The organism is Micromonospora aridisoli (genome assembly GCF_056150025.1).
Genome location: NZ_JAXCFK010000003.1, coordinates 173827 through 228623 on the forward strand (window position 1 = coordinate 173827; position 54797 = coordinate 228623).

The 54797-nt window shown below is 73.2% G+C and carries 59 protein-coding genes; 23 read left to right on the forward strand and 36 right to left on the reverse strand.

Annotated elements, in window-relative coordinates; translation table 11 throughout:
* Positions 1-125: 125 nt before the first annotated feature.
* Complete coding sequence (locus SM447_RS07755) at positions 126-422, reverse strand: hypothetical protein (protein WP_474572053.1); 297 nt, start codon at positions 420-422, stop codon at positions 126-128.
* Positions 423-424: 2 nt separating this feature from the next.
* On the reverse strand, positions 425-1054 hold the full coding sequence (locus SM447_RS07760) for an NADPH-dependent FMN reductase (protein ID WP_474572054.1): 630 nt from the start codon (positions 1052-1054) through the stop codon (positions 425-427).
* Between the two features lie 103 nt (positions 1055-1157).
* On the opposite strand from SM447_RS07760, the gene SM447_RS07765 reads away from it, so the two are divergent.
* Positions 1158-2006: a helix-turn-helix transcriptional regulator gene (locus SM447_RS07765; RefSeq protein ID WP_474572363.1), complete on the forward strand. Its 849-nt coding sequence runs from the start codon at positions 1158-1160 to the stop codon at positions 2004-2006.
* A 169-nt stretch (positions 2007-2175) separates the two neighbouring features.
* On the opposite strand, the gene pdxT is transcribed toward SM447_RS07765, so the two are convergent.
* The 6 genes from pdxT to pgsA form a co-directional block, all read right to left on the reverse strand.
* Positions 2176-2781 (reverse strand): pyridoxal 5'-phosphate synthase glutaminase subunit PdxT, encoded by a 606-nt coding sequence (pdxT, locus tag SM447_RS07770; protein ID WP_474572055.1) that lies wholly within the window; start codon positions 2779-2781, stop codon positions 2176-2178.
* 74 nt (positions 2782-2855) lie between these two features.
* Positions 2856-3770, reverse strand: a complete 915-nt coding sequence (pdxS, locus tag SM447_RS07775) for a pyridoxal 5'-phosphate synthase lyase subunit PdxS (RefSeq protein WP_474572056.1) — start codon at positions 3768-3770, stop codon at positions 2856-2858.
* A 134-nt stretch (positions 3771-3904) separates the two neighbouring features.
* Entirely contained in the window at positions 3905-4402 is a 498-nt protein-coding gene (locus SM447_RS07780; protein ID WP_474572057.1) for a hypothetical protein, read from the reverse strand.
* A gap of 40 nt (positions 4403-4442) precedes the next feature.
* On the reverse strand, positions 4443-5597 hold the full coding sequence (locus SM447_RS07785) for a glycosyltransferase family 4 protein (protein ID WP_474572058.1): 1155 nt from the start codon (positions 5595-5597) through the stop codon (positions 4443-4445).
* 13 nt (positions 5598-5610) lie between these two features.
* Positions 5611-6489: a phosphatidylinositol mannoside acyltransferase gene (locus SM447_RS07790; protein ID WP_474572059.1), complete on the reverse strand. Its 879-nt coding sequence runs from the start codon at positions 6487-6489 to the stop codon at positions 5611-5613.
* Positions 6490-6514: 25 nt separating this feature from the next.
* Complete coding sequence (pgsA, locus tag SM447_RS07795; RefSeq protein ID WP_474572060.1) at positions 6515-7147, reverse strand: phosphatidylinositol phosphate synthase; 633 nt, start codon at positions 7145-7147, stop codon at positions 6515-6517.
* A gap of 335 nt (positions 7148-7482) precedes the next feature.
* On the opposite strand from pgsA, the gene SM447_RS07800 reads away from it, so the two are divergent.
* Entirely contained in the window at positions 7483-9636 is a 2154-nt protein-coding gene (locus SM447_RS07800; protein ID WP_474572061.1) for an elongation factor G-like protein EF-G2, read from the forward strand.
* Positions 9637-9694: 58 nt separating this feature from the next.
* Here SM447_RS07800 and SM447_RS07805 read toward each other — a convergent pair whose 3' ends face one another.
* The 3 genes from SM447_RS07805 to thrS all read right to left on the reverse strand — a co-directional run bounded on the left by SM447_RS07805 (position 9695) and on the right by thrS (position 13655).
* The gene (locus SM447_RS07805) at positions 9695-10696 is read right to left on the reverse strand and encodes an aldo/keto reductase (protein ID WP_474572364.1); all 1002 of its coding nucleotides are present in this window, start codon (positions 10694-10696) and stop codon (positions 9695-9697) included.
* A gap of 377 nt (positions 10697-11073) precedes the next feature.
* A complete protein-coding gene (locus SM447_RS07810) occupies positions 11074-11586 on the reverse strand; it encodes an HIT family protein (RefSeq protein ID WP_474572365.1) in 513 nt (170 codons plus the stop codon).
* Between the two features lie 62 nt (positions 11587-11648).
* Positions 11649-13655, reverse strand: a complete 2007-nt coding sequence (gene thrS / locus SM447_RS07815; protein ID WP_474572062.1) for a threonine--tRNA ligase — start codon at positions 13653-13655, stop codon at positions 11649-11651.
* Between the two features lie 209 nt (positions 13656-13864).
* Between thrS and SM447_RS07820 the strand changes: the two genes are divergently transcribed.
* Positions 13865-14698 carry a DUF1775 domain-containing protein gene (locus tag SM447_RS07820; protein WP_474572063.1) on the forward strand — a complete coding sequence of 278 codons (834 nt, stop codon included), beginning with the start codon at positions 13865-13867 and terminating at the stop codon, positions 14696-14698.
* A 23-nt stretch (positions 14699-14721) separates the two neighbouring features.
* Here SM447_RS07820 and SM447_RS07825 read toward each other — a convergent pair whose 3' ends face one another.
* On the reverse strand, positions 14722-15639 hold the full coding sequence (locus tag SM447_RS07825; RefSeq protein ID WP_474572064.1) for an ADP-ribosylglycohydrolase family protein: 918 nt from the start codon (positions 15637-15639) through the stop codon (positions 14722-14724).
* Between the two features lie 74 nt (positions 15640-15713).
* On the opposite strand from SM447_RS07825, the gene SM447_RS07830 reads away from it, so the two are divergent.
* Positions 15714-16403: a response regulator transcription factor gene (locus SM447_RS07830; RefSeq protein ID WP_474572065.1), complete on the forward strand. Its 690-nt coding sequence runs from the start codon at positions 15714-15716 to the stop codon at positions 16401-16403.
* A 29-nt stretch (positions 16404-16432) separates the two neighbouring features.
* On the forward strand, positions 16433-17833 hold the full coding sequence (locus SM447_RS07835; RefSeq protein ID WP_474572066.1) for a HAMP domain-containing sensor histidine kinase: 1401 nt from the start codon (positions 16433-16435) through the stop codon (positions 17831-17833).
* 279 nt (positions 17834-18112) lie between these two features.
* Here the strand turns inward: SM447_RS07835 and SM447_RS07840 are convergent, their stop codons facing one another.
* Entirely contained in the window at positions 18113-19138 is a 1026-nt protein-coding gene (locus SM447_RS07840) for an adenosine deaminase (protein WP_474572067.1), read from the reverse strand.
* Positions 19135-19932: a trans-aconitate 2-methyltransferase gene (locus SM447_RS07845; protein ID WP_474572068.1), complete on the reverse strand. Its 798-nt coding sequence runs from the start codon at positions 19930-19932 to the stop codon at positions 19135-19137. Before SM447_RS07845 ends, SM447_RS07840 begins: the two co-directional genes overlap by 4 nt.
* Before the next feature lie 91 nt (positions 19933-20023).
* On the opposite strand from SM447_RS07845, the gene SM447_RS07850 reads away from it, so the two are divergent.
* Together SM447_RS07850 and SM447_RS07855 are read left to right on the forward strand one after the other, a co-directional pair.
* Positions 20024-21007: an aldo/keto reductase gene (locus tag SM447_RS07850; RefSeq protein WP_474572069.1), complete on the forward strand. Its 984-nt coding sequence runs from the start codon at positions 20024-20026 to the stop codon at positions 21005-21007.
* Between the two features lie 56 nt (positions 21008-21063).
* Positions 21064-21258 carry a hypothetical protein gene (locus SM447_RS07855; RefSeq protein WP_474572070.1) on the forward strand — a complete coding sequence of 65 codons (195 nt, stop codon included), beginning with the start codon at positions 21064-21066 and terminating at the stop codon, positions 21256-21258.
* Between the two features lie 104 nt (positions 21259-21362).
* On the opposite strand, the gene SM447_RS07860 is transcribed toward SM447_RS07855, so the two are convergent.
* The 7 genes from SM447_RS07860 to SM447_RS07890 form a co-directional block, all read right to left on the reverse strand.
* Positions 21363-21566, reverse strand: coding sequence for a cold-shock protein (locus SM447_RS07860; protein WP_011905669.1), 204 nt, complete (start codon positions 21564-21566; stop codon positions 21363-21365).
* 289 nt (positions 21567-21855) lie between these two features.
* Positions 21856-22128 carry a DUF4235 domain-containing protein gene (locus tag SM447_RS07865; protein ID WP_474572071.1) on the reverse strand — a complete coding sequence of 91 codons (273 nt, stop codon included), beginning with the start codon at positions 22126-22128 and terminating at the stop codon, positions 21856-21858.
* A complete protein-coding gene (locus SM447_RS07870; RefSeq protein ID WP_474572072.1) occupies positions 22125-22439 on the reverse strand; it encodes a DUF3618 domain-containing protein in 315 nt (104 codons plus the stop codon). Before SM447_RS07870 ends, SM447_RS07865 begins: the two co-directional genes overlap by 4 nt.
* Positions 22436-22870, reverse strand: a complete 435-nt coding sequence (locus SM447_RS07875; RefSeq protein ID WP_474572073.1) for a phage holin family protein — start codon at positions 22868-22870, stop codon at positions 22436-22438. Before SM447_RS07875 ends, SM447_RS07870 begins: the two co-directional genes overlap by 4 nt.
* A 214-nt stretch (positions 22871-23084) precedes the next feature.
* Positions 23085-24299 (reverse strand): mechanosensitive ion channel family protein, encoded by a 1215-nt coding sequence (locus SM447_RS07880; protein ID WP_474572074.1) that lies wholly within the window; start codon positions 24297-24299, stop codon positions 23085-23087.
* A gap of 139 nt (positions 24300-24438) precedes the next feature.
* Complete coding sequence (locus SM447_RS07885; protein ID WP_474572075.1) at positions 24439-25260, reverse strand: DUF1206 domain-containing protein; 822 nt, start codon at positions 25258-25260, stop codon at positions 24439-24441.
* A 59-nt stretch (positions 25261-25319) separates the two neighbouring features.
* Positions 25320-25703, reverse strand: coding sequence for a hypothetical protein (locus SM447_RS07890; RefSeq protein ID WP_474572076.1), 384 nt, complete (start codon positions 25701-25703; stop codon positions 25320-25322).
* Between the two features lie 72 nt (positions 25704-25775).
* Between SM447_RS07890 and SM447_RS07895 the strand changes: the two genes are divergently transcribed.
* Positions 25776-26057, forward strand: coding sequence for a GNAT family N-acetyltransferase (locus SM447_RS07895; RefSeq protein ID WP_474572366.1), 282 nt, complete (start codon positions 25776-25778; stop codon positions 26055-26057).
* On the opposite strand, the gene SM447_RS07900 is transcribed toward SM447_RS07895, so the two are convergent.
* Complete coding sequence (locus SM447_RS07900; RefSeq protein ID WP_474572077.1) at positions 26041-27573, reverse strand: glycoside hydrolase family 3 protein; 1533 nt, start codon at positions 27571-27573, stop codon at positions 26041-26043. The genes SM447_RS07895 and SM447_RS07900 overlap by 17 nt on opposite strands.
* A gap of 293 nt (positions 27574-27866) precedes the next feature.
* Between SM447_RS07900 and SM447_RS07905 the strand changes: the two genes are divergently transcribed.
* From SM447_RS07905 to SM447_RS07920, 4 genes are all read left to right on the forward strand, one after another.
* Complete coding sequence (locus SM447_RS07905; RefSeq protein WP_278181633.1) at positions 27867-27989, forward strand: hypothetical protein; 123 nt, start codon at positions 27867-27869, stop codon at positions 27987-27989.
* Between the two features lie 74 nt (positions 27990-28063).
* Entirely contained in the window at positions 28064-29014 is a 951-nt protein-coding gene (locus tag SM447_RS07910) for a TIGR03557 family F420-dependent LLM class oxidoreductase (protein ID WP_474572078.1), read from the forward strand.
* Positions 29015-29062: 48 nt separating this feature from the next.
* Positions 29063-30694, forward strand: coding sequence for a RecQ family ATP-dependent DNA helicase (locus tag SM447_RS07915; RefSeq protein WP_474572079.1), 1632 nt, complete (start codon positions 29063-29065; stop codon positions 30692-30694).
* A gap of 61 nt (positions 30695-30755) precedes the next feature.
* A complete protein-coding gene (locus SM447_RS07920) occupies positions 30756-31259 on the forward strand; it encodes a hypothetical protein (RefSeq protein WP_474572367.1) in 504 nt (167 codons plus the stop codon).
* 101 nt (positions 31260-31360) lie between these two features.
* Here SM447_RS07920 and SM447_RS07925 read toward each other — a convergent pair whose 3' ends face one another.
* A complete protein-coding gene (locus tag SM447_RS07925; RefSeq protein ID WP_474572080.1) occupies positions 31361-32125 on the reverse strand; it encodes an ABC transporter permease in 765 nt (254 codons plus the stop codon).
* Positions 32118-33083 carry an ATP-binding cassette domain-containing protein gene (locus SM447_RS07930; protein ID WP_474572081.1) on the reverse strand — a complete coding sequence of 322 codons (966 nt, stop codon included), beginning with the start codon at positions 33081-33083 and terminating at the stop codon, positions 32118-32120. Before SM447_RS07930 ends, SM447_RS07925 begins: the two co-directional genes overlap by 8 nt.
* A gap of 93 nt (positions 33084-33176) precedes the next feature.
* On the opposite strand from SM447_RS07930, the gene SM447_RS07935 reads away from it, so the two are divergent.
* The gene (locus SM447_RS07935) at positions 33177-33974 is read left to right on the forward strand and encodes a TetR/AcrR family transcriptional regulator (RefSeq protein WP_474572082.1); all 798 of its coding nucleotides are present in this window, start codon (positions 33177-33179) and stop codon (positions 33972-33974) included.
* A 9-nt stretch (positions 33975-33983) separates the two neighbouring features.
* Here SM447_RS07935 and SM447_RS07940 read toward each other — a convergent pair whose 3' ends face one another.
* The 8 genes from SM447_RS07940 to SM447_RS07975 are packed head-to-tail and all read right to left on the reverse strand — an operon-like array spanning position 33984 to position 42584.
* Complete coding sequence (locus tag SM447_RS07940) at positions 33984-34967, reverse strand: DNA topoisomerase IB (protein WP_474572083.1); 984 nt, start codon at positions 34965-34967, stop codon at positions 33984-33986.
* On the reverse strand, positions 34951-35910 hold the full coding sequence (locus SM447_RS07945) for a glycosyltransferase family 9 protein (RefSeq protein ID WP_474572084.1): 960 nt from the start codon (positions 35908-35910) through the stop codon (positions 34951-34953). The genes SM447_RS07940 and SM447_RS07945 overlap by 17 nt, the downstream gene beginning before the upstream one ends.
* The gene (locus SM447_RS07950; RefSeq protein ID WP_474572085.1) at positions 35907-36602 is read right to left on the reverse strand and encodes an SDR family oxidoreductase; all 696 of its coding nucleotides are present in this window, start codon (positions 36600-36602) and stop codon (positions 35907-35909) included. The genes SM447_RS07945 and SM447_RS07950 overlap by 4 nt, the downstream gene beginning before the upstream one ends.
* Entirely contained in the window at positions 36599-38029 is a 1431-nt protein-coding gene (locus tag SM447_RS07955) for a PfkB family carbohydrate kinase (RefSeq protein WP_474572086.1), read from the reverse strand. Before SM447_RS07955 ends, SM447_RS07950 begins: the two co-directional genes overlap by 4 nt.
* A 10-nt stretch (positions 38030-38039) precedes the next feature.
* Positions 38040-38693 (reverse strand): D-sedoheptulose-7-phosphate isomerase, encoded by a 654-nt coding sequence (locus SM447_RS07960; protein ID WP_474572087.1) that lies wholly within the window; start codon positions 38691-38693, stop codon positions 38040-38042.
* Positions 38693-39910: a glycosyltransferase gene (locus SM447_RS07965; protein ID WP_474572088.1), complete on the reverse strand. Its 1218-nt coding sequence runs from the start codon at positions 39908-39910 to the stop codon at positions 38693-38695. The genes SM447_RS07960 and SM447_RS07965 overlap by 1 nt, the downstream gene beginning before the upstream one ends.
* Complete coding sequence (locus SM447_RS07970; RefSeq protein WP_474572089.1) at positions 39901-40872, reverse strand: glycosyltransferase; 972 nt, start codon at positions 40870-40872, stop codon at positions 39901-39903. The genes SM447_RS07965 and SM447_RS07970 overlap by 10 nt, the downstream gene beginning before the upstream one ends.
* Positions 40869-42584 (reverse strand): HAD-IIIA family hydrolase, encoded by a 1716-nt coding sequence (locus SM447_RS07975; RefSeq protein ID WP_474572368.1) that lies wholly within the window; start codon positions 42582-42584, stop codon positions 40869-40871. The genes SM447_RS07970 and SM447_RS07975 overlap by 4 nt, the downstream gene beginning before the upstream one ends.
* A gap of 216 nt (positions 42585-42800) precedes the next feature.
* Between SM447_RS07975 and SM447_RS07980 the strand changes: the two genes are divergently transcribed.
* Both SM447_RS07980 and SM447_RS07985 read left to right on the forward strand, forming a co-directional pair.
* Positions 42801-43247: an SRPBCC family protein gene (locus SM447_RS07980; protein WP_474572090.1), complete on the forward strand. Its 447-nt coding sequence runs from the start codon at positions 42801-42803 to the stop codon at positions 43245-43247.
* A 91-nt stretch (positions 43248-43338) separates the two neighbouring features.
* A complete protein-coding gene (locus SM447_RS07985) occupies positions 43339-44106 on the forward strand; it encodes a polyprenol monophosphomannose synthase (protein WP_474572091.1) in 768 nt (255 codons plus the stop codon).
* 16 nt (positions 44107-44122) lie between these two features.
* On the opposite strand, the gene SM447_RS07990 is transcribed toward SM447_RS07985, so the two are convergent.
* Positions 44123-45736 carry a phytoene desaturase family protein gene (locus SM447_RS07990; protein WP_474572092.1) on the reverse strand — a complete coding sequence of 538 codons (1614 nt, stop codon included), beginning with the start codon at positions 45734-45736 and terminating at the stop codon, positions 44123-44125.
* A gap of 69 nt (positions 45737-45805) precedes the next feature.
* On the opposite strand from SM447_RS07990, the gene SM447_RS07995 reads away from it, so the two are divergent.
* Positions 45806-47239, forward strand: a complete 1434-nt coding sequence (locus SM447_RS07995) for an aldehyde dehydrogenase family protein (protein ID WP_474572093.1) — start codon at positions 45806-45808, stop codon at positions 47237-47239.
* 89 nt (positions 47240-47328) lie between these two features.
* Here SM447_RS07995 and SM447_RS08000 read toward each other — a convergent pair whose 3' ends face one another.
* A complete protein-coding gene (locus SM447_RS08000) occupies positions 47329-47730 on the reverse strand; it encodes a ChaB family protein (RefSeq protein ID WP_474572094.1) in 402 nt (133 codons plus the stop codon).
* Between the two features lie 146 nt (positions 47731-47876).
* On the opposite strand from SM447_RS08000, the gene SM447_RS08005 reads away from it, so the two are divergent.
* From SM447_RS08005 to SM447_RS08025, 5 genes are all read left to right on the forward strand, one after another.
* Entirely contained in the window at positions 47877-48854 is a 978-nt protein-coding gene (locus SM447_RS08005; protein ID WP_474572095.1) for a YihY/virulence factor BrkB family protein, read from the forward strand.
* A gap of 46 nt (positions 48855-48900) precedes the next feature.
* Complete coding sequence (locus SM447_RS08010) at positions 48901-49317, forward strand: DUF2795 domain-containing protein (RefSeq protein WP_474572096.1); 417 nt, start codon at positions 48901-48903, stop codon at positions 49315-49317.
* Positions 49318-49366: 49 nt separating this feature from the next.
* Positions 49367-49828, forward strand: coding sequence for an SRPBCC family protein (locus SM447_RS08015; RefSeq protein WP_474572097.1), 462 nt, complete (start codon positions 49367-49369; stop codon positions 49826-49828).
* A gap of 91 nt (positions 49829-49919) precedes the next feature.
* Positions 49920-50177 carry a hypothetical protein gene (locus tag SM447_RS08020; RefSeq protein WP_474572098.1) on the forward strand — a complete coding sequence of 86 codons (258 nt, stop codon included), beginning with the start codon at positions 49920-49922 and terminating at the stop codon, positions 50175-50177.
* Between the two features lie 171 nt (positions 50178-50348).
* Complete coding sequence (locus tag SM447_RS08025) at positions 50349-50561, forward strand: hypothetical protein (protein WP_474572099.1); 213 nt, start codon at positions 50349-50351, stop codon at positions 50559-50561.
* On the opposite strand, the gene SM447_RS08030 is transcribed toward SM447_RS08025, so the two are convergent.
* Positions 50558-51001: a hypothetical protein gene (locus tag SM447_RS08030; RefSeq protein ID WP_474572369.1), complete on the reverse strand. Its 444-nt coding sequence runs from the start codon at positions 50999-51001 to the stop codon at positions 50558-50560. The genes SM447_RS08025 and SM447_RS08030 overlap by 4 nt on opposite strands.
* Positions 51002-51153: 152 nt before the next feature.
* On the opposite strand from SM447_RS08030, the gene SM447_RS08035 reads away from it, so the two are divergent.
* Complete coding sequence (locus tag SM447_RS08035; RefSeq protein ID WP_474572100.1) at positions 51154-51525, forward strand: DUF6401 family natural product biosynthesis protein; 372 nt, start codon at positions 51154-51156, stop codon at positions 51523-51525.
* Positions 51526-51598: 73 nt separating this feature from the next.
* On the opposite strand, the gene SM447_RS08040 is transcribed toward SM447_RS08035, so the two are convergent.
* The gene (locus SM447_RS08040) at positions 51599-52459 is read right to left on the reverse strand and encodes a mechanosensitive ion channel family protein (protein WP_474572101.1); all 861 of its coding nucleotides are present in this window, start codon (positions 52457-52459) and stop codon (positions 51599-51601) included.
* A gap of 188 nt (positions 52460-52647) precedes the next feature.
* On the opposite strand from SM447_RS08040, the gene SM447_RS08045 reads away from it, so the two are divergent.
* The gene (locus tag SM447_RS08045) at positions 52648-54777 is read left to right on the forward strand and encodes an ATP-binding SpoIIE family protein phosphatase (RefSeq protein ID WP_474572102.1); all 2130 of its coding nucleotides are present in this window, start codon (positions 52648-52650) and stop codon (positions 54775-54777) included.
* Positions 54778-54797 lie beyond the last annotated feature (20 nt).

Genomic DNA, 54797 nt, shown 5'->3' on the forward strand with positions numbered 1-54797 from the left:
GACGATGTGGGGCCACGTTGCCCGTCCATACTCTCCAAAATCACCCCTCGGGGGGGGGGGTGGTCTTCCCCCGCCGCACGTCGGCCGCTGGCCGCACTCCCCCGATCCGAACAAAGCGGACGAAACTACTCCCCCATGCCGTACGACCCCAGCACGGTGAACTCGGCGGTGCTCCGCCGCTCGCACCGCTCCTCCAACCCGGCGCGGTAACGGCGGAACGACTCCAGCGACGGTAGCGGCCCGGGCAACTGCGGGCCCATGGCGATGTCGACGAAGTCGTACCCGTCGTCGAGCCGCAGGCTCAGGTAGCGGAACCCGGTGGGCCGGAGCTGAGCGAGTTCCCGGTGCACCGCGTCGAGCAGGTCACGATGCTCATCGAGGCGGTCGGCCCGGACCCGATAGCTGATCAGGATCGTCTCCATGCTCACCGTACCGCCGTCGCGACGGCACCGCGGCCGGCATCCAGCAGGGCGGTCACCATGAGCGTCAGCTCCGCCGCGCGTTCCGGCGATGGTGCGATCCGGGCGTTGGCGGTCGGGTCGGACGGGCTCTCGGCGGGCCACTCGAAGTCGGTGAAGAGCTGCAACTCGACGTGGCCCGGTACGACGGTCATGCCCACCTCGCCGAGAATCGCCCGCAGATGCTCGCCCGCCTGCCCGCCGCCGCGTACGCCGTAACTGAGCACCCCGGCCGGCTTGCCGCGCCACTCGGCGTCCAGGTAGTCGATGGCGTTCTTGAGCACCGCCGGCACCGAACTGTTGTACTCCGGAGCCACGAAGACGAAGGCGTCACACGCCGCCACCACCGCCGACCAGCGGCGGGTGTGCTCGTGGCGGTAGTCGCCGAACCTCGCCGGCACCGGTTCGTCCAACATCGGCAACCGCTGCTCGGCCAGATCGATCAGTTCGACGGTCAGCTCCCCCGCTCGGGCCGCTGGATGCCGGGCCGCCGTCTCGGCCGCCCATCGCGCCACCGCCGACCCGCGCCGCCCCGGACGGCTGCTGCCCACGACCAGGCCAACCATGACCGGTCCGTTCTGCTGCGTACTGTTCATGACCCGATCCCACCGCCGTCGGGGACCCGGCGGGAGGCCGGCGGGAGGGTGGCCCTGGCGGGGACATGCTCACCGGCGACGGCGGCGGCAGACTGGACGCGTGATGGACGGCGAGTTGGGCGCGTTCCTCCGCAGCCGACGGGAGGCGCTGCGCCCCGAGCAGGTGGGGTTTCCCGCCGGCGGTCGGCGCCGCACCCCGGGGCTGCGGCGTGCGGAGCTGGCCACGTTGGCCCAGGTCAGCGTGGAATACCTGACCCGGCTCGAACAGGGACGCGACGTCCGTCCCTCACCCGCCATCCTCGCCGCGCTGGCCGACGCCCTGCGACTGGACGACGCCGACCGGCGGCACCTCCAGCAGCTCGCGTCGGTCGACCATCGCCGGCAACTGTGCGCGGGCGGGCGGCCGATGGTGTCGCGTACCGTCCGACCGCAGGTCCGCACGCTGCTGGAGGCACTGCGAGACCGACCGGCGTACCTGCTCAACCGGCTCGGCGACGTGCTGGCCTGGAACGAGCCGTTCGACCGGTTGGCCCGCCCGCTGGGGCTGCTCGACGACGAGCGACCCAACCTGGTCTGGTTCGTCTTCGCCGACGAACGCGCATCGGAGCACTTCCCCGACTGGGCCGATCTCGCCGATCAGCAGGTCGCCGACCTGCACCGGCTACGCGGCGGCGACCCGGCCACCGACGCGTTCGCCGAACGGCTCGACCGTACCGTCGGTGCGCCGTTCCGGTCCCGGTGGCAGCGCCGGCCGGTCGCGGTGCAGTCCAGCGGCGTGCGCTGGTTGCGGCATCCGGAGGTGGGGCCGCTGCGACTGTCGTACGAGACGCTGGAACTCGCCGACGACCAGCAGCGGCTGGTGGTGCAGCAGCCCGCCGACGCGGACAGCGCCGCGGCGCTGGACCGCCTGCTGGGCCGCCGCCCCGGCGGCCTACGCCCAATCGCCGGCTGACACCCCCCGGCCGCACCCCCGCTGACGCCCCTCGCCCGGGAGGATCCGAGCAGTTTCGGGGATGTTGCTGCCTGACCGCACGTCGGAGGCGGCAACATCCCCGAAGTTGCTGCCCTGCCGGACGAGGTGAGCGCGCGGTGGGCGGACGCGGGGCCGCGAGCGGGGCGGGTCAGGTGGTGCTGCGGGTCAGGTCCACGAAGTAGGCGTGCAGGCGGATGTCGCCGGTGAGTTCGGGGTGGAACGAGGTGGCCAGCAGGTTGCCCTGGCGTACCGCGACGATCCGGCCGGTCGCCGGGCCGGCGGTGACGGTGCCCAGCACCTCGACGCCCTCGCCGACCCGCTCGACCCAGGGCGCTCGGATGAAGACCGCGTGCAGCGGGCCGCCGTCGATGCCGGTGACCTCGACCGGCGCCTCGAACGAGTCGACCTGCCGGCCGAAGGCGTTGCGGCGGACGGTCATCGCGATGCCGTCGAAGCCACGCTGGTCCGGCCGGCCGTCGAGCACCTCGGTGGCCAACATGATCATTCCGGCGCACGAGCCGTAGACCGGCATCCCGTCCGCGATCCGCTTGTCGATCGGGCCGCGCAGCCCGAAGATGTCGACCAGCTTGCTGATCGTGGTCGACTCGCCGCCCGGAATCACCAGGCCGTCGACCGCGTCCAGTTCCGCAGGTCGGCGTACCGTGCGGGCCCGCGCGCCGGCCTCGGACAGGGCGGTGACGTGTTCGCGGACGTCGCCCTGAAGGGCGAGCACACCGATCACGGGTGCCGTCACGTGACTTCCTCCAGGGTGTTAACAGGGGCACCTTCCTCTACACGAGGCGTTAACAGGGTGCCCTTCCTTTCACCTCACCAGCCGCGCTCGGCGAGGCGGTGCGGCTGCGGGATGTCGTCGACGTTGATGCCGACCATCGCCTCGCCGAGGCCCCGGGAGACCTTGGCCAGCACGTCCGGGTCGTCGTGGAAGGTGGTCGCCTTGACGATGGCGGCGGCCCGTTGGGCCGGGTTGCCGGACTTGAAGATGCCGGAGCCGACGAAGACACCCTCGGCGCCGAGCTGCATCATCATCGCCGCGTCGGCCGGGGTGGCGATGCCACCGGCGGTGAAGAGCACCACCGGCAGCTTGCCGGTCTCGGCGATCTCCTTGACCAGCTCGTACGGGGCCTGCAACTCCTTGGCCGCGACGAACAGCTCGTCGGTCGGCAGCGACTGGAGGCGGCGGATCTCCTGCCGGATCTTCCGCATGTGGGTGGTGGCGTTGGAGACGTCGCCCGTGCCGGCCTCGCCCTTCGAGCGGATCATGGCGGCGCCCTCGGTGATCCGGCGCAGCGCCTCTCCCAGGTTGGTCGCACCACAGACGAACGGCACGGTGAACGCCCACTTGTCGATGTGGTTGGCGTAGTCGGCCGGGGTGAGGACCTCGGACTCGTCGACGTAGTCGACGCCGAGGGACTGGAGGATCTGCGCCTCGACGAAGTGGCCGATGCGGGCCTTGGCCATCACCGGGATGGAGACGGCGTTGATGATGCCGTCGATCATGTCGGGGTCGCTCATCCGGGACACCCCGCCCTGGGCACGGATGTCCGCGGGCACCCGCTCCAGCGCCATCACGGCGACCGCGCCGGCGTCCTCGGCGATCTTGGCCTGCTCGGGGGTGACCACGTCCATGATCACGCCGCCCTTGAGCATCTCGGCCATGCCGCGCTTCACGCGCGCGGTGCCGACGACCGGGGTGGCGGTGTTCGGGGAAGTCGTCTCGGACACGTCGTCGCTCCTCAGGCGTCCTCGGGAGGTGGCAGCGGAGATGCTACGCCCGGGCCAACGCCGCTCCGACAGCCAATCAGACCCGTGGTGGCCTGCTCTGTGGCCGTCATCACCCCCGGGCTCGGCGGACGAGTTCAGCGGCTGGGAACGTCGGCGGCCGGAACGGTGAGGGTCGGGTCGTCGATGTCAAAGTAGCTGGGCCAGGTGTGCCTTCGTCCCATCCGGAACAGGCGCACCAGTGGTCGGCTGCGCGCCGATCGCGCGTCGCGGACGAGGTCGGTGTGCACCTGGCGGGCCAGGGCGAGCCGCCGGCTGGCGGCGATGACGGCCTCGCAGTCGGCGTCGGTGGGATCGAGCTGGACCGACCGCAGCTGCCGGGTCAGGTCGTTCTCGGCCGCTTCCCGCTCGTCGGGGCCGGCGTCGAGGGCGATGCGCGCCGCCGCGTACAGCTCGACGCCGGAACGGCGCTCGGCCAGTACCGCCGCGGCGGCGGCCCGGCGCAGCAGGTGGGCGTCGAGGGCACGGGCGGCGAGTTGCGCGCGGTCCTGGAGCCGCTCGACCCGGCCGGCGGTCCAGATCAGGTACGCCACGGCCAGGGCGACGACCACCGTCGCGCCCACCACCCACCACATGCCCGGCATCGTAGTGCTGCTCCCGTTCCCTCCGATCAGGTCAACCCACCCACTCCTGGTCGATCACCCGCCCATCGGTCGCCTCGATCGCCGCTGCGTATACCTCCAGAACCCGGCGGGCAACCACGGGCCAGTCGAAATTCGCCACGACCTGGTCACCGCAGGCGGTCAGTTCCGCCCGCTGGGCCGGGTCGTCGAGCAACTGCGACAGCGCCGCGCGCAGCGTCACCGCGTCGCCGGTGGGGAACAACCGCCCGGCCCGGCCACCGTCCAGCACCCGGCGGAAGGCGTCGAGGTCGCTGGCCACGACGGTGGTGCCGGCGGCGAGTGCCTCGGTGAGGATCATGCCGAAGGACTCTCCGCCGGTGTTCGGCGCGACGTAGAGGTGCACGCTGCGCAGCATGCGTGCCTTCTCCTCCTCGGAGACCAGACCGAGGAAGGTGACCCGGTCCCGCAGGTCGGCCGGAAACTGGTCGAACAGGTCGTCCGGGTCACCGGGGCCGGCGACCAGCAGGCGCAGGCCGGGACGCTGCCGGGCCAGCTCGACGAAGGCGTCGCGCAGGATCGGGAACCCCTTGCGGGGTTCGGTGAAACGGCCCAGGAAGCCGAGCGTGCCACCGGTGCCCGGCCCGCACTCCCCCGGCCAGCCGGGCAACGGCTCCACCCCGGCGAACTTGGCCACCGCCACCCCGTTGGGAATCTCCACCGCCCCGCCGTCCAGGTGCTCGACCTGCACCTTGCGGGCCAGCGCGCTCACGGCGATCCGCGCGGTGATCCGCTCCAGCACGATCTGGAGCGCGCCCTGGGCGGCGGCGAGCATCCGGGAGCGGGTCATCGCGGTGTGGAAGGTGGCCACCACCGGACCCCGGGCCGAGAGCACCGCGAGCATGGACAGGCTCAGCGTGATCGGCTCGTGCACGTGCAGCACGTCGAAGTCGCCCCGGGTGATCCAGCGACGTACCCGGGCGGTGGAGACCGGGCCGAACGCGATCCTGGCCACCGAGCCGTTGTACGGCAGCGGCACCGACCTGCCGGCCGACACCACGTACGGCGGCAGTGGCGAGTCCTCGTCCGCCGGGGCGAGGACGCTCACCTCGTGCCCGAGCCCGATCAGTGCCTCCGCCAGGTCCATGACGTGGTTCTGCACCCCGCCGGGCACGTCGAAGGAGTACGGGCAGACGATGCCGATCCGCATTGCGCCCGTCCCCTCAGTCCAGCCACATCCGCTGCAGCATGTGCCAGTCTTCCGGATGCCGGGCGATGCCCGCCGCGAGACCGTCGGCGATCATCTGGGTCAGTGATCGGACCCGCACGTCGAGCGTGCCCGCCTCGGGCCCCGGCACCGGCAGCGGACCCACCAGCGAGGCGCACGCCGCATCCGGTTCGTACCACATCGACGCCACGTACAGCGGCGCGCCGGTGCGCAGCGCCAGCAGCGCCGGGCCGGCCGGCATCCGGGTCCGGCCGCCGAAGAAGTCCACCTCCACGCCACGGGCGGAGAGATCCCGGTCGGCCAGCAGCGGCACCACCGCCCCGGCGGCCACCCGGTCGGTGAGCACGTCCAGCGGCGGTCGGACGCCGCCGGTGGTCGGCAGAATCTCCATCCCCAGCCGTTCCCGGAACGCCGTGAACCGCCGGTAGACGCCCTCGGGCTTGAGCCGTTCCATGACGGTGGACAGCGGCCAGCCATTGGCGGCGACCCACGCCCCGGCGGCGTCCCAGTTACCGGCGTGCGGCAGCGCCACCACCGCACCCCGCCCGGCGGCGACATCCGCGGCGAGGACCTCGGCGCGGTCCAGCCGGAACCCGGCGAGCATCTGCTCGCGGCTCAGCGACGGCAGCCGGAACGCCTCCATCCAGTAGCGGGCGTACGAGCGCAGGCCCCGGCGGACCAGGTCGTCGAGCTCGGCCTCGGGCAGTTCGGGCCCGACCACGCGGCGAAGGTTGGCGCGCAGCCGGGTGGCACCCGGGCCACGGCGGCGGTACGCGCGGTCGGCCCCGGCGGTGAAGGCGGCGGCGGCTACCGGCCGGGGCAGGACGCGGACCAGCCGCCAACCGGCGACGAAGCCCAACTCGGTGAGGTTCACCGGGTACTCCCCCCGGCTGTGCCGCTCACCCCTGGCCGCCCGGCGCGCCGACCTGCTGCGCCTGCCGGTACACGTGCCGCATCCGCTGCCCCACGGTGAACAGGGACACCGCCGCGAGCAGCCAGAGCGCGATCGGCAGCGCCAAGGGGTGAACCAGTTCGGCGAGCAGGCCGCCGACACCGACGATCAGCAACCGTTCCGTACGCTCGGCGATGCCGACGTTGCAGGTCATGCCGAGTCCCTCGGCGCGGGCCTTGACGTACGACACGAGCCCACCCGCGGCCAGGCAGATCAGCGCGGCGGCCACGCCGGCGTGGTTGCCCTCGGTGGCCAGGTAGAAGGCGACCGCGCCGAACACCGCGCTGTCGGCCACCCGGTCCATGCTGGAGTCGAGGAACGCGCCGAACCGGGTCGACCCGCCGCTCATCCGGGCCATCGTGCCGTCGAGCAGGTCGGTGAGCGCGAAGACGGTCACGATCAGCGCACCGGCGACCAGATGGCCGCGGGCGCCGAAGCCGAGCGCGCCGACGAGCACGCCGACGGTGCCCGCGACGGTGACCGCGTTGGGGGACACGCCCGCGCGCAGCAGGCTGCGGGCGATCGGCTCCACCACGCGGGTCATCCCCGCGCGGGCCGACACTTGGAAGATCTTCGCCATGGCGGTCCCACGATAACGGTCGGCGCTCGACCGGCGACACCGCCGTCTGACCAGCCACGCTCAGCCGGCGCGCCACCGCCCGGCCCGGCCCGCTCAGCCGGCACCCCCGCCGCCCGGCCCGGGCGCGTCCGGCCGCTCGGCCGGAGAGGCTTGTGTCCGTCCGCCATCGGGTGTGAGATCGAGCCAGGAGGGTGACCCGGCTCACCCCACCGCCCGTTGACTGCCCGGTTCCCAGCGAACCACCGGAGGATATCGCCGCAGCACCCCGCCCGGGCCGCATCCCGTCGCGTGCGGCGGTCGCCACCCACCACCACCGGCTGAGGGAGGTGCGCCCGATGGCGCAGAGGAGTCAGGACAAGGGGGCCACCGGCGGCGTTCCGGCGGTGACCGATCCCGCCAGGATCCGCAACGTGGTGCTCGTCGGGCATTCCGGTGCGGGCAAGACGACCCTGGTCGAGGCGTTGTTGGCGGCGAGCGGCACGATCGCCCGGGCCGGCTCGGTCACCGACGGCACCACCGTCTGCGATCACGATCCCGCCGCCGTACGCCAGCAGCGTTCGGTGGCTCTGGCCTGCGCGCCGCTGCTGCACGACGGGATCAAGGTGAATCTGCTCGACACGCCCGGCTACGCCGATTTCGTCGGTGAGCTGCGCGCCGGGCTGCGGGCCGCCGACGCCGCGCTCTTCGTGGTCTCCGCGGTCGACGGGATGGACGCGGCGACCGCGGCGCTGTGGGAGGAGTGCGCCGCGGTGGACATGCCCCGGGCGGTCGCGGTGGCCCGGCTGGATCATCCGCGCGCCGACTTCGACGAGGCGGTGGCGCTGTGCCAGCGGGTCTTCGGCGACAACGTGCTCCCGCTCTACCTGCCGATGCTCGGCGACGACGGCGAGTCCACCGTCGGTCTGCTGGGGCTGATCACGCGGCGGGTCTTCGACTACACCGGCGGACTGCCGCCGCAGGTCCGCGAGCCCGACCCGGAGCACCTGCCGGCCATCGTCGAGTCCCGCAACGAGCTGATCGAGGGGATCATCGCCGAGAGCGAGGACGAGACCCTGATGGACCGCTACCTCGCGGGCGAGGAGATCGACGCCGGCATCCTGGTGGAGGACCTGGAGAAGGCGGTCGCCCGGGGCCACTTCTACCCCGTGGTGCCGGTCTGCGCGGCGACCGGTGTCGGGCTGGACGCACTGCTGGAGGTGCTCACCGCCGGTTTTCCCGCCCCGCCGGAGCACGCGCTGCCCGCGGTGACCGGGGTGGACGGCTCCCCGCGCCCGCCGCTGACCTGCGATCCGGACGGTCCGCTGGTGGCCGAGGTGGTGCGGACCTCCATCGACCGGCACGTCGGGCGGGTCTGCGTGGTCCGGGTCTTCTCCGGCACGCTGCGTCCCGAGCAGACCGTGCACGTGTCCGGGCACGGTCTGGCCGAGCGCGGCCACCCCGACCACGACGCCGACGAGCGGATCGCCCACCTCTACAGCCCGCTCGGCGCCACCCTGCGGGAGGTGGGCGTGGCGGTGGCCGGTGACATCTGCGCGATCACCAAGTCCGGCAGCGCGGAGACCGGTGACACCATCTCCGCCAAGGAGAACCCGCTGCTGATCGCGCCGTGGGAGATGCCGGAGCCGCTGCTGCCGGTGGCGATCGTGGCGAAGACACGCTCGGACGAGGACGCCCTGGCCCGCAACCTGGCCCGGCTGGTGGCCGGCGACCCGACGATGCGGCTGGAGCGTAATCCGGAGACCCATCAGCTGGTGCTGTGGTGCATGGGTGAGGCGCACGCCGACGTGGTGCTCGACCGGTTGCGCTCGGGCGGGGTGGAGCTGGACACCGAGCCGGTGCGGGTGGCCCTGCGGGAGACGCTGACCGCCCCGGCCCGAGGACACGGCCGGCATGTCAAGCAGTCCGGCGGGCACGGCCAGTACGCCGTCTGCGACATCGAGGTGGAGCCGCTGCCGCGCGGCGGCGGTTTCGAGTTCGTCGACCGGGTGGTCGGCGGCGCGGTGCCGCACAACTACATCCCCTCGGTGGAGAAGGGCGTACGCGCCCAGATGGAGCGCGGGCTCGTCGCCGGCCATCCGGTGGTGGACCTGCGGGTGACCCTGGTCGACGGCAAGGCGCACAGCGTGGACTCCTCCGACGCGGCATTCCAGACCGCCGGGGCGCTGGCCCTGCGCGATGCCGCCGACCGGGCGCAGCCGGCGCTGTTGGAGCCGGTCGACGAGGTGACGGTGCGGGTGCCCGACGTCAACGTGGGCGCGGTGATGGGTGACCTGTCCGGGCGGCGGGGCCGGGTGCTCGGCACCGAACCGGATCCGGACTCCGAGGGACGCACCCTGGTACGCGCCGAGGTGCCCGCCACGGAGCTGCTGCGCTACGCGGTGGAGCTGCGGGCGATGACCTCGGGAGCCGGCACCTTCCGCCGCCACTTCGTCCGCTACGACCCGATGCCCGCCCACCTGGCTGACGGGATCCGCAAGGAGCACACCTGACCGGACCCCGCCCGGGCCGTGGCCGCGCGTGACTGCAGGCCGACGGGGCCGGATCAGGTCAGGGCCGGGCGGTGGGCAGCATCGGGCTGGGCCAGTAGGGGCGGTCGGCCTCCCGCAGGGCGGCGGTACGCAGGGCGGCGAGCTGCCGTTCCACCTCGGCGAAGTGGTCCGGCGCGAGCGGGCCGAGCGCCAGCGCGGCGGCGTTCTCCTCGACCTGGGCGACGGTGCGGCAGCCGGGGATCGGGATCGCCCGGTCGCTGCGGGCCCAGATCCAGCCGAGCGCGCCCTGGGCCAGGGTGCGGCCGTCGGCGGTCAAGGTGGCCCGGACCGCGTGCACCCGGCGCAGCCATTCCGGCGCCGGCCGGCCGCCCCGGAACCATTCCAGCCAACCTGAGGTCATCCCCCGCACGTCGTCGCGGGGCAGGACCGACTCGGGGCGGTACTTGCCGGTCAACAGGCCCATGCCCAGCGGTCCCCGGTTGACGCTGGCCAGGTCGTACTTCTCGCAGACGGCGAGCAGGTCGGGTGCGTCACGCAGGACCGAGAGGCTGTGCTGCACGGCGGCGGCGTGCGGGGCGTCGTGCCCGAAGACGGCCGCCCGGTCGGCCCGGTCGGTGCTCCAGCCGTACGCGCGGACCAGGCCGTCGGCCACGAGGTCCTCGAGCGCGCCGATCAGCTCGTGGGCCCGGGGCACGGGCAGGTCGGCCAGGTGCAGCTGGTAGAGGTCGATCCGATCGGTGCCGAGCCGCCGCAGTGAATCCCACACCGCCCGCCGCAGGTAGGCCGGTGAGGCGTCGGGTCCGATGGCCTGTCGGGTCCGTTCGTCGAACGTGTAACCCCACTTGGTGGCGATCACCGCCTCGTCGCGGCGGCCGGCCAGGGCCCGGCCCAGGACCCGTTCACCGTGCCCCGCGCCGTAGCTGTCGGCGGTGTCGAAGAGGGTCACACCGAGGTCGAGCGCCCGGCGGACCGCCCGTACCGACTCCTCGTCGTCGACGGCGCCCCAGCCCAGCGGGATCCGCCCCTCGGCCCACGGCCCGGCGATCGCCCAGCAGCCCATGCCCAGGGCGCTGACCTCGATGCCGCTGCGGCCCAGCGTCCGCCTCGCCTCCACCACCGGCGCATCGTGCCACCTTCCGGACAGATCTTGACGAACATCCAGCACGATCATCCGTACGGGCGCCGGTGTTCGTACGGATCATCCGACGGGCGGCGGATCGGCCGCGGTTTCGCCCGCTGCCCCGTCGGGTCGCCAGCGACCTGCGGCTGGCCTCGGGAGGCGGCTCCCCGCCGGGCCCTCCCTTGCTCTGCTCACCGGTACGCATCGACTCCGCTGGGTGACCATCGCGCGGGTTGAAGCAGAGCCGAAGGGACGGCGCAGCACCGAAGGCGCTGTCGTCCGCAGCGGCGAAGCGGGGGGCGGTCAGGTCAGGCGGGTCAGGCGGGCCAGGCGCGGGTGAGCAGGTCGCGGGTGTCGCCCAGCAGCTGTGGCAGCACCTTGGTGCGCCCGATGACCGGCATGAAGTTGGCGTCGCCGCCCCACCGGGGCACCACGTGCTGGTGCAGGTGGGCGGCGATGCCGGCACCGGCCACCCCGCCCTGGTTCATGCCCAGGTTGAAGCCGTGCGCACTGCTGACCTTGCGGATCACCCGCATGGCGGTCTGGGTGAACGACGCCAGTTCCGCCGTCTCGGGCCCGTCCAGGTCGGTGTAGTCGGCCACGTGCCGGTACGGGCAGACCAGCAGGTGCCCCGGGTTGTACGGGTACAGGTTGAGCACCACGAACACGTGTTCGCCCCGCGCCACGACCAGGCTCTCCTCCGGGGGCCGGGCCGGCGCCAGGCAGAACGGGCAACCCGAGGGCCGTTCGTAGCCGCCCTCGGGCCGGTCCGCACCGGAGATGTAGGTCATCCGGTGGGGCGTCCAGAGCCGGTCCAGCTCGTCGGCCATGTCCCTGTCGGTGTGCTCCTCCGCCCCAGTCACACCGGCGATCCTACGACCCGGGCGGCCACTCACATGTCGGCGGAGGGGCCGGTGTTGGTCCGGGAGGTGACCACGTCGAGGACGTGGCTGACCGCCTCGGTCAGCGGGACGCCGTTGCGCTGGGAGCCGTCCCGGTAGCGGAACGAGACCGTGCCCGCGGCCACGTCGTCGTCACCGGCGATCACCATGAACGGGATCTTCTGCTGCTGCGCGGTGCGGATCTTCTTCTGCATCCGCTCGTCACCGGCGTCGACCTGGGCCCGGATGCCCTCGGCACGCAACGCGGCGACGAAACCGTGCAGGTAGTCGGCGTGGTCGTCGCGGATCGGGATGCCGACCACCTGCACCGGGGCCAGCCATGCTGGGAACGCCCCCGCGTAGTGCTCGGTGAGCACGCCGAAGAACCGCTCGATCGAACCGAAGAGCGCGCGGTGGATCATGACGGGCCGCTGCCGGGTGCCGTCGGCGGCCTGGTACTCCAGGCCGAACCGCTCCGGCTGGTTGAAGTCGACCTGGATGGTGGACATCTGCCAGGTCCGGCCGATGGCGTCCTTGGCCTGCACCGAGATCTTCGGCCCGTAGAACGCGGCGCCGCCCGGGTCCGGCACCAGGTCCAGGCCGGAGGTCTCGGCGGCGGTGCGCAGCGCCTCGGTGGCCTCCGCCCAGTCGTCGTCGGATCCGATGAACTTCGGCGAATCGTCGCGGGTGGACAGCTCCAGGTAGAAGTCGTCCAGGCCGTAGTCGCGCAGCAGGTCCAGCACGAACGACAGCAGGGTGGTCAGCTCGCCGGGCATCTGCTCCCGGGTGCAGTAGATGTGCGAGTCGTCCTGGGTCAGGCCGCGTACCCGGGTCAGGCCGTGCACCACACCCGACTTCTCGTACCGGTAGACGGTGCCGAACTCGAACAGCCGCAGCGGCAGTTCGCGGTAGGACCGACCGCGCGACCGGAAGATCAGGTTGTGCATCGGGCAGTTCATCGCCTTGAGGTAGTACTCCGCCCCCTCCAACTGCATGGGCGGGAACATCGTGTCGGCGTAGTACGGCAGGTGGCCCGAGGTCTGGAAGAGCTGCGCCTTGGTGATGTGCGGGCTGTTGACGAACTCGTACCCCGCCTCCTCGTGCCGGCGACGCGAGTAGTCCTCCAACTCCCGGCGGATGATGCCGCCCTTGGGGTGGAAGACCGCGAGACCGGAGCCGATCTCGTCGGGGAAGCTGAACAGGTCGAGGTCCGCGCCGAGCTTGCGGTGGTCGCGCCGGGCAGCCTCCTCCAGCAGCTTCAGGTACGCCTTCAACCCGTCGCGGGTTGGCCAGGCGGTGCCGTACACCCGCTGCAACTGCGGGTTCTTCTCCGACCCACGCCAGTAGGCGGCGGCCGAGCGCATCAGCTTGAACGCGCCGATCAGCCGGGTGTTCGGCAGGTGCGGCCCCCGGCACAGGTCCGACCAGCAGACCTTGTCCTCGTCGGCGGCGAGGTTGTCGTAGATGGTCAGCTCGCCGCCGCCGACCTCCATCACCTCGGAGGAGTCCAGCCCCTCGCCCTTGACGTCGATCAGCTCCAGCTTGAACGGCTCGGCCGCCAGCTCGGTCTTCGCCTCGTCCAGGCTGTCGAAGCGGCGACGCCGGAACCGCTGCCCCGACTTGATGATCTCCTGCATCCGCTTTTCGAGCTTGGCCAGATCGTCGGGCTGGAACGGCTTGTCCACCGCGAAGTCGTAGTAGAAGCCGTTGTCGATCGGCGGGCCGATGCCGAGCTTCGCCTCGGGGAAGATGTCCTGCACGGCCTGGGCCAGCACGTGGGCGGTGGAGTGGCGCAGCACGTTCAGCCCGTCCGGCGAGTCCAGCGCGACCGGCTCGATTGTGGTCTCCTCGGCCGGACGCCAGTCCAGGTCGCGCAGCACGCCGTGCGGGTCGCGGACCACCACGATCGCCCGGGGGCCGTTGGTGGGCAGCCCGGCCGCGGCCACCGCGTCGGCCGCCGTGGTCCCGGCGGCGACGACGACGGGGTCGGCCACGGCGGGGGTACGGGGTGCGGACACGGAGGACTCCTCGCAGCAGACGTGACGGATGGTGCCGATGTCGGCCCACTGATGCTATCGGTCGCCCCGGTGGTTGCCGCCGTCGACACCGACGGCAGGCGATCGCCGCGAGGTTTCCCGACAGTCTCTGAACCTTTTCGGCCCGCCATCCGAACTATCAGGTGTGGCCGGAGCCGGTTCCGGCCGCTTGGACACGGATGGGGATCCAGATGGCGATGACGCACGACGGGAGTCGCCGACGCCGGGGCGTGCTGGTGGCCGCCCTGGCCACGGCCGTGGTGCTGCTCTGGCCCGCGACGGCGTGGGCCGACGGGGTGACCTTCACCCCGACCGAGGCCCAGCAGGGCAACGCCGTGAAGCTCGAGTTCGTGGTACCGGACGAGCGGCCCGGCGTGCGGACCGAACGGATCGAGATCAGGATCCCCGCGGACCCGCCGATCGCCGAGGTGTACCCGCTCTCGGTACCCGGGTGGGCACCGACGATCACCACCCGGAAGCTGGACCGGCCGGTGGCGGGCATGCACGGTCCGGCCACCGACGTGGTGACCGCCTCGCTGATCTGGTCGCGGGCGGCGGACGAGGCGAACGAGGGCCCCGCCCGGCTGGTCTTCTCGATGGCGCCGCTGCCACAGACCGACCGGTTGACCTTCGAGCTGGTGCAGACGTACGCCGACGGTCTCCAGGTGCGCTGGGGCAACGGGGCCGGCCAACGGCCGCTGCCGGTGCTGACGCTGGTGCCGGGCGACCCGGCGTACCCGGGTGCCGCCCACGGGCACGGCGCGGCCACCGGCGGGCAGCCGCCCGCCGAGGCACCGTCGGCCACGGACACCTCCGACGGCGGCCCGAACCCGAACAGCCTGCTCGCCGCCGGGCTGGTCGCCGGCCTCGGTGGCGGCGCGGTGGTGGGGTGGCTGATCAGCCGTCGGCGTCGCGCGTCGACCGAGGAGATCGACCGCTCGGTGCTCGACGGGGAACCTTCCGGCACGGACAAGCAGGCCGATGCCGCCGGCTCCGACGTGGTCGAGGCGGGCACGCGGCGGTGAGCGGCGGGCGCGGCGCCTCCGGGTCAGCCGGCCCAGTCCGGTAGCGGCTCGCGGGCCGCGAGCCAGCCGGCGGGGACGCCGCCGTCGGCGCCGACGCCGGTGTGGGCGGCGACCACGCCACCGGCGATGGCGGCGGTGGTGTCCACGTCGCCGCCCGCCTCGACACACGCCCGTACCGCGGCCGGGTAGTCGTCCAGGTGGGTGGCGGCCACCCAGCAGGTGAACGCGACGGTGTCCTGCGCGGTGACCCGGGAGCCGTTACCGAGCGCGTCCACCACCTCCGGCAGCGGACGGCCGAGCAGCCCGGCCGCCCGGCGTACGCTGCGGTGCACCTCGGTTCCCGGGTCCACCGCGGCGGCGACACCGGCGAGCAGGCGGCCCGGGTCGGGCCGGTCGCCGTCGAGCCGGGCCCGGGCGGCCAGGGCGGCGGCCACCGCCACCGCCACCGCGCCCGCGATGCCCTCCGGGTGGGCGTGGGTCACCTCGGCCGATGCCCGGGCCTGCCCGGCCGCCCGGCTGGTGGAGTCGGCGAAGTACGCGCCCAGCGGCGCCACCCGCATCGCCGCACCGTTGCCGCAGGAGCCCTGCCCGTCGAACGCGGACGCCGCGACCACGGGCCACGGCGTACCGCCACGGATCAGTTCGAGCATCCCGACCGCGCCGGCCCCGTAGCGCCGGGCCGGATCGTAGTGGGCGGCGAAGGAGACGGCGAGGTGGTCCTGGTCGATCTCGCCGTGCTCGGCGAGGGTGGCGACGACCGAGCAGGCCATCTCGGTGTCGTCGCTCCACGCCCAGGGGCCGGCGGGCAGGACCGCCGGCCAGGACCTGGTTGAGCGACCCGGTACGAAGAACTGGGAGCCGAGGGCGTCGCCGACCGACAGGCCGGCGAGGCTGTGCCGGGCGAGGGCCAGGCGGGTGTCCGGATAGAGGGTGAACGTCATGGTCGCACCAGCTTGGCGGGTTCCGGGGTGGGCCGCAATGACGCCGCACTTGCCGCCCCGAGTACCGTGCTTGGGTGGCCACCGTCCTCCTGGTCGAAGACGATCACGTCGTCCGCGGCGCGATGCTTCGTTCCCTCACCGACCGGGGTCACGCCGTACACGCGGTGGGCACGGCGCTGGACGCGCTGCGTCGGGTCGCCGCGGAGACGCCGGACCTGGTCGTGCTCGACCTCGGCCTGCCGGACCTGGACGGTTCGGACGCGTTGCGGATGCTGCGCGGCATCACCGACGTGCCGATCATCATCGCCACCGCCCGTGACGACGAGCAGTCCGTGGTCAAGCTGCTGCGGGCCGGTGCCGACGACTACATGATCAAGCCGTTCACCGGCGCGCACCTGGACGCCCGGATCACCACCGTGCTGCGCCGCGCGGGCCGGGCCAGCCGCGCCGCTCAGCCGGCCGTGCACAGCGTGGGTGGGCTGCGGGTGGACGTCGGCGAGCGCAGCGCCCACCTCGACGGTGAGGCACTGGCACTGACGCGCAAGGAATTCGACCTGCTGGCGTATCTCGCCGCCCGCCCTGGCCGGGTAGTGTCCCGGCGGGAGCTCTTGGAGGAGGTATGGCGGCAGCCATCGGTCGGCGAGGATCAGACCATCGACGTTCACCTGTACTGGCTACGGCGCAAAATGGGCGAGTCCGCGGCGAAGCCGCGTTACCTGCGCACCGTGCGGGGGGTGGGCTTCCGGCTGGTGGCGCCGGACTGAGACGATCGCTGGCCCTGTGGACGGCCGGCGTGGGCATACTGCTGGCTCTGGCCTTCCTGGTGCCGCTCGGGCTGACCCTCGGCGGGCACGCCCGGGAGGAGGCGATCGCCGACGCGGCCCGCCGCAGTGCGCTGGTGACCGGTGCCCTGGCGATCAGCACCGAGGCCGAGGTGGTGACCCGCGCGATCGAGGCCAGCGGCGACGATCCGACCACCCGGCCGGTCGTGCACGGGCTCGACGTGGACTCCTCCGCCGGACGCGCCGACGCGACGCACCTGGAGCAGGCCCGGGAGCAGGGGCGGTCGCTGGTGGTCGACGTCGACGGCGGGGTGCTGCGACTGGACCCGGTGGTGTTGGGCGAGCGGACGGCCGTGGTGGAGGTCTTCGTCCCGGACGCCGTGCTCGATGCCGGTGCGGGCGGCCGGTGGCTGCTGCTGGCCGGGGTGGCCGTCGCCCTGGTGGGCGCGGCGATACTGGTCGTGGACCGACTCGCGGCGCGGGCGGCCGACGCCAGCCGGGGCCTGGTGAAGGCGGCGCTGGCGATCGGCGACGGCGATCTGGGCGTACGCGTCGAGCCGCAGGGCCCGCGCGAGCTGGTCGAGGCCGGCCATGCGTTCAACCGGATGGCGGAGCGGTTGGTGGCGGCCCGCACCGAGGAGCGGGAGCTGGTGGCGGACCTGTCCCACCGGCTGCGTACCCCGCTGACCGTGCTGCGGCTGGACGCCGAGGCGCTGGAGTCCGACGACACCAGCGTGGGTTCCTTCAGCCAGGCCGAACTCGACTACCGGCGCGGCATCCGCCGGATCCGGCAGGCGATCGTCACCCTGGAGGGTGAGATCGACGTGCTGATCAAGACCACCCGCAAGGCGGTGGCGACCGAGGCCGCGCCGGCGATGTGCGACGTGAGCGAGGTGGTCCGGGACCGGATGGTGTTCTGGGCGGCCCTCGCCGGTGACCAGAACCGTCCGCACCGCGTCTCCGGCGCACAGTTGCGTATTCCCGCGCCGGTGCCCAGGGCGGAGCTGGCCGCGGCCCTGGACGCCGTGATCGGCAACGTGTTCCGGTACACCCCGCAGGGCACCGCGTTCGAGGTGGCGGTGTCGCGCCGGGACGGCTATGTGGCCATCCGGATCGACGACGCCGGCCCCGGCATCGCCAACCCCGACCGGGCGCTGCGGCGCGGCGCCAGCGACCAGGGCTCCACCGGGCTGGGGCTGGACATCGCCAAGCGGGTGGCGTTGCAGGCCAACGGATCGGTCAGCATCGACCGGGCCCGGTTGGGCGGGGCCAGCGTGGTGATGCTGCTGGCCGATCCGGAGGCGACGCCGCGGCAGGTCAGCCGGTTCGGTCTGGTGGGCCGGATGGCTCGGGAGAGCCGGGAGCAGAAGTCCGGACGGCGCTGGCCCCGACAGCGTCCGTCGGACGGCTGAACAAGACCGTACGGCCACCGTCGCGGGCCCGCTCCCCAGGGCTGTGTGACGGCACAAGTCTTCCTTAGATCCAAGTTAACCCCGCTCCGGCCGGCCGGTCCGACTGACAGGATCGCTGCGAACCCAGCAGTTCCACCGGCTACCGCTCCCAGCGCATCTGGCCGGTGGAGCCGTGCGCGCGGCGGGAGACACGGTCCCCCCACACCTCCTCCCGCCGCGCGCCACCTTCTGCCGGGGGTCGCGATCCCGACCGGGGACGGGCCCCGCCAGTGACCCGGGTCAGCCGGGCCGGCCGGCCAGGTAGGCGTCGATCTCCGTGCTGATCCGCTGCTTGCCGGTCTCGTCGAGGAAGGACGCGGTGACCGCGTTGCGGGCCAGGTCGGCGACCCCTTCCGGGCCGATGTCGAGCAGCCGAGCGGCCACCGCGTACTCGTCGTTCAGCGTGGTGCCGAACATCGGCGGGTCGTCGGAGTTGATGGTGACCAGCAGGCCGGCCTCGACCAGTTGGCGCAGCGGGTGCTCGTCGATGTCGGCCACCGCCCGGGTCCGCACGTTCGACGTCGGGCTGACCTCCATCGGGATCTGCCGCTCGGCAAGGTACGCGAGCAGCTCAGGGTCCCGCACGGCGGAGATGCCGTGGCCGATGCGCTCGGCGCCCAGCTCGTGCAGCGCGTCCCAGATCGTCTGCGGGCCGGTGGTCTCTCCAGCGTGCGGCACCGAGCGCAGCCCGGCCGCCCGGGCCTGGTCGAAGTAGGACTTGAACTGCGGCCTCGGTACGCCGATCTCGGGGCCGCCGAGGCCGAAGCTGACCAGCCCGTCGGGGCGCTCGTCGAGGGCGATCCGGAGCGTCTCCTCGGCGGCCGGCAGGCCCGCCTCGCCGGGAATGTCGAAGCACCAGCGCAGCTCGATGCCGAAGTCGGCGGCGGCGCGCCGACGGGCGTCCTCGATCGCCTCGCAGAACGCCGGTGCGGGGATGCCCCGCTTGACGTGCGAGTAGGGCGTCACGGTCAACTCGGCGTAGCGGACCTGCTGACGGGCCAGCTCCCGGGCCACCTCGTGGGTGAGGAGCCAGACGTCGTCCTGGTCGCGGATCAGGTCGACCACGCTGAGGTACAGCTCGATGAAGTGGGCGAAGTCGCGGAAGACGAAGTAGTCGGCCAGCAGCCGTGGGTCGGCCGGTACGGGGCTGTTGCCTTCGTGCCGGGCGGCCAGCTCGGCCACGATCCGGGGCGAGGCGGAGCCGACGTGGTGCACGTGCAGTTCCACCTTGGGCAGTCCGGCGATGAAGGTACGCAGATCGGTCACAGGTTCTCCTGGGCGCGGGCGCCGGTACGGGCGACGAGGAAGATCCGTCGGAACGGGAAGTACACCTGGCCGTGCCGCACCGGGTAGACCTCGGTGAGGCGTACCGCAAGCTCGGCGCGGAAGGCGGACCAGCCGGCGGCGTCCAGCGCGGCCCGGACCGGGCGCAGCGCGGTGCCTTCCAGCCAGGTCAGCACGGGGTGGTCCGCGTCGGGACGGGCCGCGAGCAGGTGCACGTAGGTAGTCTCCCAGGCGTCGACGGCGCAGCCGGCGGCGACCAGCGACGCGGCGTAGTCGACCGGGCCGGCGACCGGTTCCTCCTCCCGCAGCAGCGGGGTCAGCGCCGCCCGCCACGGTGGGCGACCGGCGACCTCCCGCAGCGCCCGGTGGGAGGGTGCGTCGAAGTTGCCCGGCACCTGCGTCGCCAGCCAGGCGCCGGCCGGCAGCTCCGTGGCCCAGCGGACGAGCAGTTCCCGGTGACCCGGCACCCACTGGAGCACCGCGTTGCTGATCACCACGTCGGTGTCCGGGTCGGGACGCCAGTCGCGTACGTCGGCCACGACGTAGCTGACCGGTGCGTCCGACGCGGTGGCCCGGGCGATCATCTCCGGCGAGGAGTCGAGGCCGACGACGCGGGCCTCCGGCCAGCGGCCGGCGAGGACGGCGGTCAGGGTGCCGGGGCCGCAGCCGAGGTCGACCACCCGTCGGGGACGGACGGCGGCCACCCGGGCGAGCAGGTCGTGGAAGGGTCGGGAGCGTTCGTCGCCGTAGCGGAGGTACGTCGTCGGATCCCACATGGACGCCTCACCCCTTACAAACCGTACGTCCGTCTTGCTTACCGTACGGCCCGGCCCCCGGCGTGGCAAGCAGGGTCACTAGGCTCACCGTATGGAGCAACGCACGTTCCCCCGCATGGAACGCCGGGTCGGCGTCGTCGGTCTCGGCGCCTGGCAGCTCGGCGCCGACTGGGGCACGGTGACCGAGGACGACGCGATGGCGGTGCTGGACGCCGCGGTCGACGCCGGGGTCACCTTCCTCGACACCGCCGACGTCTACGGCGACGGGCGCAGCGAGCAGCTGATCGGGCGCTTCCTGGCGGCCCACCCGGACGCCGGGCTGACCGTGGCGACCAAGATGGGCCGACGCGTCACGCAGACCCCGCAGGCGTACACCCTGGACAACTTCCGCCGGTGGACCGACCGGTCCCGGACCAACCTCGGTGTGGACACGCTGGACCTGGTGCAGCTGCACTGCCCGCCGACGCCCGTCTTCGGCACCGACGCGGTCTTCGACGCCCTCGACACGCTGGTGGCCGAGAAGCGGATCGCCGCGTACGGCGTCAGCGTGGAGACCTGCGACGAGGCCCTCACCGCGATCGCCCGCCCCGGGGTGGCCAGCGTGCAGATCATCCTCAACGCGCTGCGTCACAAGCCGCTCGAACGCGTGCTGCCGGCCGCCTCGGCCGCCGGGGTCGGCATCATCGCCCGCGTCCCGCTGGCCAGCGGCCTGCTCTCCGGTCGGTACGACGAGCACACCACCTTCGCCGCCGACGACCACCGCAACTACAACCGGCACGGCGAGGCGTTCGATGTCGGCGAGACGTTCTCCGGTGTGGACTTCGCCACCGGTCTCGCGGCCGTGCGGCGGCTCGCTCCGCTGGTCGGGGAGGACCGCACGATGGCCCAGTTCGCGCTGCGCTGGGTGCTCGACCAGCCGGGCGTCACCGTGGTCATCCCCGGCGCCCGCGACGCCGAGCAGGCGCGCGGCAACGCCGCCGTGGCCGGCCAGTCGCCACTGTCCACGTCGGAACTGACCGAGGTGGCGGCGGTCTACGACGACCTGATCCGCCCTCAGGTGCACCACCGGTGGTGAGCGGCGAGCCCACCGGCGGCCCGGCCGCCGGTGGTCCACAGCGGACGGAGGCTCCGATGAGCGGCTGGTTCCGGCTCACGCTCGGCCTGCTGGCCGTGGTCGTGGGAGCTGTATGGACGGTACAGGGCCTCGGTTACGTCGAGGGCAGCGTGATGACCGACCAGCGGATCTGGGCCGTCCTCGGGCCCGTGCTGGTACTGATCGGCCTCGTGCTGATCTGGCTCGGCGTACGCGCCCGCAACCGGCGCTGAGACCGCCGCAACGATGCGGAAAGCCCCGCGTCCGGTGGGAACGCGGGGCTTCGCACTGATTCGGGGACTGCCTCGCCACTGGCCGGCGGTCGCCGACCGGTGCCTCAGAGGGGGCGGACCTGCTCGGCCTGCGGCCCCTTCTGGCCCTGGGCGATCTCGAACTCCACCCGCTGGTTCTCCTCCAGCGTGCGGTAGCCGCTGGTCTGGATGGCCGAGAAGTGGACGAACACGTCAGCACCCCCGCCGTCGACGGTGATGAAGCCGAAGCCCTTGTCAGCGTTGAACCACTTCACGGTTCCCTGCGCCATGTGTATCTCCTTCTAAAACTGGCGGCCGAGCACACCGTGCGGCCGATTGGCCGTTTTCGAGCAGCGGTGCCTGAGGCGGCCCCCGGTGAAGGAGACTTTTCTCAACCCACGCCGTCTCTCAACAGCGTGGAACAGCTTAACCACGTACGCAAAAACTCTGCACAGCCTACCCGACGAAATTCTCCGACATGTGACCTGACGGATGCGTGAGATCCGTCGGGCGGCGGTTGTGAGAGTGCGCGAAAGGCCCCCTCACCGACACCGGCGAGAGGGCCTTGACTCGGGTCCTTCAGTCCGGCCAACTGCCGGTGAGTCGGCGGACGCCGACCGCGCCGCCCCGGTCCACCGCGGCCCGGACGACCGAGAAGATGGCCCCCTGCAGGGCGGCCGCCGCAAGGATCTCGCCCCAGCGGCGGTCCTCGTCGGTCGGGTTGGGCGCCTCGCCGTCACCGGCGGTCATCTTCCACACCTGACGGAAGACCATGCCCGCGATCGCACCGGCGGCGATGCCCATCAGCACGCCGACCGGCTTGTAGGCGGCCTTGCCGATCCCCTTGCTCACCCACGCCTCCCTCGAATGATCATCAGCACCACGGCGGCGGCGACCGCACCGGCCGCGAGTGCGATGAACGGCGCAGGCCCCTGCCGGCCGCGCCCCTGCTGGTGGTTGAGACCCGCCTGGGCGCGGACCCGGGCGACGGTCAGCGCAGCCTGCTCGCGGACCCGCTCCCGCGCCTGGTCCGCCGAGGACTTCAGCCGCTTCTTCACGTCGGCCTTGGCGGCCAGCGCCTCCACCGTCTCACCGAGTTCGACGCGGGTGCGCCGGATCTCCTCCCGCAGCGCCTCCGTGTCGCCCGTACCGTTGCCTGTCATCCTCGTCCCCTGTCCTTCACCGCGGCGCTGACCACATCCACGTCGGCCTTCAGGCTGCGCACGGCCGCCTGGGGCACCGGCGGGACCGCGCGGCTGACCCGCCGTTTGCCGATCAGCGCGAGCACTCCGGCGACCAGGAACAGCGCCACCGCCACGACCAGGGCGGCCCCCCAGGCCGGCATGACCAGGGCCAGCAGCAGGATCGCGGCGGTGAGCAGTGCGCCGAGGCCGTAGAAGGCGAGCGCACCGCCGCCGGCGAACAGGCCGAAGCCGATGCCGGCCTGCTTGCCCTTCTCGGTCAGCTCGGCGCGCGCCAGCGTGAGTTCGTCCCGGACCAGGCGCGAGACCTGCTCCGTGGCCCGCTGGACCAGTTCGGCGGTGGACGGCTCGGTCCCGTTGTGGGACGTACGGGCGTTCGCCACGTCAGCCATGCTGTCCCCCTCTCGTCATCACCGCGCTGTATGCCCGGAGTCGCCGCTCGTCAATCCTGTTCCCGAAGAAGGGGCAGAAGAGTCGGGCAGCAGGTCCCCGCCACACGCGGCGGCAAACCTCCGACGCCTCCCGATCCGCCCATTCGAGTGGATAAACGAGGCGGAGGGGTGGTCGGCTGTCCCGCGGGCCGACCGATCTCCCGGTCGGCCGGCGTCAGCGGCGGGGTTCGGCCGGCTCCCGGAGTTCGGCGGTCTCGTCGGGGCCGACGAACGCCTCGTTGCGGGCCTCGCCGTCGTCGCTGCCGCCGAAGAGCCGGGCGTCGTCCGGGACCTCGGCCTCGGCGCGGCGGCGCACCGAGCGCCGCGGCTGGACCCACTGCCACGGCAGGTCGCCCCCGCCGTCGCCGACCTCGGTCCGCAACCGGGGCATCGCGGTGGGCCGGTGATCGCGTACCCACGCCACCAGGTGTTCCCGCACGAGGCAGCGCAGGTCCCACAGCGCTCCCGCGTTGCCGGCGCTCACCAGCGCGCGAACCTTGATCATGCCGCCGGTGGCGTCGGTGACCTGGAGTACGCAGACCCGGCCGTCCCACAGCTCGGTGCTCTCCACCAGCCGGCGCAGCTCCTCCCGCATGGCCTGCACCGGAATCGACCAGTCGACCTCGAACTCGGCCGTACCCAGCACCTTCGCCTCGGTGCGGGTCCAGTTCTGGAACGGCGTGCTGGTGAAGTAGGAGGTGGGCAGGATCAGCCGCCGGTCGTCCCAGACCTGGACCACCACGTAGCTGAGCGTCAGCTCCTCGATCCGGCCCCACTCCCCCTCGACCACCACCACGTCGTCGAGGCGTACCGCGTCACTGAAGGCGAGTTGCAGGCCGGCGAAGACGTTGCCCAGCAGGCTCTGCGCGGCCAGGGCGGCGACGATACCGACCACACCGGCGCTGGTCAGCACGCCGGCACCGATTCCCCGCACGGCGGGGAAGGTCATCAGCATCACGCCGAGGGTGAGCACGACGATCACCACGACCGTCACCCGCCGCAGCATCACCACCTGGGTACGCACCCGGCGGGCGTGCCGGTTGTCCGGCACGTCCACCCGGAACCGGGCCAGCGCGGTGTCCTCCACCACCACCAGCAGGGAGGCGACCAACCAGGCGACGGCGGCGATGACCGCGAGCACCAGCACGTGCAGCAGCGCCTGACGCCAGCCGGTGCCGACCGCGTACCCGGTGCTGAAGCGGACGGCCAACTGCACGGCGAGCACCGTGACGGCGACCTGGAACGAACGGTGCGCGTGCTCGGTCAGCTCGGTCAGCAGCAGCGAACGGCGCCCCCACCGGCGGGTGAGGCGATGCACCACCTCGACCACGGCAAGAGCGATCGCCGCCGCGGCGAGCGCGGCGACGACCGTCACGAGGTAGCTGTGCACGTGTTGCTTCTCCTTCCGGCCCGGCCAAGTCCTCTACGGCGGCATCCGGCGAACGGGCGATCAAGATCCGACACAAAGGGGCAATGGTGCCTCGGATCGCCGTCGCCGGCCACCGCAGGGGCGGCCGGGGAGGAGAAGGTCATACCTTGCGGTAGCGGGACTGGAGGAAGCAGTACAGGCCGAAGGCGGCGATGCCCAGCGCGATGAGGGTGAGCAGGACGGTGCCGAACGACTGGTCACGCAGGGTCCGCAGCGCGGCGTCCAGGCCACGGGCCTTCTCCGGGTCGTAGTTCACCGCGGCCAGCACGACCAGCAGGCCCGTCACGGCGAAGGCGGCGCCCCGGGAAGCGTAGCCGGCCATGCCGAGCCGGCGGGCGAGCTGCGTGGTCCGGGCGTTCATCTCGCCGGTCTTCAGCCGCTTCATGAACTTCTTCTTGATGCCGTAGATCGCCATGCCGACACCGACGCCCGCGAGCACCAGACCGGCGAGGCCCACCAGCCAGCGGCCACCGGTGGACTCCATCATCCGGGCGGTCAGCTCCTCCTGCTGGGAGGCGCTGTCGGAGTTGGCGTTGGAGAAGACCTTCCACGCGGTCCAGGCCAGCCAGAGGTAGATGACGGTGCGGGCGCCGGAGATGACGCGTTCCTTGAGCCGGTCGTTGCCCCGCTCGACGCGGTGCCCGACCGCCGCCTCGAGGGCCTGCCAGATCGCCATGGCGAGCATGCCCACGGCGATGGCGATGACCAGGAACCTGCCCATGGGTTGCGCGGCGAGGGTACGCAGCGCGCCGGACTGGTCGCCGTCGTCGGACGAGTTGCCGAACGCGATCTGCAGCGCCAGCCAGCCGAACAGCAGGTGCACGATCCCGTAGCCGATGAAACCGGCCCGGGCGAGGAGTTCCAGCCACCGGCTGTCGGCCGTACGGGCGGCGGTGGCTTCGGCGTTCCGGGTGAGAGACATGGCGCCTCAATCTCCGAACGCGAAGATTTCCAAACGTGCTGGCCGCCGCCCGGGTGCCGTCAGCCCGGGTTGCGCGCGATGCGGACCTTCACCTCGGAGTCGGTGACGCTGTCCAGGGTGACCGCCAGGCCACCGACGTCGGCCGCCTGCTGGCCGACCGTGAGCGACAACTGCTCGCCGCCGACCTCGATGGTGACGACGTCGTCCTGCGCGTCGACCAACCGGGCCTCGACGCCGAGGATGTTGGCCCGGGCGTCCACGCCCCGGTCGAAGGTCACCGTACAGGCGTCCAGTCCGCAGTTGGTGCTGGCCCCCTCGGAGCTGCACCCGGCCAGCACGGCCGCGCCGAGCGCGAGACCGGCCAGCAGGCCGGCGAGCCGGGCGGGGGTCCGACGGGCGGGGGTGGTCTGCGGGGTCCTGCCGGCGGGGGGTGGGTTCGTCACGTCGTCCAGCGTACGAGACGTCGACGAACTGACCGGCTCGGCCGGCGGTCGGTGTTCAATGAGTGCGTGAGCATGCTGGTCGAGGACAATCCCGCCAAACACCGTTTCGAGATCCTGGTCGACGACGCGTTCGCCGGCTTCACCGCGTACCTGCCTCGGGACCAGGTGCTGATCTTCACCCATACCGAGGTGGATCCGGCCTTTCAGGACATGGGAGTCGGCTCGGCGCTGATGCGCGGCACCCTCGACCAGGTCCGCGCGCAGGGGCAGCGGGTGGTGCCACGATGCCCGTTCATGGCCGCCTTCATCCAACGCCACCCGGAGTACGCCGACCTGGTCACCAACCCGGGCTGACGGCACCGCCACCGAGCAGTTCGGCCGCGGCCCGACCGGCCGCCCGGGTCGCGCCGTGGGTGGCGATGTGCACCGCGCCGGTGACCAGGGCGGGCACGCCGAGTTCGACGACCACCGCGTCGGGACGGGCGGCCAACGCCCGGCCCACCGCGTCCCGCATCCAGGCGTGCCGGTGCAGGTCCCGCACCACCAGGACCAGTGGCCGGTCGGCGGCCCCGACGATCGGATCGGCGGGCACGGCGCCCTCGACGTACCGGACGCTGGTGGTGCCGGGCAGGAGGGCGGCCAGCGGCGCGGCCACTCCCCAGGGGGTCTCGGAGCCGATCGCGATGTTGTGCGGCGGCTGGAACTCCACCACGTGCGGCGGGCCGGGCAGCGGCAGCGGGGTGGCGGTGGCCTCGCCGGTGGTGATCCGGACGGCGCGTCGTGCCGCGGCCAGCCCGACCGTCGAGCCGGCGTACGCACCGGGAGAGGCGGCCGAGGTGCCGGGGCGGGCGGTGCGGGCCGTCACCGTCCAGGCGGCGAGCTGACCGACCCGCTTGGCGGCCTCGGCGAGCCGCTCCTCGGGCAGCTCTCCCGCGACGACCGCGTCGACGATGGCGTCCCGCAGGTGGCGGGCCGTCTCCTCGTCGGCGTGCTCGCCGCCCACGCAGATCGCGTCCGCTCCGGCGGCCAGGGCGCGCACGGCGGCACCGGCGAAGCCGTAGCGGTCGGCCACCGCGCGCATCTCCACCGCGTCGGTCACCACGACGCCGTCGAAGCCCATCTCCTCGCGCAGCAGGCCACCCAGGATCCGGCCGCTCAGGGTGGCCGGCAGGTCGGGATCCAGCGCCGGCACCAGCAGGTGCCCGGTCATCACCGCCTGGACGCCCGCCTCGACGGCGGCCCGGAAGGGAGCCAGCTCGACGGCGTGCAGCCGGACCCGGTCGGCGTCGATCCGGGGCAGCGCGTGGTGCGAGTCGACGCGGGTGTCGCCGTGACCCGGGAAGTGCTTGGCGCAGGCGGCGACGCCACCGGCCTGGAGGCCGCGTACCCAGGCGGTGGTGTGCCGGGCGACCAGCGACGGCTCGGCGCCGAACGAACGGACGCCGATCACCGGGTTGTCCGGGTTGGAGTTGACGTCGACGTCCGGGGCGTAGTTCAGGGTGATCCCGGCGGCGGCGAGTTCCACCCCCAGGTCGCGGGCCACCTCCTCGGTGAGCGCCGGGTCGTCCACCGCGCCGAGCGCCAGGTTGCCCGGGCGGGAACTGCCCCGGCCGGACTCGATGCGGGTCACGTCGCCCGCCTCCTCGTCGATGGCGACGATCACGTCCGGACGCTCGGCGCGCAGCGCCGCGGTGAGCGCGGCGACCTGCGCGGGGTCGACGACGTTGCGGCTGAACAGCACCACCGAGCCGAGCCCGTCGCCGAGCCAGCGGCAGATCCAGGCGGGCGGGACGGTACCGACGAAACCGGGCTGCAGGACCGCGGCCGCCAGGGCCGCCAGGCTGCCGTTCCGCTCGACTCGCTCGCTCATGCCGGCACTCCGCTTCGCTGCGTGCCGCCATGAGGCACCGCCGCGCTGAGTTGATGATTCGCTCGCTGCCGCTCGCTCATGCCGGCACTCCGCTTCGCTGCGTGCCGCCATGAGGCACCGACGCGCTGAGTTGAAGATTCGCTCGCTGCCGCTCGCTCATTCGGCGCTGTACCCCCGCGTGTTCCGCCGTGGACTCCCGCCACCCGGCGGTGCAGACATGGTCACACCGCGCCACAGAATAGTCAATAAACCTTACAGTTGCCTTGGGAGCGCTGCCCCGCGAAAGTGCGGGTATGGACCCCGTGCTGCTGGCCGACGCGACGAGCCCGGCCGACATCCCCGGCGTACGCCTGCTCGGCCTGGTCGTCGGCGGTCTGCTGCTGCTTCTCGCCATCCGCGCGATGTTCCGGCGCTGAACGCGACGGGGTGTGACCCGCGCCCGCCCGGGTACCGCGTGCCCCACAGGCAGCAGCGGCCCGAGGGGGAGAAAATGAAGATCGGATACTTCCTGTCCACCGAGGAGTACGCGCCGGCGGAACTGCTCGACCAGGCGCGGGCCGCCGAGCGGGCCGGCTTCGAAGCGCTGTGGATCTCCGACCACTACCACCCCTGGACGGACGCCCAGGGGCAGAGCCCCTTCGTCTGGTCGATGCTCGGCGCGCTGAGCCAGGTCTGCCAACTGCCCGTCACCACCGCCGTCACCTGCCCGACCGTACGCATCCACCCGGCGGTGCTCGCCCAGGCCGCGGCCACCAGCGCGGTGCTGCACTCCGGGCGGTTCGTCCTCGGCGTGGGCTCCGGCGAGGCGCTCAACGAGCACATCCTCGGCGACCCGTGGCCGCAGGCCGGCGTCCGGCTGGAGATGCTCGAGGAGGCGATCGAGGTGATGCGCAAACTGTGGCGCGGCGGCTTCGTCAACCATCGTGGCCGGCACTACCAGGTGGAACACGCCCGCATCTACACGCTGCCCGAGACTCCCCCGCCGATCTACGTCTCCGCGTTCGGGCCCAAGGCGGTGGACCTCGCCGCGCGGGTCGGTGACGGCTTCGTCAACACCATGCCCGACGCCGACCTGGTGCGCCGCTTCCGGGACAACGGCGGCGGCGACAAGCCGTGCCAGGCCGGCTTCAAGGCCGCGTACGCGCCGACGGTGGAGGAGGGCATGCGGCTGGCGTACGAGCGCTGGCCGACCGAGGCGATCCCCGGTGAGCTGTTGCAGGTGCTCCCCTCGCCACGGCACTTCGAGCAGGCCGCCACGTTGATCGACCCGGAGGCGATGCGCGAGGCGTTCGTCTGCGGCAACGACGCCGACGCGCACCTGGCGAAGATCGACGCGTACGCGAAGGCCGGTTTCGACGAGGTCTATGTGGCCAACACCGGACCGAACTGGCCGGGACTGCTCGACCTGTACCAGCGCGAGGTGCTGCCCCGGGCGCGCTGATCAACACAGGGTTTCGGCGCGCGGCGACCCGGGTACCTGCGGCCTTCGATGAAGCTGACGACGCACTCGATGTCGCTGCGCCGCGCCGCGCGCAGCCTGTTCGGTTGGACCGCCCTGCGTCCCAACCAGTTGGCCGCGATGCGTGCGGTGATGCGCCGCCGCGACGCCCTGGTGGTCCTGCCCACCGGCGCCGGCAAGTCGGCGATCTATCAGATTCCGGCCAGCCTGATCCCCGGCCCGACCGTGGTGATCTCACCGCTGCTGGCGCTTCAGCAGGACCAGATCGCCGCGCTCAACGAGCGCCAGCGGGCGGAACTGCGGGCGGTCCGGATCAGCTCGGACGAGACGCCGGCCCAGCAGGCCGAGGCGATCGCCGAGATCCGCGACGGGCGGGCCGAGTTCCTGTTCATCACCCCGGAACAGCTGGCCAACCCCGACCGGCTGGCCGAGGTCCGGGAGCTGCGGCCGGCGCTGGTGGCGATCGACGAGGCGCACTGCATCTCCGCCTGGGGCCACGACTTCCGCCCGGACTACCTGGCCCTCGGGCAGCTCATCGAGGGCATCGGCCGGCCACCGGTGGTCGCGCTGACCGCCACCGCTTCACCGCCGGTCCGCGACGACATCGTCACCCGGCTGCGGCTGCGCAAGCCCGAGATCGTGGTGTCCGGTCTGGACCGGCCCAACCTCTTCCTGGAGGTGGCGCACTGTCCCACCGAGGACTACCGGTGGCGACGGTTGATCGCACTGCTGCGCGAGGACAAGCGGCCCGGCATCATCTACGTGCCCACCCGCCGCGCCGCCGAGGAACTGGCCGCGCGACTGACCGACGCGGGCTTCCCGGCGGAGTACTACCACGGCGGCATGGCGGGCAGCGCCCGCGCCCGGCTGCACGGGGCCTTCCTCGACGACCAGGTGCCGATCATGGTGGCGACCTCGGCGTTCGGCATGGGCATCGACAAACCCAACATCGCCTGGGTGGTGCACATGGCCCTGCCCGACTCACCGGACAGCTACTTCCAGGAGATCGGCCGCGCCGGCCGCGACGGCCACCCGGCCCGCGTCCTGCTGCTGTGGCAGGCCGAGGATGTCGGCCTGCAACGCTACTTCAGCGGCGGCCTGCCGGACGCCACCGAGCTGCGCGATCTGGCCGCGTTGTTGCGTAAGGAACCGATCACCCGCAAGGACCTGCGCGAGGTGACCGGGCTCGGCCCCCGCAAGCTCGGGCAGTACCTCGCCCTGCTGGAGCAGGTCGGCGCCGCACAGCAGCGAGCGGGACAGCGTGTCGGCGCACCCCGCTACGCGCCCACTCCGGTCGACGCGGCCACGGCCGCCGTTGCCGAGGCGGAACGACAGCAGAGCCTGACCCGGTCCCGTACCGACATGATGCGCGCCTTCGCCGAGACGAACTCCTGCCGGGGGCAGACGCTGCTGGCGTACTTCGGCGAGCAGATGACCGAGATCTGCGGGCACTGCGACAACTGCCACGCCGGCACCAGCGTGCCCGACGACGGCTCGGTCGGCCCGTTTCCCGTACACAGTCAGGTCCGGCACGCCGAGTGGGGCTCCGGCCTGGTGCTCAGCTACGAGGAGGGCCGGATGACGGTGCTGTTCGACGAGGTCGGGTACAAGACGCTATCGGTCAGCGTGGTGTCCGAGCAGGGTCTGCTGACCCTGGACTAACCTGAGCCGGCCGCCAGGGGCGGCCGACGAGCACGTGGACGACGAGCGGGAGGGGCGGGTCGTGATCGAAGAACCGGCGTACACCGGTTTCGGTTTCTCCGACGAGGAGTGGGGGCTGCTGGTCGGCCTGCCACAGTCGGTGCTCACCGCGGCGAGCGCCGCCGAGTCCGACGGCACCAAGGCGACGATGGCCGAGGGTGCCGCCGGTCTGGAGACCATCTCCGCCGGGCGGGAGTCGGCCAGCCCCCTGGTGGCCGCCGTGGCCGGTGAGATCGTCACCCGGGTCGGCGACCCGGAGGCCGGCGAGGAGATGCCGGTCATCGAGCCCGCTGACCCGCGTGGCTACGCCGAGGACGTGCTGGGCCGGGCGAAGGCGGCCTCGGCGCTGCTGGCGGACAAGGTGGACGAGGGCGAGGCGGGCGCGTACCGGCACTGGCTGGTGGAGATCGCCGAGCAGGTCGTCGGTGCCGCCTCCAGCGGCGGCGTGCTCGGTCTGGGCGGCAGCCAGGTCAGCCCGTCGGAACGCCGCTTCCGCGACCGCCTCTCCCAGATCCTCAACGACTGACCCCACACCGCACCCACCCACCGCCTCGTTGATCATGAGGTTAGCGGCAGTCATCGAGATCGAGATCGCCGCCAACTTCATGATCAACAGGGGTGGGACCGTCAGGCGACGCGGCGGCGGAAGAGGATGGTGGAGAGGAGCACGGCGACCGCCAGCAGGGCGACGCACCAGGTGGCCGCGCGAGCCGGGGCGGTGCCGACGGGGGTGTCCAGCAACAGGCCGCGCAGGGACTCGATGACCGGTGTGACCGGCTGGTGCTCGGCGAAACCGCGCAGCCAGCTGGGCATGGTCTCGACCGGTACGAAGGCACTGCTCGGGTACGGCAGGAACATCACCAGGAAGGTGTAGCCGTTCGCCGCCTCCGGGGTCCGGGCCAGCAGGCCGAACGCCGCCGACGCCCACGACACCGCCAGCAGGAACAGCAGCAGCACCCCGGCGGCGGCCAGCCAGCGCAGCGGCGCGACGGCCGGCCGGAACCCGATCGCCACGGCCACCCCCAGCACCAGCACGGTGGAGACCGTGTTGCGCGCCACGCTCGCCACCACGTGCCCGGCGAGGATCGAGGTGGCGCCGACGTCCATCGTGCGTAGTCGCTCGATCATGCCGTCGGTCAGGTCGGTGGTGACGCTGACCGCGGTGCCGGCCGCGCCGAAACCGGCGCAGAGCAGCAGCACACCGGGCACCACGTAGGTCACGTACGCCGAGCCGGTCTCGATCGCCCCGCCGAAGAGGTAGACGAAGAGCAGCATCAGGATCACCGGCAACAGCAGCGAGGTGAGCAGTGCGTCGACGTTGCGCCGGGACAGCCGGACGCAGCGGCCGATCATCACCGCGGCGTGCGCCGGCCGGAGGGTCAACTCAGACACCGGCCACCTCCCGCTCGGGGCTCGCCGCGGTTCCGGTGAGCGTGAAGAAGACGTCGTCGAGGGTGGCCTCCCGCACGGTGAACCGGACCACCCCGTGCCGGTCCGGATCGACCTCGTCGAGCAGGCCACGAACCTGGGGCGCGCTGCCGTCGGTGGCCACCGACAACGTCAGCCGGGCCGGCTCGCGGTGGGTGACCCGGTCGCCCAGCCGCCGCGCCGCCTGGGCGAGACCGGCGGCGTCGCGCCAGGTCAGCTCCAACCGCTGGGCACCGAAACGGCGCTTGAGATCGGCGGCCGTCCCCTCGGCGACGAGTCCACCGCCGTGCAGCACCATGATCCGGTCGGCGAGGCGGTCGGCCTCCTCCAGGTACTGCGTGGTGAGCAGCACCGTCACCCCCGCACCGGCCAGTTCGCCGATCACCTCCCACAGCCCCTGCCGGCTGCGCGGGTCCAGGCCGGTGGTGGGCTCGTCCAGAAAGATCACGGACGGGGTGCCGACCAGGCTGGCCGCGAGGTCGAGGCGGCGGCGCATGCCACCGGAGTACGTGATCACCCGCCGCCCGGCGGCGTCGGCCAGATCGAAGCGGTCCAGCAGTTCGGCGGCGCGGGTGCGGGCCGCCGGTGCGCGCAGCCCGGTGAGCCGGGCCAGCATGGTCAGGTTCTCCACGCCGGTCTGCCCGTCGTCGAGCGCCGCATGCTGGCCGGCGAGGCTGATCGCCCGTCGCACCTGCCGCCGCTGCCGTACCACGTCGTACCCGGCGACCCGGGCGGTTCCGGAGTCCGGCCGGGTCAGCGTCGCCAGGATCCGCACCGTGGTGGTCTTGCCGGCCCCGTTCTGGCCCAGCAGGGCGTGCACCCCGCCGGTGGGCACCCGCATGGTCAGCCCGTCGAGCACGACCAGGTCACCAAAGGACTTGCGCAGGTCGACCAGTTCGACCGACGGCGGTCCGTTCACCATGAGCCCCTCCGTAATCTGCGTACGTCGTACGCTTCAATGCGTAGACCATACGCAGAAGATATGCTGGCGGTCAACGCCGGCCTGGGAGGTGGAGTGGACGGACCCGACGTCGAACTGCCCGAGAACGTCGCGCTCGCCTGGGGCCTGCGGGACCGCCCGAGCCGTGGTCCGAAGCGCAGTCTCAGCCTCGACCAGGTGGTGGCCGCCGGGATCCAGATCGCCCAGGCCGAGGGGCTCACGGCGGTGTCGATGAGCCGGGTGGCCAGCGAACTGGGCGTGGCGACGATGTCGCTGTACCGGTACGTGCCCACCAAGCACGACCTGCTCGACCTCATGGTGGACACCGCGTACGGCCCGCCACCGCGACCACGTGGCGCGGACGAGGGCTGGCGACCGGCGCTGGCCCGCTGGGGTGAGGGGAACCTGACCGCCATGCGCCGACAGCCCTGGATGCGGCACGTGCCGATCAGCGGCCCGCCGATCAATCCGAACCAGGTGCGGTGGCTGGAGTACGGGCTGGCCGCGCTGCGCGGCACCGGCCTGACCGCCACCGAGCGGATCGCCACGATCATGCTGGTCAGCGGGCACGCCCGCAGCTGGGCCACGCTCACCGCGGACATCGCCGAGGCCGCCGCGCGGACCGGGCGGACGCCCGATGAGGTGGGCATGCGCTACTGGCAGCACCTCGCCGTGGTCACCGCACCCGGCCCCTACCCGGCGATCCACGAGCTGCTCGCCGAGGGCGACGAGTACGACGAGGACGGCGACCTGGAGTGGCGGTTCGGTCTGGGCCGCATCCTGGACGGCGTGGCCGCCATGATCGACGCCCGCGCCGTAGACCCGTCCCGCGTCGCCGACCCGTCCGGCGCCGCCGACCCGTCCGGCAGCTGAGGGCCTCGGTCAGTCCCGCGCCAGCAGGGTCAGCACCGCGCGCTCCGCCTGCTCCTGCGGGGTCTCCCCGGTCACCGGCGCGACCACGCCGTCGTGGAAGAGGTCCACCACCCTCGGGTCGACGTACGACGCGCGAGCCACCGTCGGGGTGTTGCCGAGCAGCTCCGCCACCTGCCGCATGACCGCCGCCACCGCCCGCCGCCGAGCGGTGACCGACCGGGCAGAGGCGAACCCGGCCAGCTCCGTCGCCGCCCGTACCGTCGCGTGCCAGGTGCGGAAGTCCTTCGCGGTCATCTCGCCGCCGCTGGCCTCGCGAAGGTAGTCGTTGACCTCGTCGGCCCGTACGTCGCGCCAGTTCCGCCCGTCCCAGTAGCCGAACAACCGGTCGGCCGCCCGCCGCCGACGGCGCAGGTCGGTCAGTACCCGGCACAGCTGCGGATCGGAGATCAGCCGCGCCTGCTCGATGCCGCCCTTGGCCGGGAACTCGAAGAGCACGCAGCCCCGGCGGGAGCGGGCGTGCTCCGGGCGCAGGGTCGCCACCCCGAACGTCGGATCGTCGCCCGCCGCGTACTGGTCGCTGCCGACCCGGAAGGTACCCATGTCGAGCAGCCGGGTCACCGTCGCCAGCACCCGCTCCCGCCGCAGCCCGCGCCCCGTGAGGTCGTGGTCGACCCGCTCCCGCAACGCCGGCAGCCGCTGCGCCACCTCCAGCACGTGGTCGAACTTCGCCTCGTCCTGCCGCTGCCGCCACAGCGGGTGGTAGAGGTACTGCTTACGGCCGGCCGCGTCGATGCCGATGGCCTGGATGTGCCCGTTGCGGTACGGCGAGATCCACACCTCCCGCCAGGCGGGCGGGATGACCAGGGCCCGCAGTCGGGCCAGCTCGTCCGGGTCGCGGACCGGCTCGCCGCCCGGATCCAGGAACGACCAGCCCCTGCCCCGCCGGCGCCGCCGGTAACCCGGCCGACCCGGATCGCTACGCCGCAACCGCACGGTCCACCCGCACCGCCCGTTCCACCTCGTCGACGGCGGCCAGCACCTCGTCCAGACCGAGGGCGACCATTGTGGGATGGTCACCTACCCCGTCCCAGGGCGGCCATGCGCCCGGGCCGGCCCAGAGCGCCCGGTGTCGTCGGCGCTCCGGCGGCGGCCCCCACCGAGCCGGCGGAACCGGGCCGAACAGCACCACCGACGGGGTGCGGTAGCCGGTCGCCAGATGTGCCACCCCGGTGTCCCCGCTGACCACCAGGCGCGCACCGGCGACCAGGGCGGCCAGTTGCGCGAGGTCCGTCCGGCCGGCCAGCACCGCCTCGGCGGGCAGCCCGGCGTGGTACGCGATGCGCGCCACCGCGGCCCGCTCCGGGGCGCTGCCGGTCACCACCACCCGGTGGCCCCGGCCGGTCAGCTCCCGGGCCAGCGCGGCGTACCGGTCCGCGGGCCAGCGCTTGGCGGGCTCCTTCGAGCCGGGATGCAGCACCGTGACACCGGTGGCCACGACCGCCGACTCCCGCGACGGCCGGCGCAGCTCCAGGTCGGTCGGGTCGGCCGGGACGCCGTACCCGTGCAGCAGCCGGCACCAGCGCGACACCTCGTGCTCGTCCTCGTGCCATTCCGGGCCGTCGACGTGCGGCGCGTCGGCGTTGGCGAAGGCGAACAACCGGCCGGGACGGACGCCCGCCAGCAGCCGGTGCGACTGCGGACCCCGGCCGTGCAGGTTGACCGCCACCTCGATCCGCCCCACGGGCCGGTCCAGCCCGCACAGGCCGTCCACGGGCAGCAGCCGGTCCACCCCGCCGACCAGGTCGACCAGCGGCCCGAGCCAGGCCGGCGCGGCGACCACCAACTGCCGGTCCGGGTACGCCGCGCGCAGCCCCCGCAGCGCCGGGACCGCGGTGGCGAGGTCACCGACGCCGAGGGCACGCAGCGCCAGGATCACGGGTACGAGGTCTCCTGATCCGCGCAGACCACCATCTCGCGGATCGCGCAGCCGGCGGGCTGGGACAGGGCGAACATGACCGCGGCGGCGGTGTCGGCCGGATCGTTCAGGATCGCGTCCGGCCCCGGGCGGTACCGCGGGTCGCGCTCGTCGAAGAAGGCCGTCCGCATCCCCCCCGGTATCAGCAGCGTGACCCCCACCGTGCCGGCCAGTTCGGCGGCGAGCGCCCGGGTGAACCCGACCACCCCGAACTTCGCCGCGCAGTACGCCGTCGCGTCGCTGACCGCCTTGACGCCGAGGGTGGAGGCGACCGTCACGACGGTGCCCCGGGACGCGGTCAGGAACGGCAACGCGGCCCGCACCACCGCGGCGGTGGCCAGCAGGTCCACCGCGATGATCCGGTCCCAGGTCTCACCGGGCACGTCGGCGAGCCGGCCGGGCACGTCGACGCCGGCGGCGGTGACCACGGCGTCCAGCCCACCCACGCGTTCGGCCAGCTCACGGGTGGCCCGCTCGGCGGCCCGGGTGTCGGCCAGGTCGCACTGGACCCAGGCCACCCCGTCGGCCGGCGCCTGCCGGTCCAGCACCAGCGGCCGACCACCGGCGAGCGCCACCGCCGCCACCACGGCCGCGCCGAGTCCGCTGGAGCCGCCGGTGACCAGCACGGTCCGCCCGGTACCGGGGGCGCTCATCGGGCCACCTCCGTTCGCGCGGCCGTGGCGGCGATCATCTCGGTGGTGGAGCGCCCGTCCAGGTAGGGCACCACCACCGTGTGGCCGCCCCAGCGACGCAGGATCTCCGCCTCCGGCAGGCCGTCACCGTCACCGACGCCGGCGGCGTAGTCCCCGCCCTTGACCCAGATGTCGGGGCGCAGCCAGGACAGCGCCGCCGCCGGCGTCGGCTCGTCGAAGATCATCACCGCGTCGACGCAGCTCAGCGCCGCCAGCAGGCGACTTCGGTCGTCCTGGCGCATCACCGGCCGGTCCGGTCCCTTCAAACCGGCGACGCTGGCATCGGAGTTGAGGCACACGATCAGGCAGCCACCGAGCTGCCGGGCGGCCTGCAGGGTCGCCACGTGCCCGGCGTGCAGCAGATCGAAGCAGCCACCGGTGGCGACGACCGTTCCTCCGGCGGCGCGGACCCGGGCGACCACGGCCGCGGCCGCCGCCACCCCGATCCGGTCGCCGGAGACCGCGGCGTGCACCGCCTGCGGGGCGCGGCGCACCGGCGTGGGCAGCGCCGTCGCCACGCCTCCGTCGGCCACGTACGCCGACGCCTCCGCCACCGCCTCCTGCACCGCCTCGGAGACCAGCGCCCCACGGGCCAGGGCGAGGCCGGCGGCGACGGCGAAGCGGTCACCGGCGCCGCAGGTGTCCCCCTCGGCGGCGACCGGGGCGGGCACCATCAGCGGCGTCGACCCGGCGTGGCTGAGCAGCGCCCCGTCGGCGCCGAGGGTCACCGCGACCGCCCCCGCCCGCCACCGCTGCCGCAGTCGCTGCGCACCCTCGGCGGCGGTGGCCAGCCGGGTGGCACCGACCGGTGCCTCCATCAGCTCCCGCACCTCCGCCTCGTTCGGGGTGACCAGGTTGGCCCCGGGCACCGCGGCCGGCCCCCGGGGGTGGGGATCCCACACCAGGGGGGCGCGGACCGAGGCCAACGCGGCCCGCAGCGCCGGCTGTCGGGCCACCGCGCGGCCGTAGTCGCTGACCAGCACCACCGACGCCCGGTCGAGCAGGCGCAGCACCGCCTCGCCCGGCTCCCCCGACTCCCCCGCGCCCCCGCCCCGGTCGTGACGCAGCAGCACCCGGCCGCCGGAGCGCAGGCGGATCTTCTCCGGCGTCGCGCCGGCCAGCCGCAGCGGGTACACCTGCACCCCGGCGGCGGCGAGCAGCACGCTCAACCGGGCACCGCCGGCATCGTCGGCCAGGGCGGTCACCAGCACCACCTCGGCACCCTGCGCGGCGGCGAAGACGGCCGAGAGCCCGGCACCGCCGGGCCGGTCCACGTGCGCGATCTCGTCGAGCACGGGCACCGGCGAGTCCGGACAGAGCCGGTTGACCACACCCTCGACGTCCCGGTCGAGCAGGGTGTCGCCGATCACCACCACGGGTCCCGTCACGCTTGCCTCCTCACGCCTGCACCGGCCGGGCGGCATCGCCGTCCAGCACCACCTCGACACCGGCCCGCACCGCACCGGCGGCCGGCGCGGCCGGTGCCAGCTGCTCCGCCATCGCCTGCTCGACGTACTCGCAGAGCAGGTGGCTGGAAACCAGGTGCAGCTCCTGCACCACCTGGGTGTCCGGGGAGTCCACGGCGAGCGCCTCGTGACACGCCTCGGCGAGCGGGTTCGGCGTCGGCCCGGTGAACGCCCAGCAGCGCAGGCCCGCCTCCCGACCGGCCCGCGCGGCGGCCAGCAGGTTGCCGCTGCCGCCGCTGGTGGACAGCAGCAGCAACACGTCGTCGGGCCGGCCGTGGGCGCGTACCTGCCGGGCGAAGACCTCCTCGTACCCGTAGTCGTTGCCGATCGCGGTCAGCGCCGACGTCTCGGCGTGCAGGGCGATGGCGGACAGTGGCAGCCGGTCGTCACGGAGCTTGCCGACCAGTTCGGCGGTCAGGTGTTGCGCCTCGGCGGCGCTGCCACCGTTGCCGGCGACGAGCAGCCGACCGCCGTCGGTGAGCCGCCGGGCCAGCGCCGAGCCCCATCGGACGAGCAGCGGCTCGTGGCGGCGGAACGGTGGCAGCGCCGCCGTCAGCTGCGCCAGGTGCGCGTCGAGCAGGCTCATCAGGCAACCACCCGGGTCGGTCGGTGTACGGCGGCCACCTCGTCGTACACCTCGGCGAGGCGTTGGGCGGTGACCGTCCACGAGTAGTGCCGGCGGGCCCGGGCGCGCGCCGCGCCCGCGTAGGCGAAGCGGCGGATCCGGTCGTCGAGCAACGCGCGCAGCGCCTCCCCCAACGCGCGCGGGTCCCGGGCCGGCACCAGGTCCCCGGTCACCCCGTCGACCACCGTGTCCCGTAGACCGCCGACGGCCGTGGCCACCACCGGTACCCCACACGCCATCGCCTCCAGCGGGGTCAGCCCGAACGGCTCGTACCACGGCGCGGCGACCAGGATGTCCGCCGAGCGGTACCAGCGGCCCATCTCCTCCCGAGGCACCGCGCCGACCAGTCGGACCCGGTCGGCGACGCCGCAACTGCCGGCCAGCGCCCGCAGCCGCCGCGCGTACGGGTCGGTCTCCAGCAGGCCGGCCGGTGGGCCACCGACCACCACACACTCGGCCTCGGGCACGTGCGCCATGGCCCGGACCACCGTCTGGAAGCCCTTGCGCTCCACCAGGCGGCCCACGGTGAGGATCCGGGCCCGCCCTGGCTCCCGCTCGGTGGCCGGCCCCAGCGGTGCGAACGTGGAGAGGTTCACCCCGGACGGGACGACGGTCATCGCCGACCGCGGCACCCCCATCCGGACCAGCTCACCGACCTCGTCGCGGCACTGGGCGATGACCCGGTCGACCGAGCGGCCGAGCTGGCGTTCGTAGCCGATCCGCCGCGCCGGGCTGGTGTCCTGAACGCCCTGGTGGCGACGCTTCACCGTGCCGAGCGCGTGGTAGGTCTGCACCACCGGCACCCCGGTCTGTCGGCCGGCCTCCAGCGCGGCCAGCCCGCTCATCCAGAAGTGCGCGTGGATCACCTCCGGGGCCCAGTCGCCGCCCCGCCACCGGTCGATCAGCCAGGCGCTGAACGGTCGCATGTGCGGCAGCAGCGCGTCCTTCGCCACCGGCTCGGCCGGCCCGGCCGGTACGTGCACCACGTCGTAGCCGTCCGGACTGCGTACGGTCACCGGGAGGTCCACCGCGTCCCGGCGGGTGTAGACCCGCACGTCGTGTCCGGCGGCGGCGAGTGCGGCGGAGAGTTCCGCGACGTGCGTGTTCTGGCCGCCGGCGTCCTCGCCGCCCAGGATGGCGAGCGGGCTGGCATGCTCCGAGATCATCGCTATCCGCATACTTCCTCCTCCAGCAGCCGGTCCCAGTCGGTGAGGAAACGGTCGAGGCCGTAACGGTCACAGGCGGCGAGGCGGGCCTCGGCGCCCGCCCGGCGCGCCCGTTCCGGTTCGGCGACGAACCGGGCGGCGGCCTCCAGCAGCGTGTCGACCCGGGTGGAGAGGGCGCCGGCGGCCGGTGGCACCGCCATCGCCGCTTCCGTGGTTGCCAGCGCCACCACCGGCATGCCCATCGCCATCGCCTCGATCAGGCTCAGCCCCAGCGACGTCCACCGGCACAGGTGCAGGTACGCCCGGCGGCGCGCCAACTCGGCGTGCATCCGGTGCTGCGGGACATCGTCGTGGCTGGTCAACCGGTCGGCCGGCAGGCCGAGGTGCTCGGCCAGCCCGGCCACCTTCATGCCGAAGACGTCCAGCGGGGCGATCTCGGCGAAGCGGGGCAGCAGGTCGGTGCCGGTGACCCGCCAGCGACGTACCGGCTCGTTGATCACGACGGCCAGCCGGTCGAGTTCGCCGGTGTAGTCCGGCGTCGGCGCGACGATGCCGTGGTCGACGACGGTGGTGCGGGTGGCGCCGGTGTCCCAGAACAGCTCGTTGAACGCGGTCACGTGGACGACCAGCAGGTCGTCCCGGTCGGCCATCGGATGGCGGCTGTTCGGCACCTGGCCGTCCTTCGGCGTGTTGTGCTCCACGTAGATCGCCGGCAGGTCCCGGCCAGGCCGGCGACCAAGCCACTGTTCGGCCAGGTCGATCTCCTCGGGGCGTTGCAGGATCACCGCGTCGACCTCGGCGGTGCGCAACTGCTCCGGGCTCACCTCCGCGGCGCTCTCCGGCCAGGTGTACGTCCGGGCTCGGCCCAGCCCGTACGGTCCCCGGTCCGGGGTGGCCGGGATCAGGTAGCGGTGCTTACCGTGCACGAACGAGGTGGTCCAGGAACCGTGCACGTGCCAGAGCAGGACGTTCATCGGCCACTCCCGACGGTGGTGGGCACCTCGGGCGTCGCCCGCGATCCGGCGGGACCGGTGGGCACCCGGTCCGGCGGTACGCCCAGCAGCCGCAACGCGTCGACGACGGCGCCCGGCTCGACGCCGCTGAGGCAGGGGTGCCCGGGTACCGGGCACCGGGCGGCCCGGGTGTCGCGGCAGGCGGCGGTGGCATCGCCGAGGCGTACCGTCGGCACCCGCCAGGGCCCCCACTGTCCGAACGGGACGGTAGGGGCGAAGAGGCTGACCACCGGCACGCCGTACGCCGCGGCCAGGTGCGCCGGCCCGGTGTTGCCGACCACCACCGCGCCGGCCGCGGCCACGACCCCAGCCAGCTCGGCCAGGCCGGTCCGGCCACCGAGATCCCGGCAGTGCCGTCCGGCGACCCGGGCGGTCAGGTCCCGCTCGTGCGGACCTCCGGTGACCACCACCCGGTGCCCGGCGGCGTGCAGCTCACCGGCGATCCGTTCGGCCAGTTCGGGCGGGCAGCCCCGGGCCGGCGCGGCCGAGCCGGGATGCAGCACCACGTACCCCGGTTCACCGGCCTCGGCTGGGGGCGGCGGGACCGGGCGCAGCCGCAGGTACGGTTCGTCCCCCTCGCCGAGCGGGTAGCCGGCGGCGGCGGCCAGCGAGAGGGCACGCTCGGCCTCCGGCACACCGGTCGGCACCCGGTGCCGCACGTCCAGCAGGCTCCCCGGGTAGTCGTCGCTGATCGCGGCGACACGGGCGACTCCGGCCATCCGCAGCAGCAGGGCCAGCGGCAGCGGCGACTGGTGGAACGAGGTGAAGATGACCGCCTCGTCGGCGGCCACCGCGCGTAGTCGGGTGACCAGGGCAGCCATCTCCCGCGCGTCGACCGGCGCGGGGTCCGGGTCGATCCAGGGCAGCCGGTGCTCGACGATCTCGTCGACGCCGGGCAGCAGATCCGCGGCGGCCCGTCCCCGGGGGCCGCAGAGCAGCACGACCCGCTCGGCCCCGGCGGCGACGGCCCGGATGCCCGGCCCGGTCACCAGCACGTCGCCCGCCGAGTCCGACCGCACCACCAGCACGGTGCGGCCGCCACCCGGGCGTGCCGCGCGGGCCTCGCGCGGACCGACGGCGCCGGTCGCCCCGGTCATCGGCTGCGCCGGGCTCAGCGCCGCCTGTCGCCGCAGGATCTCCGCGACGGCCGAGGTCAGATCGGTGGCGACCCAGGGTGCCGCCGCCACCTCCTCGGCACGCGTCACCGGCGTCGGGACCAGGATGCCGGCCGCACCGGCGGCCAGCGCCGCCGTGACGTCGCGGCCGATGTCACCGATCAGGGCGCACCGGGCCGGCACGGTGCCCAGCGCCCGGGCGGCGGCGTGCACCAGGCCGGGTGCCGGCTTGCGGCAGGGGCAGCCGTCGCCGTCGTCGTGGGGGCACACCTGCCAGGAGTCGAACGGGCCGAGCAGTTCCTCGATCCGGCGGTGCACGCGATGCAACTGCCGCTCGGTGAACAGTCCCCGGGCCAGTCCGGACTGGTTGGTGACCACGGCGAGCTTCAGCCCGGCCGCCCGCAGCCGGTCCAGCGCCGCGCGGGCCCCCGGCATCGGGCGCACCTTGTCCGGATCCGAGTTGTACGGCACGTCCTCGATCAGGGTGCCGTCGCGGTCGAGCAGCACCGCGTCGAACAGGACCGAACATGGCCTGGCCGGGTCGGCGGCGGCCAGCACCCCGGCTGACCTGCGCTGATCCGGCTCCCCATGGTCCTGTCGCACGGGCGGCGGGTTCCCTGCGCCCCGGGGAGTAAACGTCGACCGCGACGCGGTCGGCGGCACCGCGCGCCGGCGGCACCCGTACGGCCGCCCGCGGTGGCCTTACCCGCGCCCCCCGAGAAGCTAACCCGGCCGCCTCGTTAGTCGAGGCCGCGGGCCGGGTACCGAGGTGCGGTGGCGGTCGTGGAAAAGGTGATCGAGGCACCGGCCCGGCAGGTGTGGGCGGTGCTCGCGGACGGATGGACCTACAGCGACTGGGTGGTGGGCACCGCCCACATGCGCGACGTGGACGAGGACTGGCCACGGGTGGGCACGCGGCTGTACCACCGTGCCGGCCCCTGGCCGTTCTCCCTGGAGGACTGCTCGATCGTGCTGGCCTGCGAGCCGGAGCGCAAGCTCGTGCTCCGGGTGCAACTCTGGCCGGCCGGGGAGGCGATCGTGGTCTTCACCCTGGAGCCGGTGGGCCCGGACCGGACCCGGGTGCGGCTCGCCGAGGACTTCGCGGCCGGCCCGCTGCGCTGGATCCGCACCAAGCTCAATGATCTGGTGCTGCACATGCGCAACAAGGAGACCCTCGACCGGCTCGCCGACATCGCCCGCCGGCAGAAGGCACCGGACTGATCGGGGCACCGTACCGGGAGCCATTTCACCCCGGAAGGGACAACTAGCTACGCTCTCGGGGAACCCTGTCCGCAGACCGAGGATGTCCCCCATGATCGAACCCGTCCAGTTGCCCTCGCCGTGGCGGGATGTGCGCCTGACCGTCGTGGTCCCGACCTACAACGAGGCGGGCAACCTGCCGGTGCTGGTCGAGCGCCTCCTCGCGCTGCCGCTGCCCGGCCTGAAGGTGCTGGTCGCCGACGACAACTCCCCGGACGGCACCGGTGAGGTCGCGGACAAGCTGGCGATAGAGCATCCGGAGCGGGTCGAAGTGGTGCACCGACCGGGCAAGGAGGGTCTCGGCCGGGCGTACGTGGACGGGATCGGCCGGGCCCTCGACGGCGGCGCCGAGTACGTGGCCCAGATGGACGCCGACCTGTCCCACCCGCCGGAGGCGTTGCCGGGCATGCTCGGCGCCCTGCTGTCCACCCAGGCCGGTGTGGTCATCGGGTCACGCTACGTGCCGGGCGGTGAGCTGGACGAGAACTGGCCGCTGTACCGGCGGGCGCTCAGTGGTTGGGCGAACCTGTACGTGCACACGCTGCTCCGGGTGCGGATCCGCGACCTCACCGCCGGTTTCAAGATCTGGCGGGCCGACGCGCTGCGCGACATCGGGCTGGAGCGGGTGCAGTCCAACGGCTACAGCTTCCAGGTCGAGATGCACTACCTCGCCACCAAGCTGGGGCACACCATCCTGGAGGTGCCGATCCGGTTCGAGGAGCGGCGCGACGGCGACTCGAAGATGACCACCGCCACCAAGATCGAGAGCGCCCTGATGCCGTTCAAGCTCCGGACCCGGCACCGCAACATCGAGCGCTGACCGGAGACCCGGCCGCTCACGTGTAGACGGCCCGCTGCGCGGCTGCCACGGCGCGGTGGTAGAGCCGGCCGGTGACGGCCCGGTCGCGGGCCAGGGCGGCCCGGGCCGCGTTCGCGCCGGGCGCCCCGTGCACGCCGCCGCCGGGATGCGCCGACGAGCTGGCCAGGAAGAGCCGGTCCACCGGGGTGTCGGCGCGGCCGAGGCCGGGCACCGGCCGCAGGAACAGCTGCTGGTAGGGGGCGGCGGTGCCGCCGCCCAGCGCGCCGCCGACCAGACTCGGATTGGCCTGCTCCAACTCGGCCGGACCGGCCACGTGCCGGCCCACCACCAGGCTGCGGAAACCGGGCGCGGCGGCCTCCAGCACCGTCTCCATCCGCTCGACGTGGGCCATGATGTCGTCGGTCCGCCAGTGCCGACGGAACGGCAGGTGGGTGTACGACCAGAGCGACTCGGTGCCCGGCGGCGAGTGACTCGGATCCGCCACCGTCATCTGCCCGACCAGCAGAAACGGGTCCGGTGGCAGCTCACCCAGGGCCAGCGTGGCGGCGTAGCCGGTCAGCCCGTTGAGGTCCGCACCCAGGTGCACGGTGCCGACCGTGGACAGGCGGCGGTTCGTCCAGGGCATCGGGGCGGAGAGCGCCCAGTCCACCTTCAGCGTCGAGCCGTCCCAGCGGAAATGTTCCAGGTCGGCCACCAGGCGCGGCGGCAATGCGGCCGGCCCGACCAGATCGAGGTAGAGGGCGGGTGCGGGCACGTCGGCGAGCACGGCACGACGGGCCCGCCAGTTGGTGCCGCCAAGGGTGCGTACGCCCACCGCCCGGCCACGGGCCACCAGCACCCGGTCCACCCGGGCGCCGTAGAGGATCCGGCCACCCCGCTCGGTCAGCCGGGCCACCAACGCGTCGGTGATCTTCTGCGCCCCACCCTCCGGCACCGGCCAGCCGACCTGCTGCCCGAGCATGGCCAGCAGCCAGCCGTACACCCCGGAGCCGGCCTCCTCGGTGGACAGATCGGTGTGCAGGGCGCAACCGGCCAGCAGCGCCGGCCCGCCGGCCCCGGTGAACAGTTCCTCGCCGAGCCGGCTCACCGGCAGCACCAGCCGCCGGGCCAGCCGCAACGAGCCACCGACGCGCAGTCGACGCAGCAGGCCCAGTCCACCGCGCACCGGCGGGAACGGCGTGGTGATCAGGTCCATCATCGGGTCGGCGACCTGCCGCCACTCGTCGTACGCGCTGAGCCAGCGATCACCGTCGCCGGGGGCGAACGTCTCCAGCGACGCCGCCGTGACGGCGGGGTCGCGGTTGAGCACGGCGGCCCGGTCGTCGGGGAACAGGTGGGCCAGCACGTCCGGCGCGTGCCGCCAGGTGAGCCCGTACCGGGTCAGGTCGAGTCCGCGCAGCACCGGCGACGCGTAGCCGAGCGGGTAGAAGGAGCTGAAGAGGTCGCTGAGGTAGCCGGGGGCGGTCACCTCGGCCGAGCGCACCGCCCCGCCGGGTACGCCGGTCGCCTCCAGTACCAGTACATCCCAACCCGCGTCGGCCAGCAGGTTGGCGGCGACCAGGCCGTTGTGTCCGGCACCGATGACGACGGCATCGGCCCGCTCGGCACCGGTGGAACCTGGCGAAGTCATCCGAGGACGCTACCCCGACCCGTCCGGGCGAAACGTTTGCCGCGGCCGGGCCCGGGCATGCAGCGCGCCATGTACACGGTCACGCAGCTCATCGGTGGGGTCTGGGGTGCCGGCGGGGAGGCCGGCGAGTTGGTGGTGCACGATCCGGCCGACGGTCGCCCGGTGACCAGTGCGCCGGTCGCCACGGCCGACGAGGTCGACAAGGCGGTGGCGGCGGCGCGCGGGGTGGCGGCGGAGTGGGCCGCGATCGCCCCGGCGGAGCGGGCGGCGGCGCTGCACCGGGTCGCCGACGCGGTCGCCGAGGCCGCCGACGACCTGGCGCAGGCGACGACCGCGGAGATGGGCAAGCCCCTCGCGGACGCCCGTGGCGGCGTCGAGGCGGGCATCGCCACCCTGCGGCAGTACGCCGAACTCGCGCCGGCCCGGGGCGGCCGTACCCTGCACGGCGATCCCGCCGCGATCGACTTCATGACGCCGCAGCCGCGCGGCGTGGTGGCCGCCATCACCCCGTGGAACGACCCGGTCGCGGTGTCGTGCGGGTTGCTCGGCGCGGCCCTGGTCACCGGCAACGTGGTGCTGCACAAGCCCAGCGAGCGCACCCCGGCGACCGGGTGGCTGCTGGCCCGCGCGTTCGACGCCGCCCTGCCGGCGGGCGTGCTGTCGCTGCTCAGCGGCGGCCCCACGACCGGCGCGGCGCTCGCCGCCGCCGAGGTGGACATGGTGGCGCACGTCGGATCCAGCGCCACCGGCCGGATGATCGCCGCGGCCGCGGCCGGTACCGGCGCCAAGGTGCTGCTGGAGAACGGCGGCAGCGACCCGTTGATCGTCGACGCCGACGTCGATCCGATCTGGGCCGCCGGTGAGGCCGCCCTGGGCGCCTTCGCCAACGCCGGTCAGATCTGCGTCGCGGTGGAGCGGATCTACGCCCACCGCGACGTCGCCGAGGACTTCGTCGACGCGCTGGTCGAGCGGGCCGCCGCCCTGCGCGTCGGACCGGGACGGGATCCGGACACCCAACTCGGCCCACTGGTCGACCGGCGGCACCGGGACCAGGTCCACGGGCAGGTGATCGCCGCGGCGGCCGACGGGGCGCGGCTGCGCGTCGGCGGCACCCTGCCGGACGGACCGGGGGCCTTCTATCCGGCGACCGTGGTCGACGACTGCCGCCACGACATGGCGTTGATCCGCGAGGAGACGTTCGGTCCGGTCGCCGCCGTGGTGGTGGTCGACTCGTTCTCGGAGGCGCTGCGGTGCGCGGCCGACTCACCGTACGGGTTGGCCGCGACCGTGCTGACCGGATCGATGAGCCATGCCCAGCGGGCCTGGCGGGAACTGCCGGTGGGCACCGTCAAGGTGAACGCGGTCTTCGGTGGCGCACCGGCCGGTGCCGCGCATCCGCGTCGCAGCAGCGGGCAGGGCTTCGGCTACGGACCGGAACTGCTCGACGAGTTCACCGCCACCAAGGCGGTGCACATCCAGGCCCCCGGCGGCGGCCACTGGTGAGCCGGGCCGGGCATCACTTCTCCGCACGGACCGGCCGGGCCCGACTCGGCGCGTAGGCCGGCCGGGCCCGGTCGGGCGGCAGCCGGCGCTCAGCCGCCGCGGGCCTTGCGGGTCTGTCGGTCGTTCGCCTTCTGGATGGCCTTGACCAGTTCCGGCTTGGTCATGCTCGACCGTCCGGTCACGTCCAGGTCGCGGGCCACCCGCATGAGGTGCTCCTTGGGGGCGTTCGCGTCCACTCCACCGGCGGTGGGTGCCCGCCGGGCCGGTCCGCCGCCGGCGGCCTGCTGGTCGCTCGGGCCCTTGCGACCCTTCGGCTCCCAGTGGTCACCGACCTTCTCGAACTCGTGCTTGACGGCGGCGAACGCGGTGCGGTGCGCCCGCTCGCCCTCGCCGTAGGTCTCCACCGCGGAATCGTGTGTCTTCTCCCAGGTGCGCTGGGCCTTCTCCGGGGAGCGCCGCAGCGTGCTGGGCAGTACCTCGCGCCCGGGCATCTCGAACCTCCTCCGTGTGCGAGCGATTCGGATTGGTGTTCCCGCGCGACGCGGCGGCAAACGCCGCCGGCGTTTGCCAACGGATGGGGCCGGGTACCGGCGGGGCCATCGACGAGCCGCACGCCGGCCATGCCCAGGGAGCGGTGATGACGACGACGAACCCCGAGGCCCCGTCCGCCGACCCGCCGACGCCGCGGCTGCCGGGAATCCGCCAGTTGCACTGGCCGACCTGGCGCGGCGTGCTGGTTCGCGCCGGTCGCAACTACCTGCGGGACAACTGCACGGACTGGGCCGCCGCGCTCACCTACTACGGGGTGCTCGCGCTCTTTCCCTCCACCGTCGTGGTGGTCGCTCTGGTCGGCCTGGTCTCCGACGGGGAACGCACCGTCGACACGGTCCTGGACCTGGCCCGCGACGTGGGTGCCGGCTCCGTGGTGGCGAACGAGAGCTTCGTCGGCGTGGTCCGTGAGGTGGTGGACCAGAACAGCTCCGCCGGGGTGTTGCTCAGCTTCGGCCTGCTCGGTGCGCTCTGGTCGGCCTCGAACTTCATCGCCTCGTTCACCCGGGCCTCGAACGCGATCTACGGCGTGGCCGAGGGACGCCCGGTGTGGAAGCTGCGTCCGACGCAGATCGGGCTGGCGGCGCTCTCGCTGGTGCTGCTCGCCACCGTCGCCGCCGGTCTGATCGTCAGTGGTCCCGTCGCCGACGCGGTCGGTGACCTGCTGGGCGCCGGCGAGGCCGCCCGCACCACGTGGGCCGTGGCCAAGTGGCCGGCGCTGGCGTTGATCGCGATGCTGCTGATGTCCCTGTTGTTCTGGGTGGCGCCGAACGTGCGCCAGCCCCGGTTCCGCTGGCTCACCCCCGGTGGGGGCGTGGCCCTGGCCGCCTGGGCGCTCGGCTCCTTCGGCTTCGGCCTGTACGTGGCGAACTTCGGCTCGTACAACACCACCTACGGCAGCCTCGGCGCGGTGATCGCCTTCCTGGTCTGGCTCTACCTGTCCAATTCCGCGCTCATGCTCGGTGTGCAGATCAACGCCGAGCTCCAGCGCGGACGGATGCTCCAGTCCGGGGCGGAGGACACCGACGAACCCGTGCTGCCACCCCGGTCGCCAGCCGAATCATGATCGCTTGCCGGGTTTACTCGCCGTCCCCTCGGGTAGCGCAGAAGACATGGATCGCGGCAGCAGCAAGCACTCACCGAGGGTCGACGAGCAGATGAGCCAGGAGGTCAGCGGTCTCGTGCAGGGACCGGGGACCGGCGGCTCGCGGGTCGACGAGTTCCGCGTCCCGGAGCCCGCGGGAGAGGACCAGCCGGAGCCCACCACCGCGCCGGCCGGGGAGCTGCGCAGCGGCTCACCCCAGGGCATGACCTCCGAGGACGTCGAGGCGCGTAGCCGGCTCGGGCGGTTCATCACCATGACCGCGCTGCCCGGCGACCGGGCCACGCTGCTCGCCAACGCCCGTGAGAACGAGGCGCCCGACGACGTACTGGCCGCGTTGGAGCGCCTGCCCGAGGGCACCCGGTACCAGACGGTGTCCGAGGTGTGGGCGGCGCTCGGCCACACCAACGAGACGACGCGCTGGTGAGGTGGACCGGAACGGTCCGGAAGCCGCACGAGCGCAGGGAAGGATCCTGATGAGTGGCGTTACCCAGCATGTCGACGTTGCCGTCCCGGTGCGCACGGCGTACGACCAGTGGACGCAGTTCGAGGAGTTTCCGCAGTTCATGGAGGGTGTCGAGGAGGTCCGTCAGCTCTCCGACACGATGACCCACTGGACCGTCGAGATCGCCGGGGTGAAGCGCGAGTTCGACGCCGAGATCACCGAGCAACTGCCCGACGAGCGGGTGGCGTGGCGGTCGACCGGCGGCACCCAGCACGCCGGGGTGGTCACCTTCCACCGGCTCGACGAGAACAGCAGCCGGGTCACCCTCCAGCTGGAGTTCGACCCGCACGGGGTCATCGAGAAGGCCGGTGACAAGCTCGGCGTGGTCGACCGCCGGGCGAAGGGCGATCTCGAGCGGTTCAAGACGTTCATCGAGCGGCGCGGCCAGGAGACCGGCGCGTGGCGCGGGAAGGTCGACCGTCCGCAGCCCTGATCTCCTGACGAGGTTCGTCGACGGCCGCCGGGTGCTCCCGGCGGCCGTCGCCGTGTCGTTTGCGACGACCGGGCCGGGGTACCGCGATGACATGACCGACGACAGGGCGTGGCGCAACGAGGAACGACTCCCGCTGGAGGAGCTGGACCGGGCGGTCGCCCGGTCCACGCTCGACGGGCAGGCCGACGACGTGACCGGCAACGACGCCGGGGAGGAGGCCGCCTTCGGGCACGGCCCCGAGGCGGCCGACCGTGGCGGCACGGTCCCCGGCACCGGGCGCGAGCCCACCGATCCCGATCGCGCCTACCGCCCCTCCACCACCGGCCGCACCGGTCCGGACACCCTCTGACACCACCTCCGGGTACGTCCGTCGGTGACACCGGTCACCTGGGACGTACCCGGAACACCGCGCCGAGCGGCGTCAACTGGTTCGTCCGAACGGGCGGTGAATTCGGACAGCTCAGACAGAATCGGCCGTTCGGCTGACGGCAATGCCGGCGTCGCGCGCAAGACTTTCGGAATGCATCAGGGCTCCGGCTTCCTCTCCACGCGTCAGCGTCGCCTGGCATGGCTCGGTTTCCTCCTCGCCGCCGTGCAGGCCCCCGTCTCGGCCAGGCTGGTCGACGACAGCTCGTGGCTGTTCAGCCTCTGTGTCGCGGTGATGGTGGCGACCGTGATCATCGCTGACGACGCCGCGCGCCGTCGCCCCGCCGACGCCCGCTCCTCGGACTAGGCCGAGCCCGGACGCGCCTCGTGCCCCGGGCGCCCGTGCGTCCGGCGGCGTTCCTTCATCTCCGCCTCGTAGAGGTGCCGTCGACCGCCGACCAGTTGCTCGCGGGCCGAACGGTCCACGTCGCGGAACAACGCGTGGTAGCCGTCGTCGAAGTCCTCGACGATCTGGAACGTCCACCGCCCGGCGATGACGTTGCGGCCCACCAGGTCGTCGGCGATGCGATCGGCGACCTCGGGATGCCCGGCGTCGCGGAACATCCGCACCGCGTCGTCGAGCATCAGGTCGGCGTGACCGATGAGCTGGTGCAGCGAGTAGAGGTGGCCGCGCGCGCGTTCCACGCACTCCAGGGCCTCGCTGAGCTTGCCGAGGGCGGCCACCGTGTCGTCGCTCACTCCGGGGGGACGCCGGTGCCGCTCGTCGGGTCCGTCTTTGGTGTCCATCCGTGCCTCCTGGTGCCGGTCGTGCCGGGGCGTCCGGTTGCCGCCGCCCGACTCGATCCCCTCGGACACCTGACGGGCACCACCGGGAGGATGCGGTGACCGACCGAGCGGCCGAGGTCAGGGCCGTGCCGGGTTGGCTACATTCGTTCCCCATGCGCGTGCCGTCGAACCGGGTCACCTCCCCCACCGCCGTCGACTGGGCGCGGTCCAGTCTCGTCACGCTCGCCAACGCCGTGGGTCTCGACGGGCTCGCCGTCGCCTTCGTCCGGCCGGGACTGCTCGCCGCCGTCGACCAGCACGCCGCCGCGGTGCGGGACAGCCTGCGCGGGGACACCCGGCCGTTGACCGCCGCGGCCCTCGCCGGCTACGCCGACGGGGTACGGGCCGCGGCGGAGGAGTACGGCTGGCAACCGCCCGACCCGATCGACTGGGCGGAGGCGGACTGGGTGCTGCTGCGGCTGCTCGCGGTCTGCTCACTCACGGCCGCGCTGGACACGCCGGCTCCGCAGCCGCCGCCGCTGTGAGTCTCCCCGAATGCGTGACGGGTGCCCGCCAAGTCGGCGGACACCCGTCCTGTCTCGATGACGCGACCAGCCGTCACGGACGGAACTGCTGGGTCTCGTCAGCGACGTTGCCGGACTGATAGGTCCCCCGTCCCCCGGCCATCGAGGACTCCGGTCCCTGCCCGGCCGGCTGCGGGGCGCCGCCCCGGTCGGCCATCTGCCGCCGCATGTCGCCGCGACCTGCCTCGGCACCCTGCCGCTGCTCGCGGATCGCCCGCGACTCCTCGGCCGCTCGGGTGAGCCAGCCTTCCCAGCGGTTCTGCATCGGCCGCACCAGACCGCCACCGACACCGATGATCAGGATTCCGGCCACGGTGGCGAGCACCGCGATCAGCACGGGCTGGGTGACGGTGGTGGCGATGCCCACCTGGTTGAGCGCCGCGATGACGCCCAGCGCGATGATGAAGATCGCCGTCACGTCGGCCAGGAACCGGCCGTACGACAGACCCCCGAGCGCCCCGGTGACGAGATCCCGCACCGCGTTGGCGATCGCGGCGGCCACCACCACGATGATGATCGCCACGAAGGCCCGTGGCAGCCACGCCACCACGCCCGCGATCAGGTCGCTGATCGGGTTGGGTCCCCAGACCCCGAAGGCGAACTGCAGCGTGAACAGCAGCACGGCGTAGTACGCCAGTCGCGCCAGGATGTCACTGGCGTCGTACTTTGTCCGTTCCAGCGCACGCTTGATGCCGCCTCGTTCGACCGCGCGGTCGAACCCCACCCGTTCCAGGACCGCGTCCACGACCTTGAGCACAGCTCTGGCGATGAGCCATCCGACCACGAGGATCGCGATGAACGCGATGGCCCGCGGCACGAACAGCAGCACCGACCTCCACATGTCGGCCGCGGCGTCACCGATGTTGACCTGCCTGGCCGCGAGGCTTTCCGGCATGATGTCCCTCCTGTCCATGGATTGCCCCGCGCGCTTACCCCTTCCCCCGGCCAGCACGCCGAGCAGCTCCGCCCCTTTTTCCGGACAGATCGCTCCGGAGCGGCCCTGACCTGCCCGGATAGCCCTGAAGCGACGCGCCCCGCCGATGATCGGAAACACCGATCGAGCGGGCGGACTAGGCTGCGGTCATGCCAGGAACGGTCGGGCGAGTACCCACGCCAGCAGGCCCTCTGCCGGGCGCGGCGGCGCCAGGCGCGGCGACCGTCGGCGGGGACCCCCGGTGGGACGCCACGGCCCTCGGCCCGTACGAGTCGTGGGACCCCACCATCCGGGCCGCCGCCGAGGTGGTGCTCGCCTCTCCGGCGCCGATGGCCCTCTACCTGGGGGCGGAGCTGCTGCTGCTCTACAACGAGGCGTACGCGGAGCTGATCGGCGACCGGCACCCACGCGCCATGGGGCGGCCCGCGGCCGAGGTCTTCGCCGAACTCTGGCAACGCCCGGGCATCGGCGACGTCATCGAGCACACCTACCGCACCGGCACGCCGGTCCTGGACAAGGAGATTCCCCTCCCGGCGCACGGGGCTGCCGGTCCGCTCGAACAGGCCGTCTACACCCGGGCCTGCTCCCCCGTACGCGACGGCCAGGGCCGGGTCGTGGGGGTGCTCTCCGTGGTGGCCGAGACCAGCCCGGCCACCCGGCAGTTGCAGGGCCTCAGTGACTTCGCCGCGGCGCTCTCCGGCACCCTCACCCTGGACGACGTGGCCCGGGTCGCGCTGCGCTACGCGATCACCTCGTTCGACGCCGACCGGGTCTCCTTCGCGGTGGACGACGGGGGCGGTGGCGCCGGCTGGCGGATGGTCCGGCGGGTCCGGGGCGAGTTGGTGGACGAGGCGGACGAACGGCTGCCCCCGTTGTGGCGGCGCGGCCCGGCCGACTGGTCGGCACCGGCGGTGGTCTCCGCCCGCACCGGACGAGCCAACTTCATCGACGACGGCCAGCCGCTGCACGAGATCGCGGCCGACCGGCACGATCAGAAGATCCGGGCGCTGGCGGCGGTGCCGCTACGGGCGTCGGTGGTCCGGGGTGCCATGAGCGTCGGGTACCGCGCCCCGCACTCCTGGTCGGCGGCGGAACGGGCGCTGCTGGCGGCCACGGCCGAGCTGGTCGGGCAGGCCACCGAACGGGCCCGCCGCTTCGAGACGCAGCACGGCACCGCCCAGTTGCTGCAACGCAGCATGCTGCCGGAGAACCTGCCGGTCCTGCCCCGCCTGCGGATCGCCGCCCGCTACGACCCGGGTGTCGACGGCAACGCCGCCGGAGGCGACTTCTACGACGCCTTCATGCTCCCCACCGGCAACCTGGGTGTGGTCCTCGGCGACGTCGCCGGCCACGACGTGCAGGCCGCCGCACGGATGGGCCAGGTGCGTGCCGCGCTTCGCGCGCTGGCACTCAACGACCCCCGCCCGGACCAGGTTCTCACCGGGCTCGACCGCCTGGTGGGCAGCCTCGGCGCCGAGGCCGGCACCCACGAGTTGTTCGTCACGGTGGCGTTCGGCGTGATCGACGTCGACCGGGAGGAACTGGTCCTGGCCAGCGCCGGGCACCCGGCCCCGCTGGTGCGTCGCTGCTCACCGGCGGGCGAGCCGAGGGCCGAGTACGTCGAGGTGCTGTCGGGTGCCCCGCTGGGCGTTGGCTATCACGCCGCGACCCGCGCGGTCAGGTTCTCCCCCGGCGACACGCTGCTGCTGTTCAGCGACGGTGTGGTGGAGCGCCGCCGACAAGGGCTGTCGGACGGCCTGGCGCGCCTGGCGGAGTCGGTGGCCGGGGCACCCAGCGGCGACCCTCGGTCGCTGTGCGCGGTGGCCTCCGCGGCGGTGCCCGGCGCGACCGAGGACGACGTGGCCGTGCTCGCCGTCGAGTACGCGTTGCGGCCGAGCCGCTCCGCGCGGATGGAGGTGCCCGCCGAACCGACCGCGCCGAGCCGGGTACGGCACTGGATGACCGACCAGCTCACCCGGTGGGGGGTCGCCGAGTCGGTGATCGGCGCGGCGGTGCTGTGCACCAGCGAGCTCACCACCAACGCCCTGCTGCACGCCGGCACGGCGGCCCGGGTCGAGGTCGACCTCAGTCCCGAGCGGCTGCTCGTGTCGGTGGCCGACTCGGGTTCCCGGGGCACGGTCACCCGGGCCCGCACGGAGGCCCTGAGCAGCCGGGGACGCGGGCTGGGCCTGATCGAGGAGTTGAGCGACGCCTGGGGCACCGACCCCACCGTCCGCGGCTCGACGGTCTGGTTCGAGATCCTGCTTCCGCCCGCCTGAACCTCCCACCGCCGCTCGCT

Coding starts and splice junctions, on each gene's coding strand:
- SM447_RS07755 (WP_474572053.1), bottom strand. CDS start 422: ATGGAGACGATCCTGATCAGCTATCGGGTCCGGGCCGACCGCCTCGAT.
- SM447_RS07760 (WP_474572054.1), bottom strand. CDS start 1,054: ATGAACAGTACGCAGCAGAACGGACCGGTCATGGTTGGCCTGGTCGTG.
- SM447_RS07765 (WP_474572363.1), top strand. CDS start 1,158: ATGGACGGCGAGTTGGGCGCGTTCCTCCGCAGCCGACGGGAGGCGCTG.
- SM447_RS07780 (WP_474572057.1), bottom strand. CDS start 4,402: ATGTGGTGGGTGGTGGGCGCGACGGTGGTCGTCGCCCTGGCCGTGGCG.
- SM447_RS07785 (WP_474572058.1), bottom strand. CDS start 5,597: ATGCGGATCGGCATCGTCTGCCCGTACTCCTTCGACGTGCCCGGCGGG.
- pgsA (WP_474572060.1), bottom strand. CDS start 7,147: ATGGCGAAGATCTTCCAAGTGTCGGCCCGCGCGGGGATGACCCGCGTG.
- SM447_RS07800 (WP_474572061.1), top strand. CDS start 7,483: ATGGCGCAGAGGAGTCAGGACAAGGGGGCCACCGGCGGCGTTCCGGCG.
- SM447_RS07805 (WP_474572364.1), bottom strand. CDS start 10,696: ATGGGCTGCTGGGCGATCGCCGGGCCGTGGGCCGAGGGGCGGATCCCG.
- SM447_RS07810 (WP_474572365.1), bottom strand. CDS start 11,586: ATGGCCGACGAGCTGGACCGGCTCTGGACGCCCCACCGGATGACCTAC.
- SM447_RS07820 (WP_474572063.1), top strand. CDS start 13,865: ATGGCGATGACGCACGACGGGAGTCGCCGACGCCGGGGCGTGCTGGTG.
- SM447_RS07825 (WP_474572064.1), bottom strand. CDS start 15,639: ATGACGTTCACCCTCTATCCGGACACCCGCCTGGCCCTCGCCCGGCAC.
- SM447_RS07845 (WP_474572068.1), bottom strand. CDS start 19,932: ATGTGGGATCCGACGACGTACCTCCGCTACGGCGACGAACGCTCCCGA.
- SM447_RS07850 (WP_474572069.1), top strand. CDS start 20,024: ATGGAGCAACGCACGTTCCCCCGCATGGAACGCCGGGTCGGCGTCGTC.
- SM447_RS07855 (WP_474572070.1), top strand. CDS start 21,064: ATGAGCGGCTGGTTCCGGCTCACGCTCGGCCTGCTGGCCGTGGTCGTG.
- SM447_RS07860 (WP_011905669.1), bottom strand. CDS start 21,566: ATGGCGCAGGGAACCGTGAAGTGGTTCAACGCTGACAAGGGCTTCGGC.
- SM447_RS07870 (WP_474572072.1), bottom strand. CDS start 22,439: ATGACAGGCAACGGTACGGGCGACACGGAGGCGCTGCGGGAGGAGATC.
- SM447_RS07875 (WP_474572073.1), bottom strand. CDS start 22,870: ATGGCTGACGTGGCGAACGCCCGTACGTCCCACAACGGGACCGAGCCG.
- SM447_RS07885 (WP_474572075.1), bottom strand. CDS start 25,260: ATGTCTCTCACCCGGAACGCCGAAGCCACCGCCGCCCGTACGGCCGAC.
- SM447_RS07895 (WP_474572366.1), top strand. CDS start 25,776: ATGCTGGTCGAGGACAATCCCGCCAAACACCGTTTCGAGATCCTGGTC.
- SM447_RS07900 (WP_474572077.1), bottom strand. CDS start 27,573: ATGAGCGAGCGAGTCGAGCGGAACGGCAGCCTGGCGGCCCTGGCGGCC.
- SM447_RS07905 (WP_278181633.1), top strand. CDS start 27,867: ATGGACCCCGTGCTGCTGGCCGACGCGACGAGCCCGGCCGACATCCCC.
- SM447_RS07910 (WP_474572078.1), top strand. CDS start 28,064: ATGAAGATCGGATACTTCCTGTCCACCGAGGAGTACGCGCCGGCGGAA.
- SM447_RS07915 (WP_474572079.1), top strand. CDS start 29,063: ATGAAGCTGACGACGCACTCGATGTCGCTGCGCCGCGCCGCGCGCAGC.
- SM447_RS07930 (WP_474572081.1), bottom strand. CDS start 33,083: ATGGTGAACGGACCGCCGTCGGTCGAACTGGTCGACCTGCGCAAGTCC.
- SM447_RS07950 (WP_474572085.1), bottom strand. CDS start 36,602: ATGAGCGCCCCCGGTACCGGGCGGACCGTGCTGGTCACCGGCGGCTCC.
- SM447_RS07960 (WP_474572087.1), bottom strand. CDS start 38,693: ATGAGCCTGCTCGACGCGCACCTGGCGCAGCTGACGGCGGCGCTGCCA.
- SM447_RS07965 (WP_474572088.1), bottom strand. CDS start 39,910: ATGCGGATAGCGATGATCTCGGAGCATGCCAGCCCGCTCGCCATCCTG.
- SM447_RS07970 (WP_474572089.1), bottom strand. CDS start 40,872: ATGAACGTCCTGCTCTGGCACGTGCACGGTTCCTGGACCACCTCGTTC.
- SM447_RS07985 (WP_474572091.1), top strand. CDS start 43,339: ATGATCGAACCCGTCCAGTTGCCCTCGCCGTGGCGGGATGTGCGCCTG.
- SM447_RS07990 (WP_474572092.1), bottom strand. CDS start 45,736: ATGACTTCGCCAGGTTCCACCGGTGCCGAGCGGGCCGATGCCGTCGTC.
- SM447_RS07995 (WP_474572093.1), top strand. CDS start 45,806: ATGTACACGGTCACGCAGCTCATCGGTGGGGTCTGGGGTGCCGGCGGG.
- SM447_RS08000 (WP_474572094.1), bottom strand. CDS start 47,730: ATGCCCGGGCGCGAGGTACTGCCCAGCACGCTGCGGCGCTCCCCGGAG.
- SM447_RS08005 (WP_474572095.1), top strand. CDS start 47,877: ATGACGACGACGAACCCCGAGGCCCCGTCCGCCGACCCGCCGACGCCG.
- SM447_RS08010 (WP_474572096.1), top strand. CDS start 48,901: ATGGATCGCGGCAGCAGCAAGCACTCACCGAGGGTCGACGAGCAGATG.
- SM447_RS08015 (WP_474572097.1), top strand. CDS start 49,367: ATGAGTGGCGTTACCCAGCATGTCGACGTTGCCGTCCCGGTGCGCACG.
- SM447_RS08020 (WP_474572098.1), top strand. CDS start 49,920: ATGACCGACGACAGGGCGTGGCGCAACGAGGAACGACTCCCGCTGGAG.
- SM447_RS08025 (WP_474572099.1), top strand. CDS start 50,349: ATGCATCAGGGCTCCGGCTTCCTCTCCACGCGTCAGCGTCGCCTGGCA.
- SM447_RS08030 (WP_474572369.1), bottom strand. CDS start 51,001: ATGGACACCAAAGACGGACCCGACGAGCGGCACCGGCGTCCCCCCGGA.
- SM447_RS08035 (WP_474572100.1), top strand. CDS start 51,154: ATGCGCGTGCCGTCGAACCGGGTCACCTCCCCCACCGCCGTCGACTGG.
- SM447_RS08040 (WP_474572101.1), bottom strand. CDS start 52,459: ATGCCGGAAAGCCTCGCGGCCAGGCAGGTCAACATCGGTGACGCCGCG.
- SM447_RS08045 (WP_474572102.1), top strand. CDS start 52,648: ATGCCAGGAACGGTCGGGCGAGTACCCACGCCAGCAGGCCCTCTGCCG.